The organism is Microcoleus sp. AT8-A3 (assembly GCF_036705675.1).
GTDB lineage: Bacteria > Cyanobacteriota > Cyanobacteriia > Cyanobacteriales > Microcoleaceae > Microcoleus.
Genome location: NZ_JAUBVD010000010.1, coordinates 1 through 54,989 on the forward strand (window position 1 = coordinate 1; position 54,989 = coordinate 54,989).

Consider the following 54,989-nt stretch of genomic DNA (forward strand, 5'->3'; position numbering starts at 1 on the left):
GCATGTGTTAAGCAGACCGCCAGCGTTCATCCTGAGCCAGGATCAAACTCTCCGTGTTGGATTGTTTTTTTTGGCTTAGGTCAAGTTCTTTCTACTCAGCACAAAGGCTGGCTTTTTTCCCTTGACTTTTTTCTCGTTGTTTGCGATATTGAGTATCAGCGATGCCTTTACTCTCAATCTTAATTTTTTGACGAGGTTAATATTGCTTTAAGCTTTCAAACTATTCTTTTTTCTAGGTTCAGTTTTTTACCTTTAGTTCGCGGTTGTTTGAACCGCTTCCCTTCTGGCGCTTTATTAATGTATCAACTCTCCCCAGAGTTGTCAAGCGTTTTGTGAAAATATTTTTGACTTTTTTTGGAAACTATACACACCAAGGGTTTGAGCTACTGATTTCCGATCCTGCCTCCGCTGGCTGACTCCTTTTTCCGGGAAGGGGTCTTTTTTTTGGGCAAGATTGGACTTTTGAGGGGAGTATCTACCGCGCATGGGTAGAATATCTCTACGTGTAGCTGTTTTATATATAGATGTTCGATCGCCCGCTTATGAAAAAACCTACAGCCCGCCCTAGTGGCTTATTCATTACCTGCGCTTCACTGCTGCTGGCTTCTTGCAGTCAGACGAACACTCCCCAAACCTCTACTACAGTATCTCCGGCGACTTCGCCATCTCCCGGTGCTTCCCCAGAGGGTTCGCCTGGGGGGAGTTCCAACACTATATCTATAGGTATTGGGGTGGCCCAAACTAGCAATGTGGCTTTACTGGGTCAGGAACAGGTGGCTGGCGCGAAAATTGCTGAGAAGTATTTCAACGATAAGGGCGGTGTGGATGGGACGCCGATTAAACTGGTGTTCCAAGATACCGGTGGAGACGAACAAGGGACGATCAATGCTTTCAATACTCTGATCAATCAGGATCAGGTGGTTGGTATTGTGGGCCCAACTCTGTCACAGCAAGCTTTTAGTGCCGCTCCGATCGCCGATCGAGCAAAAGTTCCCGTACTCGGCCCCTCCAACACGGCTAAAGGCATTCCCCAGATTGGCGATTATGTGGCCCGAGTCTCTGCGCCTGTGGCCGTGGTAGCACCAAATGCAGTTAAAGCCGCCCTCAAGCAAAATCCCAATATTAAGAAAGTAGCCGTGTTTTTTGCTCAGAATGATGCTTTTAGCAAATCTGAGACTGAAACTTTTCAGACAACGGTTAAAGATATGGGACTGGAATTGGCAACAGTCCAAAAATTCTTGACTACTGATACAGATTTCCAATCTCAAGCCACTAATGGGATAAATGTCAAGCCGGATTTAATCATTATTTCTGGGTTGGCCGCGGATGGAGGCAATTTAATTAAGCAATTGCGGGAGTTGGGTTACAAAGGCGTTATCATTGGGGGCAACGGTCTGAATACTTCTAATGTATTTCCTGTTTGCAAGGCTCTTTGCGATGGGGTTTTGATTGCCCAAGCCTACAGCCCGGAATATCAGAATGAGATTAATAAGGCTTTTCGTGATGCTTATCGCGCTCAATTCAAGAAAGAACCGCCTCAGTTTAGCGCTCAAGCTTTTACTGGTGTACAAGTTTTTGTTGAGTCATTAAAGGCAATTAATGCTAAGTCTAAGGTTAGCGAAAAGCCATTGGCAGAGTTGCGTACAAATTTGAATCAGCAGTTGTTGGGTGGCAAGTACGATACGCCTTTGGGGGAAATTTCTTTTACGCCTGAAGGTGAGATTAATCAGAAAGAGTTTTATGTGGCACAGATTAAGATGGAGGCGGATGGCAATAATGGTAAGTTTGAGTTTTTGAAATGAAGGCATGACACGGATTCTGACACGGATACACGGATGAGTTATTGAGTGTGAGTCTGAGGTCAACCCCGCTGCCCCTTTGGGGGGAAGTCAGAAATCAGAGTAAAAATTGTATGCTGTTTGTTTTTGAATGATTTAATGTTGATGCCGAATCTCTAACTGGTGATGGACTTAACTCTGTTTTTGCAACAATTTTTGAATGGTTTGTCGATCGGCAGCGTGTATGCTATTTTTGCCTTGGGATACACGCTGGTGTTTTCTATTCTGGGAATTATTAATTTTGCTCACGGTGCAGTATTTACTTTGGGTGCTTATTTCACCTATGCGCTGATGGGAGGTACTTTCGGTTTTAATGGGTTGTGGGCTAATGCTCGAATTCCCCTGCAGTTGCCTTTTGCTGTGGCGTTAATTTTGGGAAGTGTCATGGCTGGTTTGGTAGGAGTAATTGTTGAACGAATTGCTTTTTTACCTTTGCGCCGCCGACTCTCTGATCCTCTGCTGACGGTGGTTTCTAGTTTGGGTGTGGCAGTTGCGATCGCCAATCTTATCCAATATCTTGTAGGGGCGGAAATTTACACTTTTCCTGCTAACACTTACGGCTATTTGCCCGCTGCCATTAACTTTGGGACGGCGGATAAACCAATTCCGATTCGGACTGTTCAAATAGTAATTTTTGCGGTATCAGTTGCGATTGTGGCTGTCTTAACTTACTTAATAAATTTTACTAAATTTGGCAAAGCAATGCAGGCTGTGGCTGAAGATGCTACTACTTCTAGTCTGTTGGGTATTGATACTGATAGATACATTGTTTTGACGTTTTTTGTGAGCAGTTTTCTGGCTGGTTTGGCGGGAAGTTTGGTGGGTTCGAGTGTGAGTATTGCTGGGCCGTATTTTGGTATTGCTTTTGGTTTGAAGGGTTTGGCGGTGATTGTGCTGGGTGGGTTGGGGAGTATTCCTGGGGCAGTTTTGGGTGGGTTTATCATTGGTTTGGTGGAGGCTTTTGTGCCGGGAGATTTTTCGGCTTATAAGGATGCTGTTGCTTTTGCCATATTGTTTATTATGCTATTGGTTAGACCGCAGGGTTTGTTTGGTCGGCGTTTGATTCAAAAGGTGTAAAAGAGATAATTAGGTGATTAAAATTGGGGCGATGGTTCGACGCTTCGCACGCACCAACGGCCACGGGGGATTGCCCCCTAAAGAAACTAATTATATCGGAATGATTTAACCGCAGAGGACGCAGAGAACGCAGAGAAAGAGAAGAGAGAAATGAATTATTATGAGGGGACTGGATTTGAGATGAAGTTGGTATTTAAGTATTTTTATTATTTAAAATAAAATCATGGCTGCATTTTTTACTACTTACGGGTTTTTGATTGTCTCGATGTTGTTGGGTGCAATGTTGGGAATGTCGCTATATTTGCCTTTAATGACTGGACAGTTGTCTTTGGCTAGCCCTGGTTTTTATGCGTTGGGTGGGTATATTGCGGCGATTTTGTCTACGACGGTGTTTAAGCCGACAGGGGGTTTGTTTCCTCTACCATTGCTGTTGGTGGAGATGATAATTGCAGGGGTTGTTTCGGGGTTGCTGGGGATTTTGGTGGGAATTCCGGCGCTGCGGTTGAGTGGGATTTATTTGGCGATCGCAACTATTGCTTTTGTGGAAATTTTGCGGGTTTTATCGCTGAATCTGGATATCACTGGCGGGGCTGTGGGCATTTTTGGGATTCCGCAACCGTTTGGGACGCCGATCGAGTATTTGTGGATTGTACTACCTTTGCTGTTGGTAAGTATGGCGATTGTCTATCGGCTGGAACGGATTCGGGTGGGGCGGGCTTTTGCGGCGATTCGGGCTGATGAGTTGGCGGCTGATGCGATCGGCATTAACCCAACTTTTTATAAGGTTTTGGCTTTCACGTTAGGTGCTGTTTTAGCTGGGGTTGTGGGTGCAGTTAGTGCCCATTTTTTGAATACTTGGAACGCGCGTCAAGGGACTTTTGATGCTAGTATTATTTACTTGACTTCTGTGTTGATTGGTGGTAGCAGAACGTTTCTGGGAGCAGTTTTGGGTGGGATGGTGTTTACTGCTTTACCGGAGGTTTTGAGGGGGATGGCGACTATTCAGGGATTGCCGATTTGGTTGGCGCAATTTCTGCGGGATGGGCGGTTAATTATTTTTGGATTGCTGATTGTTTTGGGGACGATATTTTTTCCGCAAGGGTTGGTGACGCCGGAGTTGTTGAAGAGGTGGAGGAAGGGCGATCGTACTTCTGTTTAAAATTAGATTTTTGGTAAAGAAAGGTGCGATCGCATCCCCACTCCTTATCGATCGCCTATCCATAAGAAAAGTAAGGGGCGATCGCCTATCAGTAAAAAAAGCAAGTGCGATCGCCAGAAAACTGAAAATCAGCCAATGAATTAATCACGATCGGGAAATACATCTTCTCCAAATTCGGAGAGCAACCATTCCATATGAGCTACTCCTTCTCGTTCCACATAAATCCTATCAATTTCATTTTCTTCTTGTGCCTTATAAATCATAATAGTTTCATCTTCGACCCGACTAAGTTCAGCCAAGTCTGCTAGATGTTGGGCAGCCTCTTGTTTGTTGAGGAATGTTTGACTCTCGTAGTTATTACTATTAGGTTTAGCTACTAGCCACGAACTGCCTTGTCGAATAATAATGCCTACTTCACTTCCATTAACCAAGACCTCGTACTGCCCACTTTCCGTACCAGTCCCAGTTATGTCTCTGTACACGAAGCTCATGATATGTCTCCAATCTTCTAACGAAGCTGCTTTTTTGCTCTTCCGTATCTTAAACCGATCGCTCAAAACTGCAAAGCGAAAAAAGACGGAAAAAGACGGGTCTTTCTAAAATCGCTATGCAAGGCGGATAAAGACGGATAAAGACGGATAAAGTCGGGTATACTAACTATAGTTCTCCGACCCCCCTACTGATGGACACTGCCCATATCTTGCAATTTGTAGATAAAGTGCTCAGTGCGAAGACAGGCAAACATCTAAATGACTTGCAGCGTAAAATTATCAAGGGAATACTCAATCGACAAAAGTATTCTGATATTGCAGATACTTACGGGTGTACGGCGGGTCATGCTAAGGATGTAGGTTACGAGCTTTTGCAAATGCTATCTAATGCTTTTGATGAACCAGTTGATAAAGGGAATCTGGAATCTGTTCTAGAACGGAAATTAAATCTGAATATAAATTTTGGCGATCGCAACACTACTAATTTTGGTGATAGCAATACAATTAATTATATCAATGGCTGCTCAGAACTACCCACTCCTACCCCAGATAAAAGTCAGCCTCCGACTCCCGACTACCAGGATGGCACGAATCAAGTTAAAATTGAAATGGTTGGTAAATTACGACAGTTGGGATTGAAGGATGAGCAAATTGCAGAGGTGCTAGGGTTGGCCTGGGAGGTGGTGAAGCAGATAGATTGATAATAGCTTTTAGTTGTTTAAAACACACATCCTCAGTCAGGAGGTATAAGTTTTATGTTTGCAGTTGTCACGCCAGAAAAAATTCATTTGCCCCCAGGAACACTTATAAAATTTCCCGCAAACTGGCAGGATTACCAATCACTTGTAGCACAATTGGGCGATCGTTCAATTCCGCGCATCAAATATCGACCAGGAGAGATTTTATTAATGTCCCCTTTACCAGTACACGGAAAACAATCTCATATTATTGCAATGGTGGCAATGGTTTTCCTAGATTACTTGGGGCGAGATTATGAAGCTTTTACACCAATTACGATGGATTTGCCGGAGGTAAGAGGAATTGAACCAGATTATTGTTTTTATATCGATAGTTGTGCGACAATTATTGGTAAAGATCGGATTGCTTGGGGTGTTGAACCGCCGCCGGATCTAGTAATCGAAGTAGACGTAACTAGCTACACGGATTTAGATGATTACTTGCCTTATCAAGTGCCTGAAGTGTGGCTGTTTAAGAAAAATAAGCTCAGAATTTACGACTTGCAAAACGATCGATATGTCGAAAATTCAGTTAGCCGTTATTTTCCCAATTTTAATGTATCAGAAATTGTCGAGGAATGCTGGCAAATGTCGCGCGATCGCCCTACAAGTACAGTCATTCGGGAGTTGCGGCAAAAAATTGAAAGGGAGAACGGTTGAATCATATCGTGTCCGGTGAATTGACCATAATTCCTGTAGGGGCAGGTTCACCAACAATAATCGCCTAAAACCCACAATTATCATAAACCTGCCCCCGCCCACCGACTACAAACAATTTTGATTGCGGGTAATTAAACAAACATGGTATTCTGCCAAATCTTAATACTTTTGTCACTACTGCCGCTAGCCATAAACTCTCCTTCTGGGCTAAAATTAACCGAATAGACAGAGTTATTGTGACCCGCAATATTACAAATTTCTTGACCGTCTTTCACTCGCCAAATTTTAATAGTTTGATTGCTGCTGCTAGCCAGAATCTCGCCATCGGGACTAAAAGCAATAGAATCAACATACCAAGAATGTCCTGTGATAGTTAAAACTTCTTGCCAATCTTTGACCCACCAAATTTTAATAGTATTGTCATGGCTACCGCTAGCCAAAAACTCTCCATTTGGACTAAAAGCTATGCAGCGAACGGAGTCTGTATGACCTGTAAGTGTGCGAATTAGCTTCCCATCTTTAACTCGCCAAATTTTGACGGTTCTGTCCCAACTGCAACTAGCAATAGTTTCGCCATCCGGGCTAAAAGCAACCAAATAAACTAAGTTGGTGTGACCCGCAAGGGTGCGAATTTCTTGCCCGTCTTTGACGCGCCAAATCTTGATTGTTTTGTCCCAACTGCTGCTAGCAATAATTTCGCCATCGGGACTGAAAGCTGCGCTGTAAACTGAGTTAGTGTGACCCACAAACGTGCGAATTTCTTGCCCATCTTTCATCCGCCAAAGTTTGACAGTTTTGTCGTGGCTGCTGCTGGCTAGCATCTTTCCGTCAGGGCTGAAAGCTACTGTATAAACTGAGTTAGCGTGTCCTGTGAGGGTGACAATTTCTTGCCCGTCTTCAACTCCCCACAGCTTGATTGTTTTGTCATCGCTGCCGCTGGCTACAACTTCTCCGTTGGGGCTGAAAGCCACAGAGTAAATTAAGTTTTTGTGGCCTGTTAGGGTGTGAATACATTGCCAGCTATAGGTTTGCTGTTGGGGCTGGGCGGGAGTTTTTCCTGGTTTAACTAACTTGGAACTTGTTTTAGGAATTGCTAGATCGATCGCAACTTGGGGATTAATTTCTTTTAATACTTCAACAGCCGTTTGATAGCGGCGGTTGGTAGCATTGGCAATCATTTTGTCTAAAATTTTTCCGAGTTGTTCACTCACGGGGTTGTTAGCCAAATACTGTCGCCATATCCAGGAATCTTCACCAGGATCAAACAGGTCAAAAGGGGAAACTTGAGTTAGCAAGTACAAACAAGTTACGCCTAAACTGTACAAATCGCTGGTAAAAAATGCTTTGCCTCTAGCTTGTTCGGGGGCGATGTATTCGGGGCTGCCGATGCTGGTTCCTGTTTTGAGTAATGCTGTACCTGTAGCAATTTTGGCAGCGCCAAAGTCTACTAAGACTAATTGTTTGTCGGCGCGGCGAATGATGTTTCCGGGTTTGATGTCTCGGTGAATAACGTTGTGGGAATGGATGAAGTGAAGGACGGGTAATAGGCTATTGAGTAAGTCTTGAATTTGATTTTCTGTAAATCTGCCTTCTGTTTCTACAATTTGTGCTAAATTTTGCCCGTCGATAAATTCTTGGACTACATATTGTCTGCTGTCTTGGATAGAATAGGCTAATAGTTCGGGAATTTGAGGGTGTTTTCCCAACTCGTCTAATCGCATTGCTTCTTGTTCAAAAAGTTCGGCGGCTTTTTTGCTGTTGCGATTGCTTGCTGATGGGATGAGTGGGGTTTCTGCAGGTAAAAATTGTTTGATGACGCAGCGAGGTTTTGAGGGTTTGTCTTCGTCAACGGCGAGGAATGTTCTACCAAAACCGCCTTGTCCGATCGCCTTTATCGCCCGGTAGCGATCGCGCAGCAGCAGTTTTGAACGGCAATGTTTGCATAATTTGACTGCGGGGGGATTTTGCGGCTTGGAACAGTTGGGGTTTAGGCAGTAACTCATTCGATTTTAGATTGCGGATTTTTGATTTTTGATTTTAACTTTTTGAATATTTCCACAGCGCAGTAGATATTATACCTCATTAGCTTTTTAGGAACGGGCTAGAAGCCCATTCCACAAGAAATTCACTCTTTGTGGAATGGGCTTCTAGCCCGTTAAGCGAGAATGGTGATCTGGGCGTGAGTTCCGGGGTACCTTACTATATATGCCAGTTGCGTCAGTTCTGTTTTAGAAATTCCACATGACGGGGTTGTCGTCTAAACGATCGGTGACTGTTCGCCCGATCGCGTCAATTTCTTTTAATTCCTCTTCACTCAATTTTACCTCAGCAGCTTTAGCATTTTCGGCTGCTTGTTCCCCGTCGCGCGCGCCGACAATTGCATTTGTTTGTGGCTGGGAAATCAACCAAGCTAAAGCTAAGTTGCCCAAGCTTGTCTGGTGGCGATCGGCAATTGGCCTGAGTTGATTTAATGCTGTTTGCACTCGGTCGTAATTTTCTTTGATGAACAGCTTATTTTTGGCGCGGTGGTCGCCTTCTTCAAACTTGTGTTCGGGCCCGAATTTACCTGTCAATATTCCTTGAGCTAGAGATGAATAAGCAATAATTGAGATATGATTGTCAACACAATAGGACATAACATCTTTTTCTACCCAGCGCCAAAACAGAGAATAGGGCGGTTGCAGGCTGTCGATGCGTCCGTATTGGGCGGCTTCTTCTATTTGGGCACGGGAGAAGTTGGAAACGCCGATCGCCCGAATTTTCCCCTGTTCTTTTAACTTGTTCAGGGCGTCCATTGTTTCTGCAATTGGCACTAACTCGGAATTCCAACTGCCAGCGGGCCAGTGGATTTGGTAAAGGTCGATATAATCGGTGTTGAGGTTTTTTAGGGATCGATCGCACGCTTCGATTAACAAATCGGGTTTCAGGTGGTTGGCGAAAACTTTGCTAGCATAAACTACTTGCGATCGCACATCTGAAAGTGCTTGACCGATAATTTGTTCCGAATGCCCTTCTCCGTAAACCTCAGCCGTATCAAAGGTGGTAATACCTGCCTCAAAAGCCGCGCGCATTGCTTTGACAGTTTCAGCATCCTCAATTCCCACCCACATCCGCTTCCCAGCTTGCCAAGTCCCCATAATTATCGGGGTAATCTGAATTTGTGATGTCCCCAATTGTCGCTTTTGCATACCCTAAGTCCTCATTTATATTTTTAGTATTCACCCTCAAGCTCTGTAATCTTAACAGAAAACAGTTCGGTAGTCTCCACATTAATGCTATCGTTTTATTTTGCAATAAATAGTGATATACAAAGTTAAAAATTAAAAATGGGATCATCTCGCTTGTGCAGCTAAGGATCGCGAATTAAATAACTTACAATTTTAATTATTATTGTGGAAGTTATTTAATTCTCATTCCTAAGCTAGAAATTGGAATTAGGAGTCAGGATCCAGTAGGAAACAAGTCAGAATGAAGAAGGAAGAAACCAGAATAAGTGTTTTTACAAATATGAGATGCTCCCATTATAAGAGTCTAAACCTACCTTATAAAGCAATAATTTAATCCTCTAAAATCACTTCTGCATCTTGTGTTGCTTGAGAACTTTAGCGGGACTGATAAATGAAATACCCTGAGAAGATGAGGTACTAATCATGACAGCTTCAATGACAGGATCGTAAACCGTTTTTTCTGCAACCCACTCCACAATAAAGTTTGCACCTGAGCCTCCACTTGTATCATCTGCTGCAATAAAAAAGTCTGTGGAAGCAAGGGGCTTGAGTTCTACTGGACTCTTAATGTCGTGCCTAATCAATTTCCCATCGCTATCGTAGTAACGCACCGAAGTAATAATAATCGAATTTGTCAGATCCGTATTGCGGATACTGAGGGTGGCTGACAAATTCATGACTTGATCCTTGCTATTGTAGTGATAAATATGTGAGTAAATAGGGACATATACGGTTTGTCCCATCACAACTTTTGTTTTATCTAACGGGACTGCTTTCAGTGAAATTTCACGTTTTATATCGGGTTGTTGTCTTGGTGAGGTAGTTTGGTCCCAGCAAGAGCTCAGGACGATCGCCCCTAGCGCCCAACCAATCCAGAAATCATGTTTCAACTTCATCGCCATTCATCCAAATACACCACATAGCTGGCAAAAGTATAGTCATTTATAGACATGGGAGGCTTCAAGTCCCTCCCCCTTCGCTTTTACTTTGAGCGGATTGACCCGCCTCGGCTGAACTACGCAGCTCCCTATCCCATCGCTGAAGGCATTTGGGATTGCTTTTCTGAGGATGTTGTACGAAGCGTTGATATCAGAATTAATTAATTGACCAGTCGATGTTTTGTACAAACCCCGCTTAACCCGCTTACCAGTAAACACAGGCTCTTTTTCGGTTTTTCCATAAACAGGAATTGGGTCTAAACCTAAAAAACTGGAGCGGGATGTGTAGGATTCTTCCTGCACAATTACTGTGATTCCCGCCAAGCGAGCTTTGTACTCCAACATTTCAATTAATCGAGAGTGAGGAATACTGACAAAATTTTGGTTGGTTTGTTTACCGAGATTGATATCGGTTTTCCACTGTGCATTTTTGCCGATTACCAGCGTTCCAATTTGGTTCACTACCAAATCGTCAACAATCACACGACTAGCATGATGCAAGTAATTATCAACTTTCTGATTTCGACAGCGAGTTGATCGCTGAATTCTGGGTGAGGTTTGACGATTCCCTTTTAACTGGGATTGTAATCGGGATTTGCGTTTGTTGTAGAACTGGTTAATCGATTTTAATGGTCGCCCGTTGATCAACAAAGGGATAAATCCCGGTTGATTTGAAGTTAACGCCACTAAATTGTCCAATCCTAAATCAATACTAGCTACAGAGTTGGCATTGCCAAGGCTGGACTCCGCTTCATCATAAATCACCTCAATTACATAGGAATCACATTTCGGAACCAGTCTAACTTGACAAATCTGGTTGGGATTGAGTTGGGTTTTAATTGAAAGTTCAGTGCCGGAAAGTTTAATGATTCCTTTCTTCAACTGTTTGCTGCTAATTGCTTGAATCGTGTAGACGAGAAGGTTTCGCCCTTTAGTCTTATCTTTGTACTTTGGCAATTTTGGGCTACCCGTGAATCTTGAAGAGTCAGCTTTGTAAGCTTTAACGGCTTCAAAAAACGATTTCCAATTCTTGTCTAGCACCATCAAGATTTGCTGACTTACTTTAGCAGGCAAAGCCTTATATGCTTCGTGAGACCTCATCAATCGGTTCATTTCGTTATAACTGACATAACCCCATCCATAAATAAAGCTCTGACGAATGACGTAATTGGCGGCATTGTAGAGGTTTTTGGACTTGAAAGCTAGTTCGTCTATTTGGGCGAAACGGTGTGACGTTGATTTAATGATGTGCCTCTCTGTTAGTTGCATTTGAGACTTGCGTTTTTTGGGCGATGCGTATTCCTTGTTCAACACTCACAACAATAGAATACCATTATTGTTTATAATTGCTTATAAACTCAATGAAGTTTTACAATACATTGCAGTTACGTCTAAAGCAGAGTGCACCTTCTCTCTCGTTTGAGGCGGCTTAGTGATAAGGTTTGAGCGGCAGTTCAACCTGGAAAGTTGAGCCTTTGCCCACTTCACTCGTCACCTGTATTTGTCCGCTGTGTGCCTTGACAATTTGTTCGACGATCGCCAACCCCAGCCCAAAGCCTCCACTATCCTGCGAGCGATCGGTGTCTACTCGATAGAAGCGATCGAAAATATAGGGTAAGTCCACTTCTGGAATACCGATTCCCGTATCGATGATCTGAATGACTGCCAAATGGGAATGAAGAACTAAGCGTATCTTTACAGTTCCGCCAACAGGAGTATATTTACAGGCATTGTAAAGCAAGTTTTCGACTACTTGCCGCAGCAAATCAGGATCGGCCAATAATTCAATCCGTTGTGCCGGTGATTCGCAGGTTAGTTTGATATTTTGGACTTCTGCAAGTGCGAGAAACTGGGTTGCTAAATTGCTCAGCAACTCGTTGAGATTGATTAACTTGAGCGATTCCGGCGCAAGTCGCCCCTGATGACGAGCCAACAGCAGTAAATTATTCACCAAGGCTCCCATGGATTTTGCGCTATCTACAATGTTTTCTAAGGGAGGATGGTAACGTGTATCATCAGCCGCGATCAGCAACCCAAGCTGGGCATTAGTGAGAATGGCAGACAGGGGCGATCGCAACTCGTGAGAGGCATCGGCTGTAAAGCGCTGAAGCTGCTGATAGGCTTGCCGAATCGGTTGCATGGCCAGCCCACTGAGAAACCAACCTGTGAGGGCAATTAAGCCCAGTGTCAGCGGGACAGCGAGAGTTAGCACAATCTGAAGCTCAGTGAGCCTGTTTTGAGTTTCTGTCAGGGGAGTTGCAACCTGAAGATAACCGAGTACCCCTGTTCTACCTTCAACGGGTAATGTCACCTGACGCAGCCAGATTCCTTTTCCCAAAAGTGGATCGGTCGATCGAACTGTGAGATAACCAAAAGGCGTATTTAACTGCTGGGGAGGAGAATTCCCAAAAAAACGAACTAACCGCCCTTGTGCGTTATACCAGCGCACGTAAATCAGATCTTCAGCAAGGGGATGGGAACCACTGCCTAACAAGGAAACATGATTCAGATCGACCTGGTTCTGGTTTTGGCGAACTTCATAATGTACGCTGGCAGCCATGACTCTAGTTTTGTCATACAGCAGTCGATCGAGCGCCTCTAGTTTATCTTTTACCTCAATCTGATAAATCGCCCCAGCAAACAGCACGAGAATGCTTCCCATTGAGAGGGTGAACCAACGAGCCAGATTGCGACGACTTTGATTAAACACGACTTGCCTTTACGATCTTTACTTGAGAGGGGAAGTGAGGCGATAACCCATACCGTAAATGCTCTCAATCCAGTCTGCCGATCCTACAGCCTGCAAGCGTTGGCGGAGTTTGCGAATTAGAACAGTGATCGCATTGCTCTCTGGTTCAGTCCCCCATTCCCACACACCTTGTTCAATCTGATTCCGAGTCAAAACTTGCCGGGGATGACGCATAAAATACTCCAACAACTGAAACTCGCGACTGGAGAGGGAAACGGTTGCACCTTGTCGCTCAACAGTAAGAGTATCGAGGTGGAGGTGCAGATCCTCAAGGCTGAGCGTATCTCCTTGCCAAAGGGGCGATCGCCGTCTTAAGGCCCGCACTCGTGCCATGAATTCAACCAAGTCGATCGGTTTCACCAGGTAATCATCTGCACCTGCGTCTAACCCGGTCACTTTTTCCGGCGTGGTGTCTCTTGCGGTGATCATCAAAATCGGCGCTGTTTTCCCTGCCGATCGATATTGACGACAGAGATTTACCCCACTGATATGTGGCAACATCCAGTCCAAAATCAACAAATCATATTCTTTTTCTGATAACAGCCACTGTGCCGTCTGTCCATCTTTTACCCCATCCACGCTATGTCCTGCTTGAGACAGCACTGTTTGAAGTGGCATCAGTTGCTTTGGGTCATCCTCCACAAGTAAGATTCTCATATTTTTCTTTAATTGGGCCTATCGAACTGAAACATTTGACGCATCGTCCTTGAGTAGGATTTCAGGAGACCGCTAACTCCACTAAAGTGCAAATATAGCAATCCTAAATCATTGGTGAATTTCTTACTCCCTCCCCTTGATAAGGGGAGGGTTGGGGTGGGGTAAAAAATTTATGTGGCAGGTTACTAAACGTTGGCTAAAAGCATCAGGCGCAGAGTTTTGGTTGCCATTGCCGTTTGTGGCGATCGCGTTTTGGGTTTGCTCTAGTTTCCTAATGGCTCAAGAATTACAACAACCCCAGATAGTAAAGAATAAACTTCAGGCAGATACCCAGCTTAAAGCAACGGTGTCTGTCAATATATTGCTGATCAACGCGGTGATTAACCGAAAACAAGGAACCACCCAGGTTGCGGTAGAAACAGCAGAACCCATTTTGAAGCGATTGGAATTAGAATTGCCAATGACTGACGCAACCCAGATAGAGGCAGCGATCGCGCAAGAACTCCAGTTATCACGTCAAAATGTTCGCCAGTTAGTCCGTTACGAAATTGTTGAATAAGTTTAGTGTTTCAATATTGCGATCGTATCCAGTAGACCTCTTGCAAAAATCCTTTTCATCAATTGATGGGACGGGCTATCCGGCCCATCCCACAAGAGTTATTTTTTTTTGTGGGATGGGCATCTTGCCCGTCCTATTTATTTTTGCAAGAGGTCTAGTCAAATAAGGTTATTAAATCCATAGGTTTCCTCGCTGCGATCGCGCAATTTTTTAAGTAGCAAGAAGCGCCAAATGCTCTTGCCACTTCGCTGTTAATAACTACTGAGTAACGATTTCGTTAGTGATGGAAACATTCGCTGCAGTTTGCCGAGCAATTTGTTCTGCCAATGCTTTTTGTTCGGCCGTTTGAACGCGCCCTGTTAACACAATCGAATTATCCCGATCGTCTGCGTCCAAATCGAACGGCTTGAGGGTGGTATCGGAGTCCAAGGCATCTTCTACGCGATCGGCAATATCGTCAATGTCTTGATTTTGAGGCGTCTGTGCGGTCGTGGTTGCAGGCGCTGGAGTGGTTGGAACAGTCGTATTTCCAGTGGCAGTTGTGGGAGCAGAAGTAGATGGAACAGTTGTCTGTGGAGTATTGGGGGAGGTGCAAGCACCTAAACCCAAAATAGCAACAGTGCTGACGCTGATTCCTTGCACCAATAGCTTTAATAATTGCATATTCTTTGTTTGTTTGTTTTGTTTGTTGTGAAACGCAATTTTGCCGATAAACCTCAGCATGAAGTCTTTGAGGATTTGAACTCAATATAGGCTTTCGAGCTCTCCTATGAGGTACTCATGGGCATAGGCCTCCGTGGGCATAGGGCATACCTCACTTTTTTGAGAACTCGTATAAGTAAATGTACCATAGTTCATCCATCAAAAGTAATGCTTTTTACAACCCTTTTAATAAAAGGTAACAATAAATCAAATCGAGTGAACTAAGGTTGGCAAGTTTATAAGTTATCTTAATCGGTTCTCTGCCTAAGTATAGGGAGCAAATGTGATCCAAATGTGAGTAACAGAAATCAGTCGCTCACTTTTCCCTCACTTTCATCAATGACGCTAGAAACAAGACGAAATAACAGATAAGCAGTTGGCTTGACAAGAAACGTTATGACTGCAACCAATGTAGAAAAATTAGTAGAACACTCTTGGCATCACATTTCTGTCGAGAAAGTGGCTCGGATTTTAGAGACTGACCTGGAAATAGGTCTATCTTCCGACGTGTCAGCCGAACGGCGCGAAATCCTCGGCCCCAATCAACTAACGGCTCAGAAGCCGCAAAGTGCCTGGTTGCGATTTTTTCAGCAACTGAATCAGCCACTAATCTACATTTTGTTAGCTGCTGGGATAGTAACAGCATTTCTGAAAGAGTGGATTGATTCAGGGGTAATTTTGGGGGTTGCTCTGACGAACGCCACCATTGGTTTCGTTCAAGAGTCAAAGGCAGAGAATGCGATCGCCGCTTTAGCAAAATCTGTTGCAACTGAGGCAACCATTCTCCGCAACGGTCAAAAGCAAGTGGTTTCATCCAGTGAACTGGTTCCTGGCGATCTCGTCTTGCTGTCTTCTGGGGATAAAGTGTCTGCGGATCTGCGGCTGATCGAAGTCCGTGACTTACAGGTGGATGAGTCAGGATTAACGGGAGAATCTGTCCCGGTTCAGAAGCAATCCCAGGCGCTAGAGGCAGACACTGCACTGGCCGATCGCACGAACATGGCGTATACAGGAAGCCTGGTAACGTTTGGACAAGGACGCGGACTCGTCGTCAGCATTGGTGACATGACCGAGACGGGACACATTTCCCAACTCATGCAGCAAAGTACCACACTGGAAACCCCACTGAGTCGCAAAATTGACAAATTTAGCAAAACCTTGCTCTATGTCATTTTAGCTTTGGCTGCCTTCACCTTTGCAGCAGGCATTGCCCAGAGATTTTCTTGGGTTGAGGTGTTCAAGGCATCTGTGGCGCTTGCCGTCAGCGCAATTCCTGAAGGCTTACCCGCGATTTTAACGGTGACACTGGCGATCGGGGTTTCCCGGATGGCAAAGCAGCACGCCATTATTCGCAAACTTCCGGCAATTGAGACGCTGGGGAGCACCACCGTGATTTGTTCTGACAAAACCGGAACCTTGACTGAGAATCAAATGACTGTTCAAGAGATCGATGCCGGTGGAAAGCGATATCGGGTTAGCGGTGGAGGATATGCACCAGACGGGGAAATTTCTGTAAATGGACATTCCGTTGACTTAACCAATGCACCTGCCTTATATGAATGCCTGCAAGCAGGACTTTTGTGCAACGATTCGCATCTAGAAGTGCAAGATGGAAACTGGACTGTAGTCGGTAGTCCAACGGAAGGGGCGCTGGTTGCGGTAGCCCAAAAAGCGGGGTTAATTACTGAGAAACTGGAGGAATCGCTATCCAGGCTCGATACACTGCCGTTTGAATCTCAGTTTCAATACATGGCAACCTTACATGACGATCGTCCAGAACGGTTGATTTATGTCAAGGGTTCGATCGAGGCAATTCTCAAGCGGTGTCACCAGATGCTCGATGAAGAGGGAGAGGCGAGATCCCTCAACGCCGCGCCGATCGAGGAAACTGTGGACAGAATGGCGAAAAAAGGGTTACGAGTTCTGGCACTTGCCAAGAAAGTTGTACCCGCTTCTCAATCTTCAATTGACCATTCTGATATTGAGCAAGGGTTAACTTTTCTGGGGTTGCAAGGCATGATCGACCCGCCTCGCCCCGAAGCCATTCAAGCGATTCAAGCCTGTCGATCTGCAGGAATTCAGGTCAAGATGATTACGGGCGATCATGCCAAAACAGCAGCAGCGATCGCGCACCAAATGGGACTAAATCAAACCCAAGAGGCTCCCGTTTTTACCGGTCAAGAACTCGCTCAAATGAATCAGCAGCAATTCGCCAATGCTGTTGAACAAAGCTGCGTGTTTGCTCGTGTCGCACCAGAGCAAAAGCTCCGCATTGTCGAAGCACTTCAGTCTAAGGGCGAGATTGTGGCGATGACTGGAGATGGAGTTAACGATGCTCCCGCCCTGAAGCAAGCTGACATTGGGATAGCGATGGGTATTACAGGCACCGAAGTTACAAAAGAAGCAGCGGATATGCTGTTGACAAACGACAACTTTGCTTCGATCGAGAAAGCAGTTGAGGAAGGGCGCACGGTTTATAAGAATCTGCTGCGGGCGATCGCCTTCATCCTGCCCGTGAATGGTGGAGAATCCATGACCATCTTGATTGCCGTACTTCTGGCAACCCCGCTACCCATTTTGCCAGTACAAATTCTCTGGCTGAATATGGTCAGTTCAGTGGCGTTGAGCTTACCGTTGGCATTTGAGCCGCCCTCTCCCGATGTCATGCAACATCCACCTCGACCGGCAAATGAACCGCTGCTGTCTCGCAGGCTGACGGCTCGCATTCTGACAGTTTCAGTATTTAACTGGATTGCGATCTTTGGGATGTTTGAATGGATCGTCCAAACCACAGGTAATGAAGCTCTAGCCCGGACGATGGCAATTCAAGCATTGGTGGCGGCCGAAGCTTTTTACCTGTTAAGCATCAGTCGCTTCGTTCCGGCGATCGTCGCCAAACTACGCGGTAAAGATGAATCAGTTGGGTATGCTGTGGCGATCGGCATTGGGGCTATTTTCATTCTCCAATTCCTGTTTAGCCAATGGGGCATTATGAATCAGTTATTCAACACTGAAGCTTTGAACCCAATCCAAGGCTTAATTTGTATCGGATTCGGACTGCCAATGATTCCTTTGTCAGCTTTGCTAAAGCGTTTTGCACCTCTGAATTAATACTAAATCCTGGTTTGTCATTCTGTAGATCGATCGGCGGTTAAAACCGCTTCTATACAAACACAGTCTGCCTGCGCCGACTAAAGAATAACAGAATCTCCAAACCCGGATTCGGTATAAGTAGATCGATCGGCGGTTAAAACCGCTTCTATACAAACACAGTCTGCCTGCGCCGACTAAAGAATAACAGAATCTCCAAACCCGGATTCGGTATAAGCAGTTTTTGTGATGCGGTCATTCAAAGCGGCTTTACACACTATTTACCAATTTTGTAGCGTTGAATATTGAATATTTATCATGACTTCCCAAAATCTCAAACGTGCTAGCGGCCTATTTACTAATCATCGAAATGTAAAGCAGGCGCTTGTTGAGCTAAAAAGCAGGGGCTTCCCCATGCACAAGATTTCAGTGATTGCTAAACCTTCTGACAATAATGATTTGGACTCTCTGGGGGTGCAGCAAATTGTAATCACAAGAGCAGCAGGCGCACAATTAGGCGCGATATACGGCAGCATACGACTAGGTGCACTAGCCTTAATTGTTGGACTCAGCAGCCTGCTAATTCCCGGTATTGGTCAGGCATTAGCGGTGGAAAGCCTTTTAGCAACTTTCGCTGGAAGTGGGATTGCTGCAACTGCTGGCGGTCTATATGGCGCACTTCAAGGATGGTTGGTGCCAGAAGAACAAGCAAGAATTTACAACGACAGATTTAACCAGGGAGATTATTTGATCGTCATGGAGGCAAGAGAAAATGAGATCGTGATTGCTGAACCTGTCCTTAAACGTTGGGAGATTCTGACGTGGCGTGTCTGTGATGCCACATAAATTCAAGGTAAGAAAGGACGATTACCTTCGAGGAATTTATTCCCGCGAATCAGAACGTCCAAAAATAGTCCTAATTTTGACTATTGATGACTTTGGGCGATCGCTCTCCTATTCCTCACAGATGGCTCGACAACTTCCATTACTCGCCGATTCGACAACCGCGATCGGGTCTGCCATGCTTCAGAAGAGACTGTTCAAAAAAGAAAAGCCAGCACAATTAAGACGAATTAGCATTTTGTAAGGGTTGGGAAATTATCCAGAACTCTACCAAAAAAATTGCACTCTAAAAACGCCCCTAGCGCCCAACCAACCCAGACATCCTGTTTCAGCTTCATCGGCATTCATCCAAATACACCACATAAATTGCAGTTCCGCCTACAGCATAGTGAACCGTTTCCTGTAGACTAAAACCGTAGTTAATCTGTCAATTTCTGTGAGGAAAACGAATTTATGACAGGAATATCGGCGATCGAGTCGATTGTAGCGCAAGCACCTCCCTTGGGCAGCGATCCTGCTACAAATAGCCAAACTGCAGGAGTTATTTCTGAATTGGTCATCATCTTGATCATTCTGCTGCTGATTGCAACTGTTGTGGCACTCGTAACCCAACGGTTGCGAATTCCCTATGTGACGGGCTTAGTGTTAGCAGGGTTGCCCATTACGGAGGTATTGTCGCGTCGAATAGGTTTAGACCCATCTTTAGTATTAAATCTTTTTCTACCAATTCTGATTTTTGAAGCAGCTATCAATACTGATATCAGCCGTCTCCGCAGCACCTTTAAGCCGATCGCCCTGCTGGCGGGCCCAGGCTCGATCTTTTCCTCAGCAATTATCGCTATTCTGGTTAAATTTGGGCTAGGACTAGACTGGATTCCGGCGTTGCTGATCGGAGTCATTCTGGCAAACACTGATACAGTCTCAATGATCGCGGTTTTTAAAGAGATTCGTGTGCCTTCCCGGCTATCCACCATCGTGGAAGGAGAAACCCTGTTCAATGATGCGGCTGCCCTGGTTTCATTCAATTTGATTCTAGTCGTTTATGCTACAGGTTCTCTTACCGTCGTAGGAGGACTTAAGGAACTGCTCGTGGTTGCCTTGGGTGGGGGACTCGTGGGTGTCATCTTAGGTTACTTGAGTCTGCCAATATTTGTTCGATTAAATGACCCGTTGAGTAGTCTCTTGCTGACTGTTGCGCTGGCGTTAGGAACATTCCAAATCGGGCAATTTTTGGGGGTATCCGGTGCGGTGGCGGTGGTGATCGCCGGACTTATTTTTGGCAATCTGGGGCTTTCTCGCACTACATCAGCCTCGGATCGAATTACGCTACTGAGCTTCTGGGAGTACGCTGGTTTTGGGGTCAATACATTTATTTTTCTGCTGATCGGCATTGAGATTAACCCGCTGACACTGTGGAGAATTTTGCCATCCATTCTGTTCGTTATTTTGGCGTATCAACTGGCACGGATTCTCTCGGTTTATCTGTTGTTAGCGGCGCTGCGGTGGTTCGATCGTCCGATTCCCCTGCGCTGGCAGCACGTTCTGTTTCTGGGAAACATCAAAGGCTCACTCTCGATGGCACTGGCGCTTAGTATTCCTCTGGGATTGACAGGACGAGATAACATCATTGCGCTGGTTTTCGGTGCAGTTTTATTCTCCTTGGTCGGACAAGGATTAAGTTTACCCTGGCTAGTAAAACGGTTACAAATTAGCCGTGTTTCTGATGTAATGCAGGAAGCAGGGCAGTTACAAATTCAGTTGATTGCTTCCAAAGCGGCTCAAGATGAGCTAGATAGTTTGCTGAAATCTGGCGTGTTGCCGAAGGCAGTTTACGAGGAATTATGGGCATCGTATCAAGCACGAGTAGCGCACTCTGAGCGAGTGCTGCGCGATCTCTACAATCAACATCGGGCCGGGCAAGTACAGGGCGATCGCAGCGGGCTAGATACGATTCGACGGCGATTGCTTCTAGCAGAAAAAGGAGCAGTTAGCGATGCCCTCCGCAAGCGAATTGTCCCAGAGGATCTGGTTCATCCTTACATCAAAGATTTGGATGAGAAACTTCTAACGTTGGCAGATGACTAGCGCGAATGCCGAGGTAATCAATCATTTGGTGAACTAGCTCTGGACGGGTGACGACCAAGATGGTAGAACCTGCTTCAAGAACAGTATTGCCGTTTGGAATCTCCAGATTGGCGCAGGCATGGCATTGATAACCAATAATCAGCGAACCTGTTGGAAAACGGGGGTCTTGAGCAATTTGAGCAACGGTGCTACCTGCCACCTTGCAATCGCCTGGAACTGGCAGCTTTAGTACCTCGACTTGCCCGTGTTCAAAGTGCATCATCGACTCGATTTGGGGATATTCAATCGCATTCGCCATTGATGCAACTGCCAAATCAATAGTGCTGATGATGTGACTGGCTCCGGCAAGTCGATAGGCTTCCAGGAATTCGCGATCGCGCATTCGCACCACAATATGGGAAATGCCATAGCTTCTGGATAGGGTGATCAGCGCTAAATTCAGTGCATCATCCCTGAGTGCTGCAACGACTGCGTTTGCTTGTTTAATTCCCGCTTCCAGAAGAACCGTTGTACTCACCGCACTGCCTTCAAATGCCATTACTCCGATTTTTTCACGAGCAAAGCGACAGGCCAGCGGGTCGGCATCGATGATGGCAACCGTATGACCGACTTTTAATAGCTGCTGGGCTAAACCCAGCCCCATCATTCCTGCTCCACCAATTAATACGTACATGACTATTTGTCACCCCAAGAATGAACGTTACAGATTTATCCCTATGAGTGAGATTGTTTTGGGTTTTTATCAGTTTAATCTGGTGGGGTGGCTTATACCGGGCTTACTTATTACCTGTTCCACACTTAGTTTAATCTGCTTGTGTGGTTGGCATGGGAGCCAGCCCCACAAGTGATTTTCCTCAGTTAGCTACGCAGCGGGAACCCTACATAATCTTAGGCACTTTGAAAAACTCCCCATCGCGATCGGGAGCTCCCTCCAAAATACTTTCTCCCTTAGCAAAAGGTTGCAAATCGTCCGATCGCATTACATTACTAACATCGATCGCCCGCGTTGTCGGCTGCACCTTACTCGTATCTAGTTCGCTCAACTGCTCGAAATAATCCAAAATACCGTTAAGTTGACCAGTAAACTGCTCTTCTTCTTCCGGCGTTAATTCCAATCTCGCTAAATTCGCTACTTTCCGAACTTCTTCTCTGTCAATCATAAAAATCTGTAATTGGAAATTGGGAATGGGGAATGGGGAATGGGGAATGAGGAATGGGGAATGGGGAATTGGGCATAGGGAATTGTTATTTGTTATTAGAGAAACGACTAAACTGCTACGCATTTAAATTGAATCCAGAGACGGGCAAGATGCCCGTTCCACAATAATTGTAGAAAAATTGACTGTCAAATTAGATGCACAACAGCTTAACTACCAACTATTAACTACTAACTATGCCCCATGCCCCATGCCCATCCTAGTTAAAAATACACATCAATTTGCGATCGGCCTGTTGTCTTCAGCCAATTTTGCACTTCAATGTAATTGTTTGGGGCCAAGCGAATAGCCTCCTTCCAATAATCCGCAGCTTTATCAAACAGCCCTTCCGCCCCTTCAATATTGCCAGCTTCCTTTTCCTTTTCCCCTTGATAGTGGTAAATTACAGCAATATTATTCAGTGCTTGTGGCATTCTCGGATTGAGATCCAAAGCCTCGCTGTAATATTCCAAAGCTTTATCGTGTTCGCCGTTGCTAGTATGGATCAGCCCCATATTGTACAAGACATAACTGCGATCGTAAGGATCTTCCTCCAGCTTCAGCGCTTCATGGTAATTGTCGAGCGCTTCAGCATATTCGCCATCTGCTTGAGCTGACATACCATCCCGGTAATAAGCAAAAGCTTCCTTCGCCTGCTTTTTGGCCGGCATAATCTTGAGGATGATATCAGCCATTACCGTGAAACTTTTGTCAATAAAGTTATCGTTGCGTTGAGTTCTTGGCATATGCGATTCTTTGGTTAGTGGCTAATCAGAAAAATTAGCCTGTAAAGTTTTGCTATTAATAATTGCGCCACTGTTGTAGTGGGCCGTTGTGTTGAGGGCGCTAAAAAGTTTAGTCGATCGCACCTGCGAACCTTAAAACACGCCCTTGGGTTTAACACCCTCGCAAGCTCTATCTATTTTATATAAGTCTTGCAAGACTGGCAAAAAAACTAGATTTCTTTAACATATCTCTGGCACTCTACACAAAACTTACAAAAACCGTGCAGAAAGGAAATGTTCTGCCTGGGGTGCAGGGGCTATCCTCTTGTGGAAGCAACGCTTACGGGCGATCGCACATCGTACCCAATAAATGTAGCCATAATCCCCCCTCCTTGACCCTCAGAGCAAACAAGCAAATAACCTGCCGAGGAGAAATTCCATCACAAAGTTTTATTAAGCTATCCGAGTTCAGCCCATACTTAAAAGTTATTCGGCAAAACACTAGCAATATTTTGCCCCAAAGTCAATCGATTTTAGATTTTAGATTTTAGATTTTAGATTTTAGCATTGACTTGCGCGAGATAAATTCGGGGGCGCCTTTATCGGATACAGGTTTTTTATTTCTGGACGGATGAATCACGTGGCGGGTATCCTGGATGCGGGAATTGTCAAGGGCAGCATCAAAAAAAATCAGAAAGCCGATCGTCAAAACCAGCTCGAATTCCCGCAATATATAATAAAAATAACCGGGTAATTTTCACAGAGAGAAACCTATGGCTCCGAATCCCACCATTATGCAAGCCGTCGAACAACTTGGCTACCGCGTTACGGTTGGAGACGTGGCGGCAAAAGCTGGATTAGATGTCAATTTTGCCCAGCGAGAACTGTTAACCCTCGCCTCCGAAGCAGGCGGCAACCTGCAAGTAGCAGAATCCGGCGACATTGCCTACCTATTTCCCAAGAACTTTCGAGATATTTTGCGAAACAAATTCTTGCGCTTGCAGTTGCAGGAATGGTGGCAAAAAATCTGGCGAGTTTTATTTTACCTGATTCGGATATCTTTTGGCATAGTGCTGGTAGCTTCCATCCTCTTAATTTTTGTTGCTATCACTATTTTAATCTCCAGTTTACTCTCCAGCAGCGACAGCAATAACAGCGGCGGCGGAGGAGACGGTGGTAGCGGGGGCGGCAGAGGCGGCGGCTTTTCGTTTTTTCCCTACTTCTGGAACGACTTAAGCTGGATATTTTACTGGAACCATGACCAACCATACTACCAGCAGCGATCGCGCTTAACTGACCAAAAACCCGAGATGAGTTTTCTGGAAGCAGTTTTCTCATTTCTATTTGGAGACGGCAATCCCAATTACAATCTAGAAGAGCGTAAGTGGAGCGATATTGCCACGGCAATTCGCAACAGCCGAGGCGCCGTCGTCGCCGAACAAATTGCCCCATATCTAGACAATCTCGGACAAGGATACGCCCGAGAATACGAAGAATATATGTTACCGGCTCTCGCCCGTTTTGACGGCCGCCCCGAAGTCAGTCCCGAAGGGCAAATAGTCTACCATTTTCCGCAATTGCAAACCACAGCCACCGAGAGAAATTCTGAACCAGTAGCAGCTTATTTGCGAGAAATGCTGTGGCGTTTCAGCAACGCCAGTTCCGGCAAAATCATGCTCGCAGCAGGGTTAGGAGCCGTCAATCTTGTCGGTGCGTTAGTTTTGGGGAATCTATTAACTAATAATTTAATCGCAGGTGGATTTATCGGTTTCGTCAGCGCTGTTTATCCCATGATCCTGATTTATGGCGTCGGATTTCTCGCAATTCCTTTAATTCGCTACTTCTGGATTCAGTGGAAAAATAGCCGGATAGAATCCCGCAATCAAGAGCGTCAGCAGCGAGCAATGTTATTAAACGAACCCGATGCCAACTTACTCAAAAAACTGGCATACGCCCAGGAATTTGCAGCAGAAAACGTTCTGACTGGAGAAGACTTAGCTTATACAACAGAAACAGAATTAACCCAACAAGAACTAGAACAGTCACCCAAAATAAATGCCGAGTGGCAGCGCCGGATCGATCGATCCGAAAACTTGTAATACGAATGAAAAAAACAGTTGTTTGTTGTTAAGTTAGGTTGCTAAAATCTTGCACCCTTTTCAAGAATAGACAGAATGCCTGTTCCACAATAAAATATCTTTGTTGGGGAACGGGCTTTTAGCTGGTGGCTAAGAATTATGGAAAATATCAATCTTTATGGATGTCATAATTTTTTCTAATCCGAGTTTTATTAAATAAGCTTAGGGCGTTTAAAAATTAAACAATTTTGGTCATACTTCGAGTCATGATCCAGAGCCACAAGTTCCCATCCTTCCTCCCCCAAATGATTGACAAATAGATGCAGCGAGCCTTGTTTCCAATCTCGCTGTTCTTCACCGTTTACATATAAACTAATCAGCTTGTTTCCAAAAGGATACATATTCGCATCCACAAATAAATACTCCCACTTTTGCATAGCAATCCTTAATGTAGTTAGTCATTAGTCATTAGTCATTAGTCATTAGTCATTCCCAATTCCCAATTCCCAATACTTCGGCCACGCGGTTCCTGGTGTGCAACTACGCGGTTCCTGAGCGTAGTCGAAGGGCTGTACAAGTTCCCAATTCCCAATTCCCAATTCCCTGTATTCAGAACACGGAAGTTACGAATACAGGAATAGCTGTTTTTTCCTTCTTCCTTCTTCCTTCTTCCTTCTTCCTGACATTCGTTACATCCGTTACATCCGTTACATCCGTTGCCGAACTTCTTTCTTGCCCATTCCCAGGAGTTACTGGACTGCAATTCTAGCCAAAGTAGCACCTCGGTAATAGTGCAACAAAATCTGCTGGTAGCCGTATCCTTGCCTGGCCAAATTGTAGGCCCCCCACTGACTCATTCCTACAGCATGGCCGAAACCTTTGCCAGCAACTTGAAAACCGATAGGAGCTTGGCCGCTGTTCCTTGGGTTCCCACCGCCCGCATACTGAGGAATCACGGTAAACCGCGTACTCCTCAAATTTAAAACCCGGCGTAAATCTGCGCCAGTCATGACCCTAGAACCGCCATCTCCAACTACTTTCATCCTCAAAACGCTGCCGTGAGCGGTAGTGCGTTCTGGCTTCATCGAGATCACATTGCCCACGCCAGAAATCTTACTGCTGATTTGAGCCCGAGAAAAATTTTCTTTCCATTGGTAAACCGGCGCCCCTTGGTCGAAGTCAGGAACAGCACGCAGGTAAGGCAGGGGTTCGGTCCAAACATCTTCGACATTTTCAGTATGTCCCCCAGACGCAGAGTGGAAAGCGGCTAAAATAATTTGACCGTTGTAGGCCAGAACTTGACCGGCGGTTGCATCGACTGCGGAATAAGTGCCAGAAGATTCTGTTTGCAATCCTTTGTAAACCTGCGAATACTGAGTGCTGTCCACGTCGTAAAGGTCAGTTTCGCTTTTCAGGCGCTGGTGGATAGCGTAGGAACGGGCGGCGACTGCTTGGGCTTTCAAAGCCTCTTGAGGCCAATTGCCACTCATCTCGGCGCCGAGAACGCTGTAGAGATATTGTTCGATATTGACGTAGTTGATGGCAGTCAAGCCTCCTTTTTGGGGAACTAGAAGGGTGCGTCCCCGATACCAACGATCGCCAATCCAGACATAACCGTTCCCCGTCGGCTCGATCCAAACTTGGTTGGCGGCCCAGCGACCAATTGCCACTGTTCCCGATCGAAATTGAGCCGACTGAGAACTGTTTGCCGGCAGTTCGCCCAAATTGCGCCCGCTACCGTCGCGGATTGCAGCCTTAGTAGAACTGCCGACTTTTACCTGACTGGCCCCGTCTTGTACCGCCACTCGCAAGATCAGTGCGGCCTGTGCTGGGGCTACCATTGCCAGCCAAAACAACAAGGAAATCCAAAAGTAGCGTTTTTTTAATGTCGAAAGAACGGAAACAAAGAATACTCCTGACTGCATTTGAAAATTTTCCTCCTGTGCTGTGTGAGTTTAAGAATTTTTAAGGGAAGGGAAGGGAAAAAGGAAGGGGAACGGAAGAAAGAAAACGTTAGAATTGGGTTTGGCACTCTGTGCGCTTGTCGAAAATGATTTTAGCAAGTAGATGTTCCCAGGAACAGCGATTTATCCCGGTTCCTGCCTGCGACTATTTCCTGTATGTCGGATCAGCCGCACTCTGGATATATGTAACATATTTTTTAAGACTTAATTGAGGTGATTTGACTCTTGCAGATTACATTTCTCGGAACTAGCTCCGGCGTACCCACGCGATCGCGCAACGTTTCCAGCATCGCCCTCCGCTTGCCCCAGCGAGCGGAACTCTGGCTGTTTGACTGCGGCGAAGGAACTCAGCACCAGTTTCTCCGCAGCGAGCTCAAAGTCAGCCAACTAAGCCGCATTTTCATCACTCACCTGCACGGCGACCATATTTTCGGCTTAATGGGTTTGCTGGCTAGCTGCGGTTTGGCGGGGAATGTCAAGCGCATCGATCTTTACGGGCCTCCGGGACTTGAAGAATATTTGCAAGCTGGCGTTCGCTATTCTCAAACTCATTTTTCTTACCCGGTGAAGGTACACAAAATCCATGAGGGAGTTATCTATGAAGATGACGAATATATTGTTAGTTGTGGCCCTTTGAAGCACCGAGTTACTGCTTTTGGTTATCGCGTAACTGAGAAAGATCGTCCGGGACATTTTGATGTAGAAAAAGCGAAGGCAGCGGGCATTCCTTCCGGGCCAATTTACGGGGAGTTAAAACAAGGAAAGACGGTAAAGTTAGAGGACGGGCGAGAGTTTAAAGGTACTGATTTTTGTGGCCCGGATCAAGTCGGGCGGAAGTTTGTTTACTGTACCGACACGGTTTTTTGTGACGGGGCCGTGGAATTAGCAAAGGATGCTGATTTGTTGGTGCATGAAGCGACTTTTGCTCATCAAGATGCTCAAATGGCCTTCGATCGCCTGCATTCAACTTCGACAATGGCGGCTCAAGTGGCTTTGATCGCTGGGGCGAAACAGCTAATTATGACGCATTTTAGCCCGCGTTATGCTCCGGGAAATGCGATCGTCCTGGATGATTTGCTCAAGGAAGCGCAGGCTATTTTTCCGAATACGAAAATGGCCTATGACTTTTTGACTTATGAAGTGCCGCGGCCTGTTGAAGAGTAGGGTTAATCTGAGATGTTGCACTATTCTCAAGAACAGGCAAGATGCCTGTTCCACAAAGAGTCAATTTGATTTTGATTGTGGAACAGGCATCTTGCCTGTTCAGGAATTAAGGATTGACACTGCTGTTATGGAGTGGTTTAAATCTCAAGGTCATGGTAAAATAGAAAAACGAATTCAATGGCGTTTTATGTCAAATCTTGAATTATTAGCCCAACTGCTTCAATTGTCCCGTGCTGAAAAATTTCAAATGATGCTGTTTTTAATAGCCGAATTGGCAAAAGAAGAAGGAATTGTCATGGGTAATGAATCTGCTGAAATTATGTATTCAGTACATACTTCTAATAGTGCAGCAGAGCAATTGACGCAGTTCCTAGAAATTGAGCAGAAACAAACTCAAAATGTTTAATAGTAGGCGATATCCTTTTCAACCTAAACGAGATGGAATGGGTGTTTTAGCTGATGTTCCGTATCTGCCTTTAACACTAACTTATCAAAATCGTTCTGTTGAGGTTATGGGTTTACTGGATACAGGAGCTAGCGTAAATGTTTTGCCCTATAATGTTGGGGTGCAGTTAGGGGCAATTTGGGAAGAGCAAAGATTTTCTGTTACTTTAGCGGGGAATTTAGCGAGTGCTGAAACAAAAGGGTTATTAGTCTTGGCAAAAGTAGGGGACTTTGAGCCAGTTCAGTTAGTTTTTGCCTGGACTAGGGTGAATAATATTCCCATTCTTTTAGGGCGCACTAATTTTTTTACTGAGTTTGATGTTTGTTTTTATGGGTCACAATTAGCGTTTGAAGTGTGTCCTAAATTTAAGGATGGTTGAGATTATCAATCTTTTAAAAAGCTGCGTTGCAGCCCGGTATATACACTGGAAAATCCTAATTTTTTTTGATTCGATATTGACAGGACATAAAATATGCAGTAAATTATGAAATATGTAATTATCATAATAGTTATAAAAATGGAAAAAAACGATTTGCTCGCTGGAATCGCTGCACTTGGTGGTTCACTTGGTGGTTCGTCATTGGCGGGTTCAATTACAATTGCCACCGTACCTATAGCCACTACTGCAACAGTGCCTGCTGCTGGTGTCGCAGGTTGGTTGGGCTTGACAACGACAGCCACAACTATTGTTGCTGCTCCAGTGACTCTGCCAGTTGCAGGAATTGTGGCAGTAGGGGCACTTTTAACCTACGGAGGTTATCAAGCTTATAAGTTCGTCAATAAAAATCAGTAACCGTTTTGTTGACTACAGGACTTACGCATCTATTGTCTGTCATTCTGAGCCCGACCCGGAGTTTACCCTTGAACGGAGTGAAGGGTTCTGCAAGTAAACTCCGCGAAGAATCGAGCGAGATTCTTCGGTTCGCTCAGAATGACATAATTACAATGACTTCTCGTTGCTCTAAAATCTCCTCATCCGCCTTCGGGCTATACACCTAATCCACAAACTGCCCGCATAACGCCCCTACTCAATAGTTTGTGGAAATGATTTGCTTAATCAGCAAGGGACAAGAGAAGTCAATCGATTTTAGATTTTAGATTTTAGATTTTAGATTTGAAGCATTGACCCCACGGATAAATTGGGGGGCTCCTTTATCGGATACAGGTTTTTTATTTCTGGACGGATGAATCCGGGGGCTTGTATCCTGGATGCTTTCGGTCAATTCTTCAATCCAAAATCCAAAATCTAAAATCTAAAATCGGTCGATCGCCCCCAGCGACGGCCCAGGAGACCCAATGGTTGCTACAATCGGGGAGGGTATATGTTGTGGCTAACACTACAGCCCGTAACCCTGAAAGCTAATAGCTAAATTATTAAAAATCTGCCTCTCCTGCCATGTTTAAAAATCTGCTAGGCGATCCCAACGCGCGCAAACTGAGAAAATTTCAGCCTTGGGTAGCTGATATCAATATTTTGGAAGAAGACTTCCGCGCACTCTCAGACGACGGCCTCAGAGGAAAAACGGCCGAGTTTCAACAACGTCTGGCAAAAGCTAAATCTATCAACGAAGAAAAAGAGATCCTAGACGAAATCTTGCCGGAAGCTTTTGCAGTGGTGCGGGAAGCGGGACAGCGGGTTTTGGGACTGCGCCACTTTGATGTCCAACTCCTCGGCGGCATCATCCTGCACAAAGGCCAAATTGCCGAAATGAAAACCGGTGAGGGCAAAACTTTGGTGGCGACGCTACCGGCTTACCTCAACGCCCTCAACGGTAAAGGCGTACACATCATCACCGTGAACGATTATCTCGCAAGGCGGGATGCGGAATGGATGGGACAGGTGCACCGCTTCCTGGGATTGACTGTGGGACTGATTCAGCAGGGCATGGATCAGGTGGAACGAAAGAAAAATTATAACTGCGATATTACCTACGCCACGAACAGCGAAGTCGGCTTTGACTATTTGCGCGACAACATGGCTACTGTCATGGAAGATGTAGTGCAGCGTCCTTTTAATTTTTGCGTGATTGACGAGGTTGACTCGGTGCTGATTGATGAAGCACGGACGCCTTTAATTATTTCCGGCCAGGTGGAACGCCCCAGTGAGAAGTATATCCGGGCGGCTGAGGTGGCTGCTGCTCTGAGAAAGGAAAATGAAGAACATTACGAGGTTGACGAAAAAGCTCGGAATGTGCTATTGACCGATGAAGGCTTTGGTGAAGCTGAGCGGTTGTTGGGTGTTACGGATTTGTACGACCCGGCTGACCCTTGGGCGCATTACATTTTTAATGCGATTAAGGCGAAGGAATTGTTTATTAAGGATATTAACTACATCGTCAATGCCGATCGCGAAGTGGTGATTGTGGATGAGTTTACCGGGCGGGTGATGCCGGGACGGCGCTGGAGTGACGGTTTGCACCAGGCGATCGAAGCTAAGGAACGGGCGGAAATTCAGCCGGAAACTCAGACGCTGGCGACGATTACTTATCAGAATTTCTTTTTGCTTTATCCGAAGCTGTCGGGGATGACTGGGACGGCGAAGACTGAGGAGACGGAGTTTGAGAAGATTTACAAACTGGAAGTGACGCTGATTCCCACTAACCGGATTACCAGCCGTACTGACCTTTCGGATATGGTTTATAAAGGGGAGCCTGGGAAGTGGAATGCGATCGCCCAAGAATGCGGGGAAATGCACGAGATCGGTCGGCCGGTGCTGGTGGGCACTACGAGTGTGGAAAAGTCGGAGTTGCTGTCGCGGCTGCTGCAGGAGAGGAAAATTCCTCACAATTTGCTTAATGCTAAACCGGAAAATGTGGAGCGGGAATCAGAAATTATTGCTCAAGCCGGACGCAAAGGCGCTGTGACGATCGCGACCAACATGGCGGGACGCGGTACTGATATTATTTTGGGCGGTAATTCTGAGTACATGGCGCGCCTCAAGTTGCGGGAGTATTTTATGCCCCGGATTGTGCAACCCGAAGATGAGGACGGGTTTTCGCTGGTGCAAGTACCCGGTATTGGCGGCCGCCCCGCACCTCAAGGTTTTGGTCAAACTGCGAAAAAGGTAAAGTCTTGGAAAGCTTCGGCGCAGATTTTCCCGACGCAGCTATCGAAAGATGCCGAGCAAATGCTCAAAGCGGCGGTGGAATTGGCGGTGAAGGAGTACGGGGAGCGATCGCTCACGGAATTGCAAGCCGATGATATCGTGGCTATAGCTTCGGAAAAAGCGCCGACAAAAGACCCCGTAATTCAAAAATTGCGGGAAGCTTACAATTTAACTCGCAGGGAGTACGATGCTTTTACCAGCACCGAACACGATGAAGTCGTGCGGTTGGGAGGCTTGCACGTCATCGGTACCGAACGCCACGAATCGCGCCGGATCGACAATCAGTTGCGCGGCCGGGCGGGACGCCAAGGAGACCCGGGTTCTACGCGGTTTTTCTTGAGTTTGGATGACAATTTGCTCAGGATTTTCGGCGGCGAACGGGTTGCCGGTTTGATGAAGGCTTTCGGTGTTGAGGAAGATATGCCGATCGAATCTAAAATGCTGACTGGTTCCCTCGAAGGCGCTCAGAAAAAAGTCGAAACCTACTATTACGATATCCGCAAGCAGGTCTTTGAATACGACGAAGTGATGAACAATCAGCGTCGAGCAATCTATGCGGAACGTCGCCGAGTATTGGAAGGTTTGGACTCCAAGGAACAGGTAATTAGGTATGCCGAACAGACGATGGACGACATCGTGGGAGCATACATCAACCCCGACTTACCTTCGGAAGAATGGGAACTCGACAAACTTGTGAGCAAGGTGAAGGAATTTGTTTATTTGCTGGCTGACATGACACCGGATCAGCTAGAAGATTTGTCCGTTGAGGAAATTAAAACTTTCTTACACGAACAAGTCCGCAACGCTTACGACATGAAAGAAGCGGAAGTTAATGCAATCCGAGCTGAATTGATGCGCGATGCGGAACGGTTCTTTATTTTGCAGCAAATTGATACTTTGTGGCGGGAACATTTGCAACAAATGGATGCTTTGCGCGAGTCGGTAGGGCTGCGCGGTTACGGCCAGAAAGACCCGTTAATCGAGTACAAAACTGAAGGTTACGAGCTGTTTTTGGACATGATGACGGATATCCGCCGCAATGTGGTTTATTCGCTGTTCCAGTTCCAGCCGCAGCCGGCAATGCAAGTTTCACCAGAGATGGTTTGACGCAGTTGAAAATTGAAGGAAAATGAGATCGCGCAGTCTCCACCCATAATCTTTGATTTGGGTGGGGTTAGCGATATGCAACCAATAAAAGCGAACCAACAATCGTCTGAGTCAAAACTCTCATCTGTTTCTGCCAAGAAGTCTGTTAAGAAAAAGGGCGATCGTGCCAGAAAGAAGTTATATCAAATCCGGTTAAATCGGAATCATGCAGTATAGAGTAGTGCGAGCGTCTCGCTCGCACTGACCATCCAAATATATAAATAATTCCGTTCCAACCGGAAACGATATTAGCCATTAAAGAAGCTAGAATACATCAGAAAATAGCTCCGTCTGGCTCATCCCATCACTATATCGGAAGCCCCAACCATAATTTTTATTGGGTGGGGATACATCACAAATAGTGGTGCAAAGTAAGGGTATTACAATTTAGTGAATTCTTGAACTTTGACTGTCGCTCTTTCATTTTAGCCTAATTTTTAACCGCCTTTGCTATCGCAATACTCCGGACAGTTTTTGGAACGAGACTACAAGCTTACGCGGCGCAAGGATCATAAATAAAGTCCAATTAAATGCAACGAGCGGGGTGGAGCTGACATTGATTTAATTATCCACAGTGGCTCAAAGTCCTACAGAATAAGCCATTGGGCCATATAAAAACTGGTGTTGCTGATTCTGGCGTATGAATCAACTTTTCGCTTGATGTTACAAAACTCACCCTCCCGGGTCTTATAGCAATTGGGAAATGTGAATTCCTACCTAAATTCAGCAACGCCTAAAAACTGTCCGGATTATTGCTATCGGGGAGTGTAAAAAATATCCCCTGACGATTGACCAGAATCATCACAATTGAGAGGTTTAGTTATGAAAAATAATGTGTGGATTGCCAGCGGTTTAGCGCTTTCTCTTATCACTAGCGCTTTGACTGCTAGTGCTGCTTCTTTTCGCAATGACATTACTGGCGTAAAAAATGCTCCTAATGCCACACCTTGGGGAGGATGGTCTACCGCAATTTATTGCCCTGGTGGTAGCTACGTGGGTGGATATTCGATGAGGGTTGAACCGAATCAAGGTGGGGGCGACGATACTGCACTCAATGCTGTTGCCTTATATTGTTACGATCGTGCGGGAAACATGGTCGAGCGGATTGTACCACATCCGGGATTTTGGGGGAATTGGGGTGAAGGAGCTAATTGCCCGAAAGGAAGTTATGCAACAGCATTTAAACTGAAAGTAGAACCACCACAAGGCAATGGTGATGATACAGGAGCAAATTCTGTAACTTTTGGCTGTAGTAATAGTAATAGCACTGTAATTGAAGCATCTGGTGGAGCTCAATGGGGAGCTTGGACACCAAATTGGGTAACAGGTCCGCCGAATTCGGCAATTTGTGGTGTTCGCGCGAAAGTTGAAGGTCAGCAAGGAAGGGGAGATGATACTGCTTTGAATGATTTAGAGTTTAGCTGGTGCAAATTACCACAACCGATTAGCCAAGGTACACCACAGCCTAAACCACCAACTCCAACGCCAAATGCCGGTAACAGTGGCATCCGCCTTTTTGAAAATCCTGTCGGTGAAAATGGTATCCCAATTGATGTAGCGCTAAAAGGTGCTAATGGGCTAGATCCTAACGCACGCCAATTGGGGGCAGATACGTTTTGTCGGTTGAGGGGATATGGAAAGGCTGTGAACTTCCAATTGGCAAGTGGAAGCAACAGGGGTACCTTGCAATTCGATCCAAGCACAGGAAGCTGGACATCCTGCCCGAGTTGTGGGATGTATTTTACGAGGGTAGCTTGTCAATAAATAGCAGTACGGGCGATTTAGTGGTTAGAAACTAATGAAGCTGTAAGTTTGAATCTGAATGGAGGAGTTGCTGTCAGTGCTACGGCAATTAACGTCGGCACTAACTATTTGGGTATGGTTGAAGCGGTTGCTCAAAGCGATATTACAACAAATGTTTTTGTTGTAAGGTAGTTTCTGTAGCGCGGGCTTTTCGGGCCTAGTTGAGTGGAATTAAGTGCGATCGCCTTTGAGTTTGACTTGAGGCGATCGCACTTTGCTTTAATAGTCGTAGACGCACGACTGGTCACAAACAGGCTTTTTTTACGAGAAGACGCGTTACAGCCCGCAGAAACTGCCAAAAACCCGGTTTCTAAAGTTAGACCCAATCTTCTTGATCGCTTTTTTGTCGCCTGTAAACCTCACCTGTAGCGTGAATTTTACGGGTTTGTTCGTAAAGAGTTTCTTCGGTATAATTCCATTTTTGCAGGACTTTTTTTAAGTCGGATTGAATATCTCTAGCGCCGGGAAAGCCTCGGTAGCGAATTATTAATCTTGCTAATTCCGATAAATTGTATTCGGTTGCTTCTCCTGCTAATAAAGTATCGACACTGGCTCGATCGCGCTTGTATTGCGGATGCTGCTGATCTTGAGTTTTTTCTAATGAATCCATATTAAGTAAGTGGGTAGAAATAAACATTACATGGGAGCGGGCGGGTTTATAAGATTATTAGTCTTAGGCTATTATGGTTGGTAAAACCCGCCCCTACAATTCAGGTTGTTCTAGGATTATTTTTGGTGTTTAACTACATATTTATATTTCCCAATCATCAGAATACCAAAAACTTCGACTTCTTGAAAAAGTCAAGATTCTGATTATTTGCTTGTGTTGTCGCTTCAGTCATCCCCAGAAATTTTTGTGTTTGTTGAGTAATACCAAATAGTCGATCGCCGTGACAAAAGATTTCCCAGGCGCGAATTCCCATAAAACCAATACCTGCAACCGCCAAGGGCATCGCTGCGGCACCTAAAAGCGCAGCAATGGGGGGAAATATCATGCACAGTGTTAATAGAATGCCAGTAATAACACCGCCAGCAATGCCAGCTTTGGCGGTGGCAGTGGCGACTTGTTCGACTAACTCTGACTGGGTAATTTTGCCTTCAACGCACAATAGCGAGTTTTCTAAGATAGAAAATATTAACTCAATTACTGCTGCTGCGATCGCCCCTTTCATTGCAGCCCCAACGATTTCCGCAACTGCTGCTTTAAACGCTGCATCCGCTAAAACTTGCTTAGCGACTGCTAATTCAGCAGCAGTCATGTCTACACCACCGCGAGCACGATTCACCCAAAAATATTCAAAAATCCCGTTAGCAGCTTCGCTTCCACCTCCATTGACGTGCGCTTGGATGTGACTCCAATCTTTATCTTGACAGAAGTTGCGAATTGCTTCTGGGCCTTGGGCACGAATTTGGGCGGGTATGGATTCAAATACTTTTGCTGCTTCTTGAACATTTCGCATTCCGTCACGCATCCCAGCCCTAGCAAATTTCGATTGCAGATTTCTTGGCAGGTTCTCAAAACGGATGTTATGTGCTATTTTAAAAGCTTCTTGAGTGGCGATCGCCCCAGCACTAACAATTGAACTTGGCGCTGATTGTACCCACCCTGTTAATACAGTTGCACTTTCCTCAACTTTAGCAGCGATTTGGTTGGCTAAGTTTTGGGTATCGGCAACAGTTTCTTGTACTTTAGCCGTTAGGAATTCGAGCGGATTCTGGCTAATTTCCATGTTGATCCAGCTTGCATCGTTAATGATAGAATTATTCCGACTATAACATTCCTCTTCAGTAAGTGTGATTTTTTACTGAATTGCTTCTAGCTTCTAACTCCGGCTGTAAGTTGAGAGCTTTTTTTTGATAAAATAAACCTTCATTGATTCGACCTTGCTCTTCCAAACTTTTGCCTAAATTCCAATAAGCGACGGCTAAATCTGGTTGAATAACGATAGATTTTTGATAGTAAGTTATGGCGTCATCGAGCTGGCCTTGTTTGTAAAACATACTGCCCAAGTTAACATAGGCTTCGACAAAATTAGGATCGAATTCGATCGCCTTGGAGTAGGCACGAATTGCCGCGTCTATTTTGCCTTGGGCTTGCAGGATATTGCCTAGGGTTTTGTAGGCGGCGGCGAAATTGGGTTGCTGACGAAGTGCTTGGTAACAGGAGGCGATCGCCTCTACATATTTCTGTTGCGTATAATAAATTTCTGCTATCTTGTTGAGTGCGATCGGACTATCGGCTTGAATGGCTAGTAATTTTTGATATTGAGCGATCGCCTCCTCAAGCTTTCCTGATTTCTGAAGGCTATCGCCCGCTGACAAATACTGCTCTGCTAACTCGGAATTTGCGGTCATAGATTTTACTTTAACAGCCAAAACTACTTTACCACAACTGTTAGTTAGCAACCGCGATTTCTAGGGATATTCTGACTATTGTCAATTTTAAATTTGTTTCTGTACCAACAGTTCGGACAGTTTTTGATTACCAACCGTAGCATAGAGGTTTTAGGGCACCCCGATTAAAACAAGATAAAAGTCAGCAAAGTTCTGGACGCACTTTTGACGATCTGAAACCCGGTTGCTGACTATATTTCTTGTTCCTGTTAGCAAAACTCATAGAAACCGGGTTTCTCGCCACCCCATGCGTGGGCATTGAAACTGTCCGAAGTGTTGATAGATAAATTAGCTAAATGTTCGATCGCCCTAGCTGTTCAAAAATCGATCGAACGGGCGATCGAAAAAATTAAGGAGACAGTCGCCACACCTTAATCGTGTCGTCAAAACTGCCACTGATCAGAGTTTTGTCTTGAGGATTAAAAGCCAAATCCACCCAGGTAGAATGACCCTTCAGCGTGCCCGCCATTTCGCCGGAACTCATGCGCCACAGCTTGATAGTGCCGCTCAAATCGGCGCTAGCGAGTTTGTCTCCGTCGGGAGTGAAAGCCAAGGACTTAACCTTGTCGGAATGGCCGCTCAAAGTCCGTAGCAGAGAACCGTTGGGCTGCCCGAACTGATTATTTGCGCTGATATCCCACAGCTTCACCGTCTTGTCCCAACTGCCGCTGGCGAGAGTTTGACCATCCGGGCTGATGGCCAGAGACCAAACCGCCTCAGAATGACCCCAAAGAGTTTCTTTGAATTCCCCAGTCTGCCAGTTCCACAGGTTGATCTTACCGTCGCTGCTGCCGATCGCCAAAGTTTCTCGATCGGGACTGAAAGCCACCGCCTGCACCTCGTCAAAAACCCGGTTGAGAGTTTCCAACTCGGCCCCGCCTTCGACTTGCCACAACTTCAAAGTTTTGTCCTTACCGACACTGGCCACAGTCCGGCTATCGGGACTGAAAACCACCGAGAACACGCCGTCTTGGTGTCCGTCCAAAGTCCGAATTAACTTGCCAGAATAGAAATTCCACAATTTAATCGTACCGTCAACGCCACCGCTGGCGATCGTCCTGCCGTCGGGGCTGACAGCCACCGACCACACAGGCCCCAAATGTCCGGCTAAAACCTTGAGCAGCTTGCCGTGACGCTTGTGCCGCAAGTGAATTGTACCGTCGTTATTCCCGCTGACGATCGCGCGGCCCTGGGGAGCAACTGCTACCGTCCAAACCGGGTTTTTGTCTAGATCCGCCAGAGTGCGTACAGCAGGCCGGGACTGCGATGCATCACCGTTGAAATCCTGCATCGGGGGCGGATTGAACCGAATTTCGGGAATGCTAGAAACAGGCTCACCAGAAGTGAAAGCCTGCGGTGCAGGAGAAGGCAAGCGAGAACCCAGCACTACGGACAGCAGGGCAACCGCAGTTCCTCCCCACATTGCCAAAGTCCACTTGGGTTTGCTGAGAATCACGTCTACCGGTGCCGGGCCGTAATTCATGTCTGTGAGAATTGCCTCGGTCGATCGATAGCGTTTTGATGGTTCTCGCTGCACCATTTTATCCAGAATGCGGCCGAGTCGCGCCGAAACTGGTACTTTCAAATAATGTCTCCAAGCCCAACTTTCGGATTTGATGTCAAACAAATCAAAGGGCGACATTCCCGTTAACAAGTGAATGCAAGTGACGCCCAAACTGTAGATGTCGCTGCTCTGAATCGCTTGGCCTTTAATTTGTTCCGGGGCCGCGTATTCTGCTGAACCTGTCACCGTTTCTGTTTTGATCGGGCCACTATTAGCCCGAATTGCCGCGCCGAAATCGACTAAAACTAGCCCAGAGGAACTTTCCTGAGACACGGAATGTAAACCCTCTTTCCCTGCCCAAGCTGGGGATGCTTGGGGATTTTTGCGGTGAATAATATTCGACGGTTTGATATCTCCGTGAATCAGTTGATTTTCATGAACAAATTGCAGGACTGGCAACAATTCGCTCAGCAGATACCAAATTTGAATTTCTTTAACAACACCTTTTTCTGAAAGCCGATCGGCTAAATTGCGGCCTTCGATGTATTCTTGCACTAAATACTGGCAGCCTTCGAGTTCAAAAGATGCCAGCAGTTTCGGTATTTGGGGATGTTGGCCCAACTTGTCGATAACTGAGGCCGAGCGGCGAAATGCCCAGTTTTCTTGTGTGGAACCTGCAGCAGGCGCGCAGAACTGTTGAATGACGCAGCGGGGTTGCGAAGGTTGGTCTTCATCGACAGCTAAGAAGGTGCGGCAAGTGAGACTTTGACCGAGGGTGTGAAAAACTCGGTAGCGGCCTTTTAGCAGCAAGTTCGACTCGCAACTTTTGCATACTGTCGCGCGATCGAGATTTTGGGGATTCTGGCAATGGGGATTGATGCAGTAACTCATTTGTCTTTCCGCTGGAGACCCCCGTCCGACATTCGGTGGGGGAGGAAAGCGGGGCGGTGCGTGCCGCTTCCTGTGGACAAATTAAATAATTGGAATCTTTGCTTGATCATAATTGTTTCCCAGATTTTCGCCACAATTGCTGCGGTCGATCGCACGTAAATAATTGCTGACTTTCCTGCGAGCGAGGTTTAATAGGTCGATCCTATGGGCGGGCAGGATGCCTACCCCACAAGAAAATCATTCTTTGTGGAACAGGCCGGAAAGCCTGTTGTTTAGAATGGTGCAATATCTCAGTTATTACCGAATTACGCTATACTGTCATTGCCAATACTTGCATTGCGATCGCAGCAAAGCAATGGCGAGGTCTTGCCAAACATCGGCGATTCTTTGTTCTATGGAGTGAATCTAAAAGTTCAACTTTCTAATGTCAAATCGACTAGCTGATTAAAACTTAGGCAATTTTTGCCAAACGAACTACTAACTTTTAACTATTACTTATGCCCTTAATTCGCGTACCCAAACCTTGGGAAATTCTCGAACCCCAAATTACCCCAGAAACAGCCTTTCTCAACCGCCGCCGCTTCATGACCAATTTAATTGGCGCCGGCGTGACTGCTTCCCTGCTGCCGCTGATCGGCTGCCAAAGCAATGCTAGCTCAAAAACTGCTCTGGATCAAAGCTCAACCCAAGCATATGCGGGATTGAGCCGGAATCCCGACTTTGCGAAAGTCGATCGAGCGATTACCGACGAAGCCTTAGCTACAAAATACAACAATTTTTACGAATACGGCGGCACAAAATCTATTTGGCAAGCCGCTCAAGCTTTGCCAACAGAAAACTGGAAAGTAGAAGTAGGAGGTTTAGTAAAAAATCCCCGCACTTATGATATTGACGACCTCAACAAAAAATTTCCTATCGAAGAACGAGTTTATCGATTTCGCTGTGTAGAAGCCTGGGCGATGGTAGTTCCTTGGGTAGGATTTCCCATGAAATTACTGATGGCTGATGTCGAACCGCAATCGAAAGCTAAATTCGTTCGCTTTACCTCATTTTACGATCCCAAAATAACTCCCGGCCCCGGTTTGATGTCGCAATTTTATCCTTGGCCTTATACCGAAGGTCTGCGAATTGAAGAAATGGCAAACGATTTAGCATTTTTTGCCACAGGCTTGTATGGCCGAAGGCTACCAAAGCAAAATGGTGCGCCGCTGCGGCAAGTGATTCCTTGGAAATACGGTTTTAAGGGCGCAAAGTCGATCGTAAAAATTGAATTTGTCGAACAACAGCCCGCCACTTTTTGGAATACAATCGGCCCCAACGAATACGCCTTTGAAGCAAATGTCGAACCCGACAAACCGCACCCCAGATGGTCGCAGGCCAGCGAACGCATAGTCGGCCCCGGTAACAGTTGGTCGTGGGAAACTCGCCCAACTTTGCCCTACAACGGTTACGGCGAATATGTGGCGAGTTTGTACAGTTAATTGACGGATTTCCCCTCGTTTCTAGGCTCAGCCTAGGAACGCAGATCCGGAGGCTCTGCCTCCCTATTTGTGCGAGGCAGAGCCTCGGATTCAGGCATTCCCAGGCAGATCCTGGGAACGAGAAAAGGGAAATATGAAATGTGCGATCGCAGTTTAGCATTTCCCTTTTTACCAGTTGCTGAAATTCCCGGTTTCATCGAACAAAGCAGAACAGTCGGACAGCGTGCTGCTGTGCGTTTGTTTCGGCAAAGAATTAGAGAAATTTTGCCAAATTAAAAATAACACTTACATCTCTCCTTACTCTTTCTCTGTGCCCTCTGCGCCCTCTGCGGTAAAAAAACTCTTTATTGTTCACAAAACTCTGCAACCCTCCGCCAAACTCGATCGCACAAATCGGGTATGCTAACATCGAACCATTCAATTTCAGGATAGGCTCGAAACCATGTCCGCTGACGCTTCGCAAATTGCCGCGTGTGCAAAATTGTTAATTCTTTAGCTTCTTCCAGCTTAATGTCGCCCGCCAAATATTGTTTCATTTCCTGATAGCCCAGCGTGTTCAAAAGTGGCAAGTCGCAGCCGTATTTTTTACACAAATATTCTACTTCAGCTATCCAACCGCGTTCTAGCATTTGTTCGGTGCGCTGTTTGATCTGATCGACCAAAACATCGATCGCGCAATCCAACCCAATTTGTAAAATAGGATAATTGGGAGGATTTTCGCCCTGCTGTTCGGAAATAGGGCGACCGGTCGCATAAAATACTTCCAGTGCTCTTAAAGTTCTTACTGGGTCATTGAGGTGAATTTTCTCGGCGGCAGAGCGATCGACCTGCTGCAACATCGCGTAACATTGAGATTGTCCGAGTTCTGCTAGTTGCGATCGCAATTCGGGCATCGGTGCTACCCTCGGAATTTTCAAACCTTTGACTACAGACTTAATATATAAGCCCGTCCCTCCCACCAACAACAGAGGAGAATCAACAGCAGCAATTAAATTTTGAGCTTGTTGCTGGTAGTCTGCGAGTGTTAGAGTTTCTGTCGGATCGCAGATGTCAATTAAGTGATGGGGTACACAAGTGCGATCGACCGCCGTCGGTTTTGCGGTTCCGATGTCAAATTCGCGGTACACTTGACGGGAGTCCGCACTGAGGATCGAGGATTGTAGTCGCCCCGCCAAAGCCAATGCCACTCCCGACTTCCCCGTCGCCGTCGCCCCACAAATCGTAATTAATCTAGGCATAAGCTGTCGCACATTTCCCTATAAAAACTCTCAAATCCTCTCCTATCAATGCTTTCCCCTCTCTCCTACACTGATTCACCGCGATCGGCCTGGGCAGTCCTCCAGCAATCTCAAAACTATTCCCCTCCCTCCCCCTAATAAATTTCCATTCAGAAAGCCCTAGCATCGCCTTTAACGGTTTTGTGCTATAATTTTAGGAGTTTTCCCATTTTAGAAGCTTTTGGGGCTTTAAGCCTCATTATTGGAGGTATTGTTGTATGACCAGCAGCTACAGCGCCGACCAAATTCAAGTTCTCGGAGATCGCGAAGCAGTTCGCAAACGACCGGGGATGTACATCGGTAGCACGGGCCCGCGAGGACTCCACCATTTAGTTTACGAGGTTGTTGACAATTCCATCGACGAAGCGCTGGCCGGTTACTGCACTCGCATCGAAGTTGACCTCAACGCTGACGGTTCCGTTACCGTGACAAACAACGGCCGGGGAATTCCCACCGAGATTCATTCCAAAACTGGCAAATCATTCTTGGAAGCAGTTTTAACGGTTCTCTGCTTTGTCGGCAGGAGTGGCGACGGCTACAAGGTTTCTGGAGGTATCCACGGAGTTGGGATAGCAGTTGTCAATGCTTTGTCTCAATGGTTGCAGGTAACTGTTTGGCGCGAGGAGCAAATTTACAGCCAGCGTTTTGAGAAAGGCATCGCTGTTACGCAACTGACAGTTAAACCCAGTTCCGAAAACCGCACGGGTACGTCGATTTGTTTCAAACCAGATGTGGAGATTTTTAAGAATGGCATTGAGTTCGATCGCCCGACTCTCGCCCTTCACCTGCGGCAGCTTGCTTATCTCAATCCCGGTTTGAAAATTATATTGACTGACAACCGCTTGGAAATGCCAGGCAGTAGTTCTCCCTCAATTGAAACTTATTGTTACCCCGACGGCATCCGGGAATATGTCGCCTACCTGAACTCTGATGTCGAACCGCTGCACGAAGATATTATTTACATTCAGGGCGATCGAGACGACGTACAAGTAGAAATAGCTTTTCAGTGGCACGTTCCGAGCCAAGATAATTCCTGCGGCCGACTGTTAGGTTTTGCCAACTGCGTCCAGAACATTGACGGCACTTTCTTTAACACCTTCCAATTGATGACTCGGCGCACGGTGAGCGCGATCGCCCGCAATCTGGGCAAGCTCAAAGACACAGACCCAATTTTAGATTGGACTCAGGTTTTAGAGTGTGGCTTCACTGGCATCATTGCCGTTAAAGTATTGAATCCCGTGTTTGAAGGGTCGATTAAAAATCGGTTAGCCAACCCGGAGGTACAAGAAATCGTTAAATCTTTGGTGGAAAACGAGTTGATTGAGTATCTGAACGCCCGCCCCGAAGTAGCTGGGGCGATCGCGCAACAGGCGATCGAGATTCGCGACGCAATTGTGGCAGCACGCCAAGCGCGGGCATTGCTGCGAAGCCACAATAGCTACAGGACAGTTATTCGCAGCCGCCGACAACGGGGCGATCGCACTTCTCAATGTTCCAGCTAACAGCCCCGCAACAAAATGTCAATAGATACCCAAGTCAAACTATAAAGGGTACGTCCCCCCGATAAATTTCCCTTCAGAAAGCCCTAGCATCGCCTTTAACGGTTTTGTGCTATAATTTTAGGAGTTTTCCTATTTTATAAGCTTTCGGGGCTTTAGGCCTCATTATTGGAGCTATTTTTGTATGACCAGCAGCTACAGCGCCGACCAAATTCAAGTTCTCGAAGGTCTCGAAGCAGTCCGCAAACGACCGGGGATGTACATCGGTACCACCGGCCCGCGAGGACTCCACCATCTAGTTTACGAGGTTGTGGACAATTCCATCGATGAGGCGCTGGCTGGCCACTGCACTCACATCGAGATTGACATCAACGCCGACGGTTCCGTTACCGTGACAGACGACGGCCGGGGTATTCCGACCGGCATCGTTGCCAAGACTGGCAAATCGGGAATAGAAACAGTAATGACTGTACTCCACGCCGGCGGTAAATTTGGCGGTGGTGGCTACAAGGTTTCTGGAGGATTGCACGGTGTAGGTATTTCTGTTGTTAACGCGCTGTCCGAGTGGGTAGAAGTGACAGTTTGGCGCGACCAAAAAGAACATTTACAGCGCTACGAAAGAGGCAATCCAGTTACTGAACTTAATGCCAAGCCCAACAAAGGCAATCGCACCGGCACTTCAGTTTCTTTCTTGCCAGATACTCAAATATTTAGCACAGGCATTGAATTTGATTACACTACACTCGCCGGGCGCTTGCGAGAATTGGGTTACTTGAATGCGGGCGTGAGAATTACGTTTAGCGACCACCGTTTGGAACTGCTCAAAAGTAGCGAACCTCGCATCGAAACATACTGTTATGAGGGCGGAATCAAGGAATATATCGCCTACATGAACCGCGAAAAGCAGCCTCTGCACGAAGAAGTGATCTACGTGCAAGGAGAACGCAACAACGTGCAGATAGAAGTGGCTTTGCAGTGGTGCGTCGATGCTTTTAGCGACAACGTTCTAGGTTTTGCTAACAACATTCGGACGATCGACGGTGGCACGCACTTAGAAGGTCTGAAGGCAGTTTTGACGCGGACGATGAATTCGATCGCCCGCAAGCGCAACAAAATCAAAGAAAACGAGCCCAACCTCGCCGGCGAAAACGTGCGCGAAGGTTTGACAGCAGTGATTTCGGTCAAAGTCCCAGATCCGGAATTTGAAGGTCAAACTAAAACCAAGCTAGGAAATACAGAAGTTCGGGGAATTGTCGATTCCTTGGTAGGCGAAGTATTGACAGAATATTTAGAGTTTCGCCCCCAAGTAGCCGACGCTATTTTGGAAAAAGCAATTCAGGCATTTAAGGCCGCTGAAGCCGCCCGCCGTGCCCGCGATTTAGTGCGCCGAAAATCAGTCTTAGAATCGTCTCCTTTGCCTGGAAAATTAGCGGACTGTAGCTCCAGAGACCCCGCCCTGTCTGAGATATACCTCGTCGAGGGGGATTCCGCGGGGGGCTGTTTTTTTTCATCTCAGGAAATAAAATTAGCTGACGGTACGACAAAAACTATCAAACAGATAGTTGACGAACAAGCAGAAGGTAAAGAACACTTTTGCTACACCATTCGCGAGAGTGGAAACATCGGGTTTGAGCGAATAACTAATGCTCGGATGACTAAAGCAAATGCTGAAGTTGTCAAACTGACATTAGACAATGGGGAGACAATAACTTGCACTCCCGACCATCCATTCATGTTGCGGGATGGCACTTACAAAGCAGCAGCCCTGCTGACACCGGAAGATTCATTAATGCCGTTCCACCGCAAGTTGTCGGAAAAAACCAAACAGGGCCAGGGACTTAACGGTTACGAAATGGTTTGGAATCCCAACAGTGATAAGTGGATTTACACCCATCTTTTAGCGGATTTCTACAACCTAAAACACGGTGTCTATCAAGCATCTGAGGGCAATCACCGCCACCACGTTGATTTCAATAAACTCAACAACAATCCGACAAATATTCAGCGAATGTCGGCTGAGGATCACTTGGCTCTTCACCGCGCGAACCTTGAGAAAACCTTGCACAGGCCCGATGTCATTGAAAAGAGCCGTCAAGCTCACATGACTGATGAATTTCGGGCGATGATGAAAGAGCGGATGCGGCAGCCTGAAACGCGACAAATTCTTTCGGAACAGGCGAAAGCTCAGTGGGAAGATGAAGAGTATAAAGCTTACATGATGAGCAAGTGGCGGGAGTTTTACGATAGTGATGAAACTTATCGCCAGCAAAATAATGAACTGCTGAACCAAGCCCAGCAAGAGTATTGGAGTAGTGAAGAAAACCGTTTGGCTCAGTCGGAACGGGTGAGTAATCATTTTGCTAACAATCCTGAAGCACGGGAGACTCATTCTCAACTTGCTAAAGAACAGTGGCAAGATGAGAATTTGTTGGAGTGGCGGCGCGAAAAAACTAAGGAACAGTGGACGCCGGAGTTTCGCCAGAAACGTAAAGCGACTTTGAAGGAAACTTATTACCGCCAGACGCTGGAAGCTTTGAAGACAGTCCACCTGAAAGAAGGTTGGATGAATGTAGATGCTTACAATCTTTATCGCCGCATGAAGGGTGATAAGACTTTGTTGAAGTTTGAGACGTTTTGCGATCGCTACTTTAATGGTGATGAAGTATATGCTCGCCAAGCGGTTCGGAATTACAACCACCGCGTTGTGTCGATCGAACATTTGGAGGAACGCTACGATGTTTACGACATCGAAGTGCCCAACAGTCACAACTTTGCATTAGCTGCGGGAATTTTTGTCCATAACAGTGCCAAACAAGGGCGCGATCGCCAATTTCAAGCAATCCTGCCTTTGCGCGGTAAAATTCTCAACATTGAGAAAACCGACGACGCCAAAATCTACAAAAATAACGAAATTCAATCGTTAATTACAGCCCTGGGTTTGGGCATCAAAGGCGAAGAATTCGATCCGGGTCAATTGCGGTATCACCACATCGTAATTATGACTGACGCTGACGTGGATGGTGCCCACATCCGCACGCTGTTGCTGACTTTCTTCTACCGCTATCAGCGGGCACTTGTAGAACAAGGTTACATCTATATTGCTTGTCCTCCTCTCTATAAAGTGGAACGGGGACGCAATCATTACTACTGTTACAGCGATCGCGAAATGAACAATCTCATCCGCAATGAATTTCCGGCGAATGCTAACTACACCATTCAGCGGTTCAAAGGTTTGGGTGAAATGATGCCGACACAGTTGTGGGATACGACGATGAACCCAGAAACTCGGACGCTGAAACGGGTGGAGATTGAAGACGCTGCTGAGGCCGATCGCATCTTTACGATCTTAATGGGCGATCGTGTCGCCCCCCGCCGCGAATTCATCGAAACCTACGGCCCCAAACTCAACCTCCTCGACTTGGACATCTAAATTAATCATGAGTCCTGAGTCGTTAGCTAGCAGCTAATGACTCAGGACTCATGACTAAACTTTTGCGGCCCTGATGCCTTCTGCCCTTTCGGGCGATCGGGCATCAGGGCCCTTTGATGTTTCTAGGTTTTGTTATAAAAATTAATACAATCTCTCATCAAATCGATCTAAGGTAAACACTTAGGTAAATTTTAGATTTTTGGCGCATCCATCAGCTACCACAAAAATAGAAGGTTGGACAAATAGAGCGTCAACGACCCAGGTCTAAAGAGATTGGGCTTCTAGCCTAAGACTTAAACCGCAGTTGACCAGACTCAGTACCTTGGTACTACGTTAACGGTAAGAGTTAAAGACCTACCAGGGAATGCGAAGCTAGTTCCTTGCTCTAGAAATTTAGGATTAAACAGACTTATTGGGTTAAATCAGTGTCCTAGATATAGTACCGGCCGTTAACTTTGTCGAAGCTAACATCACCCCGAAAGGGAGGCTCGAAAGAGCAAACATTATGCGATCGCGGGTTGCCAAATTTGAGAGGGTAATTTCGATGCACGCTCCCCTAGCTGAAGTGTCCCATCGAAATTACATTACATTCATTACACTCCCATCTAGCAATCCTCGTGTAATGCAAAGATTCACGGCGGTTTCGACCGCCGAGCCGTTTCCATCTCAGGTCTAAAGACGCTGAGTTTCCCACTTACCGAATTTTTTTATGAGCATCAATTTAGCGACCAAATTGCGTGAGGGAACCAAAAAGTCCCACACAATGGCAGAAAACGTCGGTTTTGTCAAGTGTTTTTTAAAAGGCGTTGTAGAAAAAACTTCTTACCGGAAGTTAGTAGGAAACCTCTACTTTGTCTACTCGGCAATGGAAGAGGAAATGGAACGCCAAAAGCAGCATCCGGTTGTTTCAAAAATTTACTTTTCTGAGTTGAATCGCAAACACAGCTTAGAGCAAGATTTATTTTACTACTACGGTGCGAATTGGCGCGAACAAGTAGCTCCGTCAGCAGCAGCTAAAGCTTATGTGGAGCGAATTCGCGAGATTTCGGCGACCGCACCAGAACTGTTAGTAGCTCACTCTTACACTCGCTACTTGGGCGATTTATCCGGCGGACAAATCCTCAAGGGAATTGCCCAGCGCGGGATGAATCTTTCCGAGGGAGAAGGCACTGCTTTCTATGAATTCCAGGATATTCCTGATGAAAAAGAATTCAAGGGTAACTACCGTCAGGCAATGAATGAACTGCCGATTGACGAAGCAACAGCAGAGCGAATTGTTGACGAAGCTAATGCAGCTTTTGGCATGAACATGAAGATGTTCATGGAGTTAGAAGGCAATTTGATTAAAGCAGTCGGTCAGATGCTTTTCAATACCCTGACTCGGAAGCGCGGTGGTGCCAGTACCGAATTGGCTACTGCTGAGTGAGTTAAAGCTCACTGGGGATAATTTGAGCCTCGTTTAAGAGGGAAAACTTAAATCCTGGGGGTTTGATGGCTGCTTTTACAGTCACCAAATCTCCGGGATTTTGCATGGTGTTTGAATGGCGGGCGATCGACTTTTTAACTCATATCGTTTCCGGTTGTATCGGGATTATTTAACCGCAGAGGGCGCAGAGAACGCAGAGGGAGAGAATACAGAGAGGAATAATTCGGATGCTACCGGATTTGATATCACAACTTAACACTATCACCTTCCCACGCCGCGATCGGGAGGCTCCTCGTCCGGGACAGGCAAAGAAGTGGGCCTTACTTGCCGTTCTAAATACTTGCTCAAAGCGTAAGCGATATCCCCACGAGTCATCGGTTTCAAAGGATTAATCTTATTAGTTGCGACATCAACATTAACGAACCCTTCATAAAGTGCAGTAGCTATAGACTTTCTAGCCCAATTAGGAATTTCGCCTGCATCGGGATACTTAGCTAAAATCTCGGAAATGCTGGGTTCGGGAAACTGAAAAACCCCGTAAGCCTGAGCAAAAATCGCCAAAGCTTCAGCGCGAGTCACCCTTTGATTTGGGAAAAACATTCCGTCGCGATATCCACTCATCGTTCCCGTTTTCAAAGCAGTTTGAATCGCACTGTAAGCCCAGTAACTCTTCGGTACGTCCGGCACTTCCCTATCCGGTTTCTGAGCTGTTTTCCGGCGTTCCAAACCAAAAGTTTTCACTAAAATCACCGCCAAATCGGCGCGACTGACAAGGCCATCAGCATTAAAATTGCCACTGGCATCTTTATTCATCAATCCAGCACTCACAACCCGATCGATCGGGTCAATTATTTGTTGAGATTGAACCGCCATTGGGACTCCTTGCATTAGCGCGATCGCCAAAAAAATACTCACTAACTTTTTCACGATTTTAATCCTTTCTGTCGCTAAAACCATCATGAAAACAGCAGTAAGATTTTTTATGGTTCCATCGGTATTATTCTGTGGTTTCGGCGGTGCGCTAGATTTGGGGATTATATATTAAAATCAAACATTTGCTTCCGGCAAAGCGCCCTGCATTTTACCCAACCAATCAATCAAATTATCCAATTGCTTTTGGGCCGTCAAAACCGCCATACCTCGAATAGTAACCTTCCCCTTGCTGTAGACAAAACGAGAGCGCAAATGTTCCGGCAAATTAGCCTTGAGCAAATTCCAAGCAGGCTCTTCCATCGCAGTTTCCAAAACTATGTTCTGCTTATTCTCCGGTTTGATCCGAGAAAAACCGATTTTTTTAGCAATTTGTTTGAGTTCGACAACACGGATAAGTTGCTGGGCTGGCAGAGGAATTGGCCCATAGCGATCGCACCAATCAGCCTGAATCTGCTGTAATTCTTCAGGGGTATTAGCAGAAGCCACAGACCGGTAAGCGCTCATCTTTTGATCCAAATCTGCGATGTAATCGGCAGGAATAAACGCCGTCAAAGTTAGGTCAATTTGCGCGTCCTCAACTTTCGGAATTTCCTGACCCTTAATTTCCCGAATAGCCTCCTCTAACATTTCAGCATACAAATCAAAACCGATCGCCTCCATTTGACCAGATTGTTCAGTACCCAAAACATCACCCGAACCGCGAATTTCCATATCTCGGACAGCCAACTGATAGCCCGAACCCAACTGGGCAAACTCTTGAATAGCCCGCAGCCTCTGCCTTGCAGCATCAGACAGTTGGTTCTGCTTCGGATAAAACAGCCAAGCGTGAGCTTGAATCCCCGCGCGTCCCACCCGTCCCCGCAACTGGTAAAGCTGACCCAAACCAAACTTCTGCGCGTCTTCAATTAAAATTGTATTGACTCGCGGAATATCCAAACCCGACTCAATAATCGTCGTGCACACCAAAATATCAAACTCCGCCGCACTGAAAGTCAGCATGATTGATTCTAGTTCCGACGCCTCCATTTGACCGTGGGCGATCGCAATTCTGGCAGACGGAACCATCTCCTGCAACTGAACTGCCAACTCATCAATCCCCTCAATCCGCGGCACCACGTAAAAAACCTGACCGCCCCTGTCCAATTCTTGACGAATTGCCGATCGCACCACTTCCGGGTTATAGGGAGCCAAATGCGTCTGAATCGGGCGTCTGGAAGGAGGCGGAGTCGAAATCAAACTCATCTCGCGAATCCCCGACAGCGACATATACAAAGTCCGGGGAATCGGCGTTGCTGTCAAAGTCAGAACATCTACCTCTGTTTTGAGAGATTTAATTGCTTCCTTTTGCTTAACTCCAAACCGCTGTTCTTCATCCACCACCAACAGGCCCAAATCCCGAAATTTAATGGCTTTGCTCAAAACAGCTTGAGTACCGACAATCACATCTAATTCCCCAGTCGCCAAACGCTTGTGAATCTCTCGGCGCTCGGTTTCAGTGCGAAAGCGATTGAGCAAACCAACTTCGATCGGATAAGGGGAAAAACGCTCCGAGAGCGTGTGATAGTGCTGTTGGGTCAAAATCGTCGTCGGCGCGAGCAAAGCCACCTGCTTGCCCGCCGTAACCGCCTTAAAAATCGCTCTCAGAGCCACTTCTGTCTTACCAAAACCGACATCGCCGCAGACCAAACGATCCATCGGTCGATCGCCCTCCATGTCGCGTTTCACATCCTGAGTTGCCTTCAACTGATCCGGGGTTGGCTGGTAAGGAAAAGAATCCTCTAATTCTTGTTGCCAAGGCATATCAGGAGGAAAAGCGTAACCTGTTTGTTTAGCTCTTTTAGCATAAAGATTCAGCAAATCCACTGCCAATTTCTTAACAGCTTTGCGAACCTTTGTTTTAGTTTTTTCCCAAGTTTGGCCTGTCAGCTTGTTTAAATCCGGTACTTTATCGCCTACAGTCCGAAACCGCGACAAAGCGCCCAATTGATCTGCCGCCACCCTCAGAGTACCGTCAGCGTATTGAATCAATAAATATTCGCGAGTTTCCCGATCAATCGTCAAACGTTCCAACTTGATAAATTTACCCACTCCGTGCTGGCGGTGAACCACATAATCACCAGGGCTTAATTTATTCGGGTCTACTTGCTTAGAAGCAGCACGACGGCGCTTGCGGACGTAGCTAAAAGTAGCGAGAGAATGCTGACCGTAAAATTCCCGATCGGTAATTAACACAATCCGAAAAGTCGGCAGAATAAAACCTTCTAATTCTGCCAGCCCGCTGTACTTCAAAGCCACCGGAATGTGCTGCAATTGCAACTTGTCGATCGCCAAATAATCGCGCGGATTCACCACAAACTGAGCCGGACAGTCGTGTTCCGACAGCAGAGAAACCGATCGACTCGGTTGAGCAGAAACCAGAAAAATGGTAAACCCCCGATCGCGCTCTTCCCTGAGCATTTGAGACAGCTTTGCAAATTGGTGAGGCATCACCGGCACAGGCCTAGAAGCCAAATTAATCGCAGACGGTAGCTGGTCGCCCTCCGCAGAGCTTTGAAGTTTTTTAGCCGTAGAATCTTCTGCCAATTCTGAAAGTTCTAGCCTCTCGAAAGCTGCGACATCTGCCATAGATTCAGCAAAAGTGCGGTGAATTTTTGGAACTTTCAAATTAGCAATTGGCAATTTTTCTGTTTCCTCACCAGTAACTGCCGATTCCCGATTGCAATTATTCCACTGTTCCTGTGCATTCTCATACCAGCGGTCGCTGTGACCTTCGCACCCTTGGGGTTCGTCAATAACAACTAAAGTATTTTCAGTCAAATAATCCAACAAAGATGCAGGTTGCTCGAACGCTAAACCCAACAGCCTGCGGACAAATTTTTCGCCTTCATTTTCTGGGTCTACAGAGCCTAGTTGGTTAATTTCGTCAATATTTTTTTCAGATAAAACTGCTTTAATAATTGTGTTAAAATTAGTAGGGGTTAAAACTAACCGATCGACCTTATCGAGCGATCGCTGGGAAGACGGGTCAAACTCCCGAATTTGCTCCAAATCATCCCCAAACCATTCCAGCCGCACTGGCAACTCCGCCGCTACCGGAAACACATCGACAATATCGCCCCGGCGACTCCACTGGCCCTCCATTTCTACCAGAGTCACTCGATCGTAGCCCATCGACACAAGTTGGCGGTCAAGTATCTTCGAGTCTTGAACCGCACCTCGCTTCAGCGTCAGACAGTAGGGTTCAAAAGCAGCAGGCGGGGGCAAGTGACACTGGAGAGCTCTTTCGGTGGCTACAATCGCGATCGGCTTAGAATTAGGGTTTGTTTCTTGTTTCTCGACCAAATCCGCCAGCACCTGCATTTGTCCCCACGTCATTTCGTTCTCGTCGGAGTAAGATAGCTCGTAGGGCGAAGCCTCGGAAGTTGGGTAAAAATGCACAGTCTGCCAGCCCATAGCCTCTAGCCCTGCCACCCAACGGCCGGCTTCTTCTAGAGTTGCTGTCACTACCAGTAAACTCCGCCCTTCTTGCTGTGCGAGGGCGGAAGCTACTAAACCTTTGGGCAAACGGGCTACGCCGGACAGTTGCACGTAGCGATGGCGCTTGAGCTTGTTGAGGAGTTCTGTTGCTAGGGGCGATCGCCCCAGGGTACGAATTATTGAAGAGAAAGTCATGCGCTTTTAATTTTAATCCCCGATCGGCGAAGGCTCTTTCCCTTTGCCTGTTAAGGAGATTGTACGACAAACATCCCTGATTGTGCCGCTCTGCTGTTGACCGAAAGCATCCAGGATACCCGCCACGTGATTCATCTCGCGCAAGTCAAGGCTTCAATCTAAAATCTAAAATCTAAAATCGCGCAATCGATTGACGCCTGGGAACTTAACTGGAGATAGATTTGTGCTTTAATATGTCGATCCGGCGATCGCGATCGAGCCAGTTCCGTTAATATAGGGCCAGGTTTAGAAAAAATTTCGATTTTGCGATCGAGATTCGCAGCTTCCAGACCTCTCCTGTGACTGCACCCAAAGACGGATACCCTGCCACGTACTCAAGTTGTGAAGATGGAAGAATTTTAGACATTAGGGAAATCCCCCAGATACTGGCGGCGTCGTCAATCTAAAATCTAAAATCTAAAATCTAAAATCGACTAACCGGGCAGAGCGCTTCGCCGTTACTACCGAAAATTTTAGAAATGTCCTCAAATATAGACCTTCTGATTGTTCTCCTGCTGGTTTTCCTCAATGGCTTGTTTGTGATGTCAGAGATGGCCATCATCTCTGTACGGAAGGTGAGACTGCAACAGATGGCCAACCAAGGTTCGATCAATGCCCGTGTAGCCTTGGATCTGGCGAATGCCCCCAATCAGTTCTTGCCGACAGTTCAAATCGGGATTACGATGCTAGCCATTCTGTCGGGCGCTTTTGGGGAAACGACGGTTGCTAAAAGGGTAGAGCCTTTGTTACGGTTGATTCCTGCCTTGGGACCCTATTCTCAGACGATCGCCTCAGTAGTAGCAGTTTTAACCATCACTTATCTGACCTTAATTATCGGGGAACTCGTGCCGAAGCGGCTGGCACTCAACAACCCAGAGCCGATCGCCTCAAGCGTAGCAATTCCCATGCGAATGCTCTCAAAAATCGGCGCTCCTGCGGTTTATCTGTTAAGTTATTCCACTGACTTAGTGATGCGGATCATGGGGATTGTGCCTTCTACAGAACCGCAAGTTACAGAGGAAGAAATTAAAGTTTTAATCGAGCAAGGAACAGAAGCCGGAACCTTTGAAGAAGCCGAACAAGATATGGTGGAAAGAGTGTTTCGTTTGGGCGATCGGCGAGTCAGCGCCTTAATGACCCCGCGTCCCGATCTTACCTGGCTCGATCTGGATGATTCAGTGGAAGAAAACCGCCAAAAAATGCTCGGCAGTGGTCATTCTCGGTTTCCTGTGTGTCAAGGAGGACTCGACAACGTTGTCGGTTTAGTACACGTTACTGATATGCTGTCTCGGACTTTAACTGGTCAACCCCTAGATTTAAGCGCTTCTTTACGACGACCGTTATTTGTACCGGAAAGCACGCGGGGTTTAAAAGTATTAGAACTTTTCAAACAATCGAGCAATCAAATTGCCTTGGTAGTAGACGAATACGGCGTGATTCAAGGATTGGTTACAGTCAACGACATTTTAGTCGAACTCGTTGGCGACTTTCCCTCGATTGAAGATGCTGACGAACCTCAAACCGTGCAGCGCGAAGACGGTTCTTGGCTGTTAGACGGAATGCTAGCAGTCGAAGATTTTTTTGAGCTATTTGGAATCGAAGAGTCAGCCGAACACAAAGGAAGTTACCACACAATGGGCGGTTTTGTGATTACAAATTTGGGGAAAATTCCCACAGCAGCCGAGCATTTTGAGTGGAACGGTTTGCGCGTGGAAGTAGTCGATATGGACGGCAACCGAGTTGATAAAATCTTGGTAATGCCGATCGACTCAACGGGCGATCGCTCCCCCAGCCAGCCAAAAACCCAAAACTAAAAACCATGTAATTTTAATCCATCGACATCATACCCGTAGGGGCGGGTTCACCAACCATCATCGCCGGAAACAAACAATCTCAAAAACCCGCCCCCACCCAACGATAAATCATCTCGACTCAACGGGCGATCGCTCCCCCAGCCAGCCAAAAACCCAAAACTAAAAACCATGTAATTTTAATCCATCGACA

The 54,989-nt window shown here is 46.3% G+C and carries 44 protein-coding genes; 24 read left to right on the forward strand and 20 right to left on the reverse strand.

Annotation, left to right across the window (positions count from 1 at the left end):
* The 5 genes from QUB51_RS08050 to QUB51_RS08070 form a co-directional block, all read left to right on the forward strand.
* On the forward strand, window positions 1-183 hold a 183-nt coding region (locus tag QUB51_RS08050; protein WP_333298310.1), incomplete at its 5' end, for a hypothetical protein.
* A 359-nt stretch (window positions 184-542) separates the two neighbouring features.
* Entirely contained in the window at window positions 543-1,802 is a 1,260-nt protein-coding gene (locus QUB51_RS08055; protein ID WP_333260637.1) for an ABC transporter substrate-binding protein, read from the forward strand.
* 162 nt (window positions 1,803-1,964) lie between these two features.
* A complete protein-coding gene (locus QUB51_RS08060) occupies window positions 1,965-2,915 on the forward strand; it encodes a branched-chain amino acid ABC transporter permease (protein WP_333053637.1) in 951 nt (316 codons plus the stop codon).
* A 223-nt stretch (window positions 2,916-3,138) separates the two neighbouring features.
* Entirely contained in the window at window positions 3,139-4,074 is a 936-nt protein-coding gene (locus QUB51_RS08065; protein ID WP_333053630.1) for a branched-chain amino acid ABC transporter permease, read from the forward strand.
* A gap of 10 nt (window positions 4,075-4,084) precedes the next feature.
* The gene (locus tag QUB51_RS08070; protein ID WP_333053629.1) at window positions 4,085-4,213 is read left to right on the forward strand and encodes a hypothetical protein; all 129 of its coding nucleotides are present in this window, start codon (window positions 4,085-4,087) and stop codon (window positions 4,211-4,213) included.
* A gap of 1 nt (window position 4,214) precedes the next feature.
* Here QUB51_RS08070 and QUB51_RS08075 read toward each other — a convergent pair whose 3' ends face one another.
* A complete protein-coding gene (locus tag QUB51_RS08075; protein ID WP_333053628.1) occupies window positions 4,215-4,565 on the reverse strand; it encodes a hypothetical protein in 351 nt (116 codons plus the stop codon).
* Between the two features lie 191 nt (window positions 4,566-4,756).
* Between QUB51_RS08075 and QUB51_RS08080 the strand changes: the two genes are divergently transcribed.
* Entirely contained in the window at window positions 4,757-5,266 is a 510-nt protein-coding gene (locus QUB51_RS08080) for a hypothetical protein (protein WP_333053627.1), read from the forward strand.
* Window positions 5,267-5,320: 54 nt separating this feature from the next.
* Window positions 5,321-5,962 (forward strand): Uma2 family endonuclease, encoded by a 642-nt coding sequence (locus QUB51_RS08085; RefSeq protein ID WP_333053626.1) that lies wholly within the window; start codon window positions 5,321-5,323, stop codon window positions 5,960-5,962.
* Window positions 5,963-6,093: 131 nt separating this feature from the next.
* Here the strand turns inward: QUB51_RS08085 and QUB51_RS08090 are convergent, their stop codons facing one another.
* The 6 genes from QUB51_RS08090 to rppA form a co-directional block, all read right to left on the reverse strand.
* Window positions 6,094-7,965: a serine/threonine-protein kinase gene (locus tag QUB51_RS08090; RefSeq protein ID WP_333053625.1), complete on the reverse strand. Its 1,872-nt coding sequence runs from the start codon at window positions 7,963-7,965 to the stop codon at window positions 6,094-6,096.
* A gap of 225 nt (window positions 7,966-8,190) precedes the next feature.
* Complete coding sequence (locus QUB51_RS08095) at window positions 8,191-9,150, reverse strand: aldo/keto reductase (RefSeq protein ID WP_333260634.1); 960 nt, start codon at window positions 9,148-9,150, stop codon at window positions 8,191-8,193.
* Window positions 9,151-9,533: 383 nt separating this feature from the next.
* Entirely contained in the window at window positions 9,534-10,085 is a 552-nt protein-coding gene (locus QUB51_RS08100; RefSeq protein ID WP_333208875.1) for a DUF3124 domain-containing protein, read from the reverse strand.
* Between the two features lie 42 nt (window positions 10,086-10,127).
* Complete coding sequence (locus tag QUB51_RS08105; RefSeq protein ID WP_333393003.1) at window positions 10,128-11,396, reverse strand: transposase; 1,269 nt, start codon at window positions 11,394-11,396, stop codon at window positions 10,128-10,130.
* Window positions 11,397-11,556: 160 nt separating this feature from the next.
* Window positions 11,557-12,837, reverse strand: a complete 1,281-nt coding sequence (locus QUB51_RS08110) for a HAMP domain-containing sensor histidine kinase (RefSeq protein ID WP_333053622.1) — start codon at window positions 12,835-12,837, stop codon at window positions 11,557-11,559.
* An 18-nt stretch (window positions 12,838-12,855) separates the two neighbouring features.
* Window positions 12,856-13,533: a two-component system response regulator RppA gene (gene rppA / locus QUB51_RS08115; protein ID WP_333053621.1), complete on the reverse strand. Its 678-nt coding sequence runs from the start codon at window positions 13,531-13,533 to the stop codon at window positions 12,856-12,858.
* A 172-nt stretch (window positions 13,534-13,705) separates the two neighbouring features.
* Between rppA and QUB51_RS08120 the strand changes: the two genes are divergently transcribed.
* Complete coding sequence (locus QUB51_RS08120; RefSeq protein WP_333053620.1) at window positions 13,706-14,092, forward strand: hypothetical protein; 387 nt, start codon at window positions 13,706-13,708, stop codon at window positions 14,090-14,092.
* Between the two features lie 258 nt (window positions 14,093-14,350).
* Here the strand turns inward: QUB51_RS08120 and QUB51_RS08125 are convergent, their stop codons facing one another.
* The gene (locus QUB51_RS08125; protein WP_333053619.1) at window positions 14,351-14,755 is read right to left on the reverse strand and encodes a BON domain-containing protein; all 405 of its coding nucleotides are present in this window, start codon (window positions 14,753-14,755) and stop codon (window positions 14,351-14,353) included.
* 435 nt (window positions 14,756-15,190) lie between these two features.
* Between QUB51_RS08125 and QUB51_RS08130 the strand changes: the two genes are divergently transcribed.
* The 3 genes from QUB51_RS08130 (at window position 15,191) to QUB51_RS08140 (ending at window position 20,812) form a co-directional block, all read left to right on the forward strand.
* Window positions 15,191-17,905, forward strand: coding sequence for a cation-transporting P-type ATPase (locus QUB51_RS08130; RefSeq protein WP_333053618.1), 2,715 nt, complete (start codon window positions 15,191-15,193; stop codon window positions 17,903-17,905).
* 297 nt (window positions 17,906-18,202) lie between these two features.
* Entirely contained in the window at window positions 18,203-18,730 is a 528-nt protein-coding gene (locus QUB51_RS08135) for a hypothetical protein (protein ID WP_333053617.1), read from the forward strand.
* A gap of 450 nt (window positions 18,731-19,180) precedes the next feature.
* Window positions 19,181-20,812: a sodium:proton antiporter gene (locus QUB51_RS08140; protein ID WP_333053616.1), complete on the forward strand. Its 1,632-nt coding sequence runs from the start codon at window positions 19,181-19,183 to the stop codon at window positions 20,810-20,812.
* Here QUB51_RS08140 and QUB51_RS08145 read toward each other — a convergent pair.
* From QUB51_RS08145 to QUB51_RS08155, 3 genes are all read right to left on the reverse strand, one after another.
* A complete protein-coding gene (locus tag QUB51_RS08145; protein ID WP_333053615.1) occupies window positions 20,769-21,485 on the reverse strand; it encodes a TrkA family potassium uptake protein in 717 nt (238 codons plus the stop codon). The two genes, QUB51_RS08140 and QUB51_RS08145, sit on opposite strands and share 44 nt — an antisense overlap.
* A gap of 205 nt (window positions 21,486-21,690) precedes the next feature.
* Entirely contained in the window at window positions 21,691-21,972 is a 282-nt protein-coding gene (gene gatC, locus QUB51_RS08150) for an Asp-tRNA(Asn)/Glu-tRNA(Gln) amidotransferase subunit GatC (RefSeq protein WP_006635952.1), read from the reverse strand.
* Window positions 21,973-22,232: 260 nt separating this feature from the next.
* A complete protein-coding gene (locus tag QUB51_RS08155) occupies window positions 22,233-22,754 on the reverse strand; it encodes a photosystem I assembly protein Ycf3 (RefSeq protein ID WP_333039118.1) in 522 nt (173 codons plus the stop codon).
* Window positions 22,755-23,506: 752 nt separating this feature from the next.
* On the opposite strand from QUB51_RS08155, the gene QUB51_RS08160 reads away from it, so the two are divergent.
* The gene (locus tag QUB51_RS08160) at window positions 23,507-24,832 is read left to right on the forward strand and encodes a hypothetical protein (protein WP_333053614.1); all 1,326 of its coding nucleotides are present in this window, start codon (window positions 23,507-23,509) and stop codon (window positions 24,830-24,832) included.
* Between the two features lie 191 nt (window positions 24,833-25,023).
* On the opposite strand, the gene QUB51_RS08165 is transcribed toward QUB51_RS08160, so the two are convergent.
* The gene (locus QUB51_RS08165) at window positions 25,024-25,248 is read right to left on the reverse strand and encodes a hypothetical protein (RefSeq protein WP_015174403.1); all 225 of its coding nucleotides are present in this window, start codon (window positions 25,246-25,248) and stop codon (window positions 25,024-25,026) included.
* Between the two features lie 312 nt (window positions 25,249-25,560).
* On the reverse strand, window positions 25,561-26,736 hold the full coding sequence (locus tag QUB51_RS08170; protein WP_333260631.1) for a SpoIID/LytB domain-containing protein: 1,176 nt from the start codon (window positions 26,734-26,736) through the stop codon (window positions 25,561-25,563).
* A gap of 264 nt (window positions 26,737-27,000) precedes the next feature.
* On the opposite strand from QUB51_RS08170, the gene QUB51_RS08175 reads away from it, so the two are divergent.
* From QUB51_RS08175 to QUB51_RS08200, 6 genes are all read left to right on the forward strand, one after another.
* On the forward strand, window positions 27,001-27,939 hold the full coding sequence (locus QUB51_RS08175) for a ribonuclease Z (protein WP_333260628.1): 939 nt from the start codon (window positions 27,001-27,003) through the stop codon (window positions 27,937-27,939).
* Between the two features lie 91 nt (window positions 27,940-28,030).
* Window positions 28,031-28,345 carry a hypothetical protein gene (locus QUB51_RS08180; RefSeq protein ID WP_333243378.1) on the forward strand — a complete coding sequence of 105 codons (315 nt, stop codon included), beginning with the start codon at window positions 28,031-28,033 and terminating at the stop codon, window positions 28,343-28,345.
* A gap of 37 nt (window positions 28,346-28,382) precedes the next feature.
* Complete coding sequence (locus tag QUB51_RS08185) at window positions 28,383-28,763, forward strand: retroviral-like aspartic protease (protein WP_333260625.1); 381 nt, start codon at window positions 28,383-28,385, stop codon at window positions 28,761-28,763.
* A 105-nt stretch (window positions 28,764-28,868) separates the two neighbouring features.
* Complete coding sequence (locus QUB51_RS08190) at window positions 28,869-29,177, forward strand: hypothetical protein (protein WP_333243372.1); 309 nt, start codon at window positions 28,869-28,871, stop codon at window positions 29,175-29,177.
* A 603-nt stretch (window positions 29,178-29,780) separates the two neighbouring features.
* Window positions 29,781-32,597, forward strand: a complete 2,817-nt coding sequence (gene secA / locus QUB51_RS08195; RefSeq protein WP_333053611.1) for a preprotein translocase subunit SecA — start codon at window positions 29,781-29,783, stop codon at window positions 32,595-32,597.
* Window positions 32,598-33,458: 861 nt separating this feature from the next.
* On the forward strand, window positions 33,459-34,400 hold the full coding sequence (locus QUB51_RS08200; RefSeq protein WP_333260622.1) for a hypothetical protein: 942 nt from the start codon (window positions 33,459-33,461) through the stop codon (window positions 34,398-34,400).
* A gap of 355 nt (window positions 34,401-34,755) precedes the next feature.
* Here QUB51_RS08200 and QUB51_RS08205 read toward each other — a convergent pair whose 3' ends face one another.
* The 4 genes from QUB51_RS08205 to QUB51_RS08220 all read right to left on the reverse strand — a co-directional run bounded on the left by QUB51_RS08205 (window position 34,756) and on the right by QUB51_RS08220 (window position 39,228).
* Window positions 34,756-35,049: a DUF3288 family protein gene (locus QUB51_RS08205; RefSeq protein ID WP_333053608.1), complete on the reverse strand. Its 294-nt coding sequence runs from the start codon at window positions 35,047-35,049 to the stop codon at window positions 34,756-34,758.
* 157 nt (window positions 35,050-35,206) lie between these two features.
* Window positions 35,207-36,169 carry a hypothetical protein gene (locus QUB51_RS08210; RefSeq protein ID WP_333260620.1) on the reverse strand — a complete coding sequence of 321 codons (963 nt, stop codon included), beginning with the start codon at window positions 36,167-36,169 and terminating at the stop codon, window positions 35,207-35,209.
* 55 nt (window positions 36,170-36,224) lie between these two features.
* Complete coding sequence (locus QUB51_RS08215; protein ID WP_333053605.1) at window positions 36,225-36,794, reverse strand: tetratricopeptide repeat protein; 570 nt, start codon at window positions 36,792-36,794, stop codon at window positions 36,225-36,227.
* Window positions 36,795-37,182: 388 nt separating this feature from the next.
* The gene (locus QUB51_RS08220; RefSeq protein ID WP_333053604.1) at window positions 37,183-39,228 is read right to left on the reverse strand and encodes a serine/threonine-protein kinase; all 2,046 of its coding nucleotides are present in this window, start codon (window positions 39,226-39,228) and stop codon (window positions 37,183-37,185) included.
* A gap of 497 nt (window positions 39,229-39,725) precedes the next feature.
* Between QUB51_RS08220 and msrP the strand changes: the two genes are divergently transcribed.
* Window positions 39,726-40,709 carry a protein-methionine-sulfoxide reductase catalytic subunit MsrP gene (gene msrP / locus QUB51_RS08225; RefSeq protein ID WP_333053603.1) on the forward strand — a complete coding sequence of 328 codons (984 nt, stop codon included), beginning with the start codon at window positions 39,726-39,728 and terminating at the stop codon, window positions 40,707-40,709.
* Window positions 40,710-40,847: 138 nt separating this feature from the next.
* Window positions 40,848-40,985, forward strand: a complete 138-nt coding sequence (locus QUB51_RS08230; RefSeq protein ID WP_333053602.1) for a hypothetical protein — start codon at window positions 40,848-40,850, stop codon at window positions 40,983-40,985.
* A gap of 68 nt (window positions 40,986-41,053) precedes the next feature.
* Here the strand turns inward: QUB51_RS08230 and miaA are convergent, their stop codons facing one another.
* Window positions 41,054-41,947: a tRNA (adenosine(37)-N6)-dimethylallyltransferase MiaA gene (miaA, locus tag QUB51_RS08235; RefSeq protein ID WP_333260616.1), complete on the reverse strand. Its 894-nt coding sequence runs from the start codon at window positions 41,945-41,947 to the stop codon at window positions 41,054-41,056.
* 257 nt (window positions 41,948-42,204) lie between these two features.
* Here miaA and QUB51_RS08240 point away from each other — a divergent pair, with 257 nt between their 5' ends.
* The 3 genes from QUB51_RS08240 to QUB51_RS08250 all read left to right on the forward strand — a co-directional run bounded on the left by QUB51_RS08240 (window position 42,205) and on the right by QUB51_RS08250 (window position 48,341).
* Complete coding sequence (locus tag QUB51_RS08240) at window positions 42,205-43,488, forward strand: ATP-binding protein (protein ID WP_333053600.1); 1,284 nt, start codon at window positions 42,205-42,207, stop codon at window positions 43,486-43,488.
* 181 nt (window positions 43,489-43,669) lie between these two features.
* The gene (gene gyrB, locus QUB51_RS08245; protein WP_333053599.1) at window positions 43,670-46,915 is read left to right on the forward strand and encodes a DNA topoisomerase (ATP-hydrolyzing) subunit B; all 3,246 of its coding nucleotides are present in this window, start codon (window positions 43,670-43,672) and stop codon (window positions 46,913-46,915) included.
* A 709-nt stretch (window positions 46,916-47,624) separates the two neighbouring features.
* The gene (locus tag QUB51_RS08250; RefSeq protein WP_333053598.1) at window positions 47,625-48,341 is read left to right on the forward strand and encodes a heme oxygenase (biliverdin-producing); all 717 of its coding nucleotides are present in this window, start codon (window positions 47,625-47,627) and stop codon (window positions 48,339-48,341) included.
* Between the two features lie 261 nt (window positions 48,342-48,602).
* Here the strand turns inward: QUB51_RS08250 and QUB51_RS08255 are convergent, their stop codons facing one another.
* Together QUB51_RS08255 and mfd are read right to left on the reverse strand one after the other, a co-directional pair.
* Entirely contained in the window at window positions 48,603-49,268 is a 666-nt protein-coding gene (locus QUB51_RS08255) for an S-layer homology domain-containing protein (RefSeq protein WP_333208899.1), read from the reverse strand.
* Window positions 49,269-49,388: 120 nt separating this feature from the next.
* Window positions 49,389-52,946, reverse strand: coding sequence for a transcription-repair coupling factor (gene mfd / locus QUB51_RS08260; protein ID WP_333260612.1), 3,558 nt, complete (start codon window positions 52,944-52,946; stop codon window positions 49,389-49,391).
* Window positions 52,947-53,464: 518 nt separating this feature from the next.
* Between mfd and QUB51_RS08265 the strand changes: the two genes are divergently transcribed.
* Entirely contained in the window at window positions 53,465-54,799 is a 1,335-nt protein-coding gene (locus tag QUB51_RS08265; RefSeq protein ID WP_333053595.1) for a hemolysin family protein, read from the forward strand.
* Window positions 54,800-54,989 lie beyond the last annotated feature (190 nt).

Bases quoted from the DNA above. Each gene is read 5' to 3' on its own strand.
- QUB51_RS08055 (WP_333260637.1), top strand. From the start codon at position 543: ATGAAAAAACCTACAGCCCGCCCTAGTGGCTTATTCATTACCTGCGCT.
- QUB51_RS08060 (WP_333053637.1), top strand. From the start codon at position 1,965: ATGGACTTAACTCTGTTTTTGCAACAATTTTTGAATGGTTTGTCGATC.
- QUB51_RS08065 (WP_333053630.1), top strand. From the start codon at position 3,139: ATGGCTGCATTTTTTACTACTTACGGGTTTTTGATTGTCTCGATGTTG.
- QUB51_RS08075 (WP_333053628.1), bottom strand. From the start codon at position 4,565: ATGAGCTTCGTGTACAGAGACATAACTGGGACTGGTACGGAAAGTGGG.
- QUB51_RS08080 (WP_333053627.1), top strand. From the start codon at position 4,757: ATGGACACTGCCCATATCTTGCAATTTGTAGATAAAGTGCTCAGTGCG.
- QUB51_RS08085 (WP_333053626.1), top strand. From the start codon at position 5,321: ATGTTTGCAGTTGTCACGCCAGAAAAAATTCATTTGCCCCCAGGAACA.
- QUB51_RS08090 (WP_333053625.1), bottom strand. From the start codon at position 7,965: ATGAGTTACTGCCTAAACCCCAACTGTTCCAAGCCGCAAAATCCCCCC.
- QUB51_RS08095 (WP_333260634.1), bottom strand. From the start codon at position 9,150: ATGCAAAAGCGACAATTGGGGACATCACAAATTCAGATTACCCCGATA.
- QUB51_RS08100 (WP_333208875.1), bottom strand. From the start codon at position 10,085: ATGAAGTTGAAACATGATTTCTGGATTGGTTGGGCGCTAGGGGCGATC.
- QUB51_RS08105 (WP_333393003.1), bottom strand. From the start codon at position 11,396: ATGCAACTAACAGAGAGGCACATCATTAAATCAACGTCACACCGTTTC.
- rppA (WP_333053621.1), bottom strand. From the start codon at position 13,533: ATGAGAATCTTACTTGTGGAGGATGACCCAAAGCAACTGATGCCACTT.
- QUB51_RS08120 (WP_333053620.1), top strand. From the start codon at position 13,706: ATGTGGCAGGTTACTAAACGTTGGCTAAAAGCATCAGGCGCAGAGTTT.
- QUB51_RS08125 (WP_333053619.1), bottom strand. From the start codon at position 14,755: ATGCAATTATTAAAGCTATTGGTGCAAGGAATCAGCGTCAGCACTGTT.
- QUB51_RS08130 (WP_333053618.1), top strand. From the start codon at position 15,191: ATGACTGCAACCAATGTAGAAAAATTAGTAGAACACTCTTGGCATCAC.
- QUB51_RS08135 (WP_333053617.1), top strand. From the start codon at position 18,203: ATGACTTCCCAAAATCTCAAACGTGCTAGCGGCCTATTTACTAATCAT.
- QUB51_RS08140 (WP_333053616.1), top strand. From the start codon at position 19,181: ATGACAGGAATATCGGCGATCGAGTCGATTGTAGCGCAAGCACCTCCC.
- QUB51_RS08145 (WP_333053615.1), bottom strand. From the start codon at position 21,485: ATGTACGTATTAATTGGTGGAGCAGGAATGATGGGGCTGGGTTTAGCC.
- gatC (WP_006635952.1), bottom strand. From the start codon at position 21,972: ATGATTGACAGAGAAGAAGTTCGGAAAGTAGCGAATTTAGCGAGATTG.
- QUB51_RS08155 (WP_333039118.1), bottom strand. From the start codon at position 22,754: ATGCCAAGAACTCAACGCAACGATAACTTTATTGACAAAAGTTTCACG.
- QUB51_RS08160 (WP_333053614.1), top strand. From the start codon at position 23,507: ATGGCTCCGAATCCCACCATTATGCAAGCCGTCGAACAACTTGGCTAC.
- QUB51_RS08165 (WP_015174403.1), bottom strand. From the start codon at position 25,248: ATGCAAAAGTGGGAGTATTTATTTGTGGATGCGAATATGTATCCTTTT.
- QUB51_RS08170 (WP_333260631.1), bottom strand. From the start codon at position 26,736: ATGCAGTCAGGAGTATTCTTTGTTTCCGTTCTTTCGACATTAAAAAAA.
- QUB51_RS08185 (WP_333260625.1), top strand. From the start codon at position 28,383: ATGGGTGTTTTAGCTGATGTTCCGTATCTGCCTTTAACACTAACTTAT.
- QUB51_RS08190 (WP_333243372.1), top strand. From the start codon at position 28,869: ATGAAATATGTAATTATCATAATAGTTATAAAAATGGAAAAAAACGAT.
- secA (WP_333053611.1), top strand. From the start codon at position 29,781: ATGTTTAAAAATCTGCTAGGCGATCCCAACGCGCGCAAACTGAGAAAA.
- QUB51_RS08200 (WP_333260622.1), top strand. From the start codon at position 33,459: ATGAAAAATAATGTGTGGATTGCCAGCGGTTTAGCGCTTTCTCTTATC.
- QUB51_RS08205 (WP_333053608.1), bottom strand. From the start codon at position 35,049: ATGGATTCATTAGAAAAAACTCAAGATCAGCAGCATCCGCAATACAAG.
- QUB51_RS08210 (WP_333260620.1), bottom strand. From the start codon at position 36,169: ATGGAAATTAGCCAGAATCCGCTCGAATTCCTAACGGCTAAAGTACAA.
- QUB51_RS08215 (WP_333053605.1), bottom strand. From the start codon at position 36,794: ATGACCGCAAATTCCGAGTTAGCAGAGCAGTATTTGTCAGCGGGCGAT.
- QUB51_RS08220 (WP_333053604.1), bottom strand. From the start codon at position 39,228: ATGAGTTACTGCATCAATCCCCATTGCCAGAATCCCCAAAATCTCGAT.
- msrP (WP_333053603.1), top strand. From the start codon at position 39,726: ATGCCCTTAATTCGCGTACCCAAACCTTGGGAAATTCTCGAACCCCAA.
- QUB51_RS08230 (WP_333053602.1), top strand. From the start codon at position 40,848: ATGTGCGATCGCAGTTTAGCATTTCCCTTTTTACCAGTTGCTGAAATT.
- miaA (WP_333260616.1), bottom strand. From the start codon at position 41,947: ATGCCTAGATTAATTACGATTTGTGGGGCGACGGCGACGGGGAAGTCG.
- QUB51_RS08240 (WP_333053600.1), top strand. From the start codon at position 42,205: ATGACCAGCAGCTACAGCGCCGACCAAATTCAAGTTCTCGGAGATCGC.
- gyrB (WP_333053599.1), top strand. From the start codon at position 43,670: ATGACCAGCAGCTACAGCGCCGACCAAATTCAAGTTCTCGAAGGTCTC.
- QUB51_RS08250 (WP_333053598.1), top strand. From the start codon at position 47,625: ATGAGCATCAATTTAGCGACCAAATTGCGTGAGGGAACCAAAAAGTCC.
- mfd (WP_333260612.1), bottom strand. From the start codon at position 52,946: ATGACTTTCTCTTCAATAATTCGTACCCTGGGGCGATCGCCCCTAGCA.
- QUB51_RS08265 (WP_333053595.1), top strand. From the start codon at position 53,465: ATGTCCTCAAATATAGACCTTCTGATTGTTCTCCTGCTGGTTTTCCTC.